51 protein-coding genes and 1 pseudogene (1 of these 52 running past the window's edge) are annotated in these 57,671 nt (G+C 42.1%); 35 read left to right on the top strand and 17 right to left on the bottom strand.

Annotated features, from left to right (window positions below; genetic code table 11):
* A protein-coding gene (locus BLS24_RS08355; RefSeq protein WP_091758028.1) for an MATE family efflux transporter crosses the window boundary here: on the top strand, positions 1-1,569 show its 3' portion. The gene continues 204 nt to the left of window position 1, outside the view; only the last 1,569 of its 1,773 coding nucleotides appear in the window; its start codon lies beyond the left edge, outside the window; its stop codon occupies positions 1,567-1,569.
* Between the two features lies 1 nt (position 1,570).
* Complete coding sequence (locus tag BLS24_RS08350; protein WP_091758026.1) at positions 1,571-3,124, top strand: PP2C family protein-serine/threonine phosphatase; 1,554 nt, start codon at positions 1,571-1,573, stop codon at positions 3,122-3,124.
* On the opposite strand, the gene BLS24_RS08345 is transcribed toward BLS24_RS08350, so the two are convergent.
* Positions 3,110-4,783: a hypothetical protein gene (locus tag BLS24_RS08345; RefSeq protein WP_091758024.1), complete on the bottom strand. Its 1,674-nt coding sequence runs from the start codon at positions 4,781-4,783 to the stop codon at positions 3,110-3,112. The two genes, BLS24_RS08350 and BLS24_RS08345, sit on opposite strands and share 15 nt — an antisense overlap.
* A 352-nt stretch (positions 4,784-5,135) precedes the next feature.
* Between BLS24_RS08345 and BLS24_RS08340 the strand changes: the two genes are divergently transcribed.
* The 4 genes from BLS24_RS08340 (at position 5,136) to BLS24_RS08325 (ending at position 8,860) form a co-directional block, all read left to right on the top strand.
* Complete coding sequence (locus BLS24_RS08340) at positions 5,136-5,540, top strand: (deoxy)nucleoside triphosphate pyrophosphohydrolase (protein WP_091758022.1); 405 nt, start codon at positions 5,136-5,138, stop codon at positions 5,538-5,540.
* 284 nt (positions 5,541-5,824) lie between these two features.
* A complete protein-coding gene (locus BLS24_RS08335; RefSeq protein ID WP_242872259.1) occupies positions 5,825-6,520 on the top strand; it encodes a polyphosphate polymerase domain-containing protein in 696 nt (231 codons plus the stop codon).
* A gap of 32 nt (positions 6,521-6,552) precedes the next feature.
* Entirely contained in the window at positions 6,553-7,224 is a 672-nt protein-coding gene (locus BLS24_RS08330) for a DUF4956 domain-containing protein (RefSeq protein ID WP_091758017.1), read from the top strand.
* A 10-nt stretch (positions 7,225-7,234) separates the two neighbouring features.
* Positions 7,235-8,860 carry a CotH kinase family protein gene (locus BLS24_RS08325; RefSeq protein ID WP_242872258.1) on the top strand — a complete coding sequence of 542 codons (1,626 nt, stop codon included), beginning with the start codon at positions 7,235-7,237 and terminating at the stop codon, positions 8,858-8,860.
* Between the two features lie 69 nt (positions 8,861-8,929).
* Here BLS24_RS08325 and BLS24_RS08320 read toward each other — a convergent pair whose 3' ends face one another.
* Complete coding sequence (locus BLS24_RS08320) at positions 8,930-9,145, bottom strand: hypothetical protein (RefSeq protein ID WP_091758015.1); 216 nt, start codon at positions 9,143-9,145, stop codon at positions 8,930-8,932.
* A 191-nt stretch (positions 9,146-9,336) separates the two neighbouring features.
* Here BLS24_RS08320 and BLS24_RS08315 point away from each other — a divergent pair, with 191 nt between their 5' ends.
* The 6 genes from BLS24_RS08315 (at position 9,337) to BLS24_RS08290 (ending at position 19,276) form a co-directional block, all read left to right on the top strand.
* On the top strand, positions 9,337-11,481 hold the full coding sequence (locus BLS24_RS08315) for a M13 family metallopeptidase (RefSeq protein ID WP_091757955.1): 2,145 nt from the start codon (positions 9,337-9,339) through the stop codon (positions 11,479-11,481).
* A gap of 109 nt (positions 11,482-11,590) precedes the next feature.
* Positions 11,591-14,746: a toll/interleukin-1 receptor domain-containing protein gene (locus tag BLS24_RS08310; RefSeq protein ID WP_091757952.1), complete on the top strand. Its 3,156-nt coding sequence runs from the start codon at positions 11,591-11,593 to the stop codon at positions 14,744-14,746.
* 106 nt (positions 14,747-14,852) lie between these two features.
* A complete protein-coding gene (locus BLS24_RS08305) occupies positions 14,853-15,623 on the top strand; it encodes a histidinol-phosphatase (RefSeq protein ID WP_091757949.1) in 771 nt (256 codons plus the stop codon).
* Between the two features lie 380 nt (positions 15,624-16,003).
* Positions 16,004-16,699 carry a YczE/YyaS/YitT family protein gene (locus BLS24_RS08300; RefSeq protein ID WP_242872257.1) on the top strand — a complete coding sequence of 232 codons (696 nt, stop codon included), beginning with the start codon at positions 16,004-16,006 and terminating at the stop codon, positions 16,697-16,699.
* A 227-nt stretch (positions 16,700-16,926) separates the two neighbouring features.
* The gene (locus BLS24_RS08295) at positions 16,927-17,622 is read left to right on the top strand and encodes a hypothetical protein (protein WP_091757947.1); all 696 of its coding nucleotides are present in this window, start codon (positions 16,927-16,929) and stop codon (positions 17,620-17,622) included.
* A gap of 199 nt (positions 17,623-17,821) precedes the next feature.
* A complete protein-coding gene (locus tag BLS24_RS08290; protein ID WP_091757945.1) occupies positions 17,822-19,276 on the top strand; it encodes a hypothetical protein in 1,455 nt (484 codons plus the stop codon).
* 80 nt (positions 19,277-19,356) lie between these two features.
* On the opposite strand, the gene BLS24_RS08285 is transcribed toward BLS24_RS08290, so the two are convergent.
* From BLS24_RS08285 to BLS24_RS15420, 3 genes are all read right to left on the bottom strand, one after another.
* Positions 19,357-20,406, bottom strand: a complete 1,050-nt coding sequence (locus BLS24_RS08285; RefSeq protein ID WP_091757943.1) for an AAA family ATPase — start codon at positions 20,404-20,406, stop codon at positions 19,357-19,359.
* Between the two features lie 195 nt (positions 20,407-20,601).
* Entirely contained in the window at positions 20,602-20,730 is a 129-nt protein-coding gene (locus BLS24_RS15600) for a helix-turn-helix domain-containing protein (protein WP_242872262.1), read from the bottom strand.
* A gap of 37 nt (positions 20,731-20,767) precedes the next feature.
* A complete protein-coding gene (locus tag BLS24_RS15420) occupies positions 20,768-20,953 on the bottom strand; it encodes a hypothetical protein (RefSeq protein WP_242872256.1) in 186 nt (61 codons plus the stop codon).
* A gap of 99 nt (positions 20,954-21,052) precedes the next feature.
* Between BLS24_RS15420 and BLS24_RS08275 the strand changes: the two genes are divergently transcribed.
* The 10 genes from BLS24_RS08275 to BLS24_RS08230 all read left to right on the top strand — a co-directional run bounded on the left by BLS24_RS08275 (position 21,053) and on the right by BLS24_RS08230 (position 31,093).
* Positions 21,053-21,772: an ATP-binding protein gene (locus BLS24_RS08275; RefSeq protein WP_091757941.1), complete on the top strand. Its 720-nt coding sequence runs from the start codon at positions 21,053-21,055 to the stop codon at positions 21,770-21,772.
* A gap of 136 nt (positions 21,773-21,908) precedes the next feature.
* Entirely contained in the window at positions 21,909-22,856 is a 948-nt protein-coding gene (locus BLS24_RS08270) for an L-lactate dehydrogenase (RefSeq protein WP_091757939.1), read from the top strand.
* A gap of 215 nt (positions 22,857-23,071) precedes the next feature.
* Positions 23,072-25,411 (top strand): ferrous iron transport protein B, encoded by a 2,340-nt coding sequence (gene feoB, locus BLS24_RS08265; protein ID WP_091757936.1) that lies wholly within the window; start codon positions 23,072-23,074, stop codon positions 25,409-25,411.
* A gap of 222 nt (positions 25,412-25,633) precedes the next feature.
* Complete coding sequence (locus tag BLS24_RS08260; RefSeq protein ID WP_176764377.1) at positions 25,634-27,502, top strand: zinc ribbon domain-containing protein; 1,869 nt, start codon at positions 25,634-25,636, stop codon at positions 27,500-27,502.
* A gap of 184 nt (positions 27,503-27,686) precedes the next feature.
* Positions 27,687-27,983 (top strand): STAS domain-containing protein, encoded by a 297-nt coding sequence (locus BLS24_RS08255; RefSeq protein ID WP_091757932.1) that lies wholly within the window; start codon positions 27,687-27,689, stop codon positions 27,981-27,983.
* A 23-nt stretch (positions 27,984-28,006) separates the two neighbouring features.
* Entirely contained in the window at positions 28,007-28,549 is a 543-nt protein-coding gene (locus BLS24_RS08250; RefSeq protein WP_091757930.1) for a hypothetical protein, read from the top strand.
* A 157-nt stretch (positions 28,550-28,706) separates the two neighbouring features.
* A complete protein-coding gene (locus tag BLS24_RS08245; RefSeq protein WP_071175183.1) occupies positions 28,707-29,099 on the top strand; it encodes a pyridoxamine 5'-phosphate oxidase family protein in 393 nt (130 codons plus the stop codon).
* A 38-nt stretch (positions 29,100-29,137) separates the two neighbouring features.
* Positions 29,138-29,827 carry a DUF4230 domain-containing protein gene (locus tag BLS24_RS08240; RefSeq protein ID WP_091757928.1) on the top strand — a complete coding sequence of 230 codons (690 nt, stop codon included), beginning with the start codon at positions 29,138-29,140 and terminating at the stop codon, positions 29,825-29,827.
* Positions 29,828-29,839: 12 nt separating this feature from the next.
* Complete coding sequence (locus tag BLS24_RS08235) at positions 29,840-30,616, top strand: hypothetical protein (protein WP_091757926.1); 777 nt, start codon at positions 29,840-29,842, stop codon at positions 30,614-30,616.
* Positions 30,617-30,631: 15 nt separating this feature from the next.
* On the top strand, positions 30,632-31,093 hold the full coding sequence (locus BLS24_RS08230; RefSeq protein ID WP_091757923.1) for an RpiB/LacA/LacB family sugar-phosphate isomerase: 462 nt from the start codon (positions 30,632-30,634) through the stop codon (positions 31,091-31,093).
* Between the two features lie 20 nt (positions 31,094-31,113).
* Here BLS24_RS08230 and BLS24_RS08225 read toward each other — a convergent pair whose 3' ends face one another.
* On the bottom strand, positions 31,114-31,950 hold the full coding sequence (locus tag BLS24_RS08225) for an AraC family transcriptional regulator (protein ID WP_091757921.1): 837 nt from the start codon (positions 31,948-31,950) through the stop codon (positions 31,114-31,116).
* 157 nt (positions 31,951-32,107) lie between these two features.
* On the opposite strand from BLS24_RS08225, the gene BLS24_RS08220 reads away from it, so the two are divergent.
* Both BLS24_RS08220 and BLS24_RS15415 read left to right on the top strand, forming a co-directional pair.
* The gene (locus tag BLS24_RS08220; RefSeq protein WP_091757919.1) at positions 32,108-34,132 is read left to right on the top strand and encodes a glycoside hydrolase family 127 protein; all 2,025 of its coding nucleotides are present in this window, start codon (positions 32,108-32,110) and stop codon (positions 34,130-34,132) included.
* A 205-nt stretch (positions 34,133-34,337) separates the two neighbouring features.
* On the top strand, positions 34,338-35,648 hold the full coding sequence (locus BLS24_RS15415) for a hypothetical protein (protein ID WP_091757917.1): 1,311 nt from the start codon (positions 34,338-34,340) through the stop codon (positions 35,646-35,648).
* A gap of 76 nt (positions 35,649-35,724) precedes the next feature.
* On the opposite strand, the gene BLS24_RS08210 is transcribed toward BLS24_RS15415, so the two are convergent.
* Both BLS24_RS08210 and BLS24_RS08205 read right to left on the bottom strand, forming a co-directional pair.
* Positions 35,725-35,898, bottom strand: a complete 174-nt coding sequence (locus BLS24_RS08210; RefSeq protein ID WP_091757915.1) for a chorismate--pyruvate lyase — start codon at positions 35,896-35,898, stop codon at positions 35,725-35,727.
* Positions 35,899-35,908: 10 nt separating this feature from the next.
* The gene (locus BLS24_RS08205; RefSeq protein ID WP_091757913.1) at positions 35,909-36,709 is read right to left on the bottom strand and encodes an eL43 family ribosomal protein; all 801 of its coding nucleotides are present in this window, start codon (positions 36,707-36,709) and stop codon (positions 35,909-35,911) included.
* A gap of 153 nt (positions 36,710-36,862) precedes the next feature.
* On the opposite strand from BLS24_RS08205, the gene BLS24_RS08200 reads away from it, so the two are divergent.
* The 7 genes from BLS24_RS08200 (at position 36,863) to BLS24_RS08170 (ending at position 45,077) form a co-directional block, all read left to right on the top strand.
* Complete coding sequence (locus BLS24_RS08200; protein ID WP_091757911.1) at positions 36,863-37,528, top strand: hypothetical protein; 666 nt, start codon at positions 36,863-36,865, stop codon at positions 37,526-37,528.
* The gene (locus BLS24_RS08195; RefSeq protein WP_091757909.1) at positions 37,512-38,498 is read left to right on the top strand and encodes a DUF4003 family protein; all 987 of its coding nucleotides are present in this window, start codon (positions 37,512-37,514) and stop codon (positions 38,496-38,498) included. Before BLS24_RS08200 ends, BLS24_RS08195 begins: the two co-directional genes overlap by 17 nt.
* Before the next feature lie 350 nt (positions 38,499-38,848).
* A complete protein-coding gene (locus BLS24_RS08190; RefSeq protein ID WP_091757907.1) occupies positions 38,849-40,036 on the top strand; it encodes an EAL domain-containing protein in 1,188 nt (395 codons plus the stop codon).
* A gap of 32 nt (positions 40,037-40,068) precedes the next feature.
* Positions 40,069-41,055 (top strand): diaminopimelate dehydrogenase, encoded by a 987-nt coding sequence (locus BLS24_RS08185; protein WP_091757905.1) that lies wholly within the window; start codon positions 40,069-40,071, stop codon positions 41,053-41,055.
* 170 nt (positions 41,056-41,225) lie between these two features.
* Positions 41,226-42,584, top strand: coding sequence for a hypothetical protein (locus BLS24_RS15475; protein ID WP_091757903.1), 1,359 nt, complete (start codon positions 41,226-41,228; stop codon positions 42,582-42,584).
* A 33-nt stretch (positions 42,585-42,617) separates the two neighbouring features.
* A complete protein-coding gene (locus BLS24_RS08175; RefSeq protein ID WP_091757901.1) occupies positions 42,618-43,895 on the top strand; it encodes an O-acetylhomoserine aminocarboxypropyltransferase/cysteine synthase family protein in 1,278 nt (425 codons plus the stop codon).
* A gap of 15 nt (positions 43,896-43,910) precedes the next feature.
* Positions 43,911-45,077: a serine hydrolase domain-containing protein gene (locus BLS24_RS08170; protein WP_207647969.1), complete on the top strand. Its 1,167-nt coding sequence runs from the start codon at positions 43,911-43,913 to the stop codon at positions 45,075-45,077.
* A 71-nt stretch (positions 45,078-45,148) separates the two neighbouring features.
* Here the strand turns inward: BLS24_RS08170 and BLS24_RS08165 are convergent, their stop codons facing one another.
* The 6 genes from BLS24_RS08165 to BLS24_RS08140 form a co-directional block, all read right to left on the bottom strand.
* The gene (locus BLS24_RS08165) at positions 45,149-45,697 is read right to left on the bottom strand and encodes an ANTAR domain-containing response regulator (protein ID WP_091757897.1); all 549 of its coding nucleotides are present in this window, start codon (positions 45,695-45,697) and stop codon (positions 45,149-45,151) included.
* Positions 45,698-45,732: 35 nt separating this feature from the next.
* On the bottom strand, positions 45,733-47,040 hold the full coding sequence (glnA, locus tag BLS24_RS08160) for a type I glutamate--ammonia ligase (RefSeq protein ID WP_091757895.1): 1,308 nt from the start codon (positions 47,038-47,040) through the stop codon (positions 45,733-45,735).
* A 16-nt stretch (positions 47,041-47,056) separates the two neighbouring features.
* Positions 47,057-47,263 carry a hypothetical protein gene (locus BLS24_RS08155; RefSeq protein WP_091757893.1) on the bottom strand — a complete coding sequence of 69 codons (207 nt, stop codon included), beginning with the start codon at positions 47,261-47,263 and terminating at the stop codon, positions 47,057-47,059.
* A gap of 101 nt (positions 47,264-47,364) precedes the next feature.
* Positions 47,365-47,829 carry an Hsp20/alpha crystallin family protein gene (locus tag BLS24_RS08150; RefSeq protein ID WP_091757891.1) on the bottom strand — a complete coding sequence of 155 codons (465 nt, stop codon included), beginning with the start codon at positions 47,827-47,829 and terminating at the stop codon, positions 47,365-47,367.
* A 267-nt stretch (positions 47,830-48,096) separates the two neighbouring features.
* Positions 48,097-48,702 (bottom strand): thymidine kinase, encoded by a 606-nt coding sequence (locus BLS24_RS08145; protein ID WP_072702643.1) that lies wholly within the window; start codon positions 48,700-48,702, stop codon positions 48,097-48,099.
* A gap of 91 nt (positions 48,703-48,793) precedes the next feature.
* Positions 48,794-49,846 carry a hypothetical protein gene (locus BLS24_RS08140; protein WP_091757889.1) on the bottom strand — a complete coding sequence of 351 codons (1,053 nt, stop codon included), beginning with the start codon at positions 49,844-49,846 and terminating at the stop codon, positions 48,794-48,796.
* Positions 49,847-50,098: 252 nt separating this feature from the next.
* Here BLS24_RS08140 and BLS24_RS08135 point away from each other — a divergent pair, with 252 nt between their 5' ends.
* From BLS24_RS08135 to BLS24_RS08125, 3 genes are all read left to right on the top strand, one after another.
* A complete protein-coding gene (locus tag BLS24_RS08135; RefSeq protein ID WP_072702636.1) occupies positions 50,099-50,410 on the top strand; it encodes a helix-turn-helix domain-containing protein in 312 nt (103 codons plus the stop codon).
* A gap of 5 nt (positions 50,411-50,415) precedes the next feature.
* Complete coding sequence (locus BLS24_RS08130; protein WP_091757887.1) at positions 50,416-51,663, top strand: type II toxin-antitoxin system HipA family toxin; 1,248 nt, start codon at positions 50,416-50,418, stop codon at positions 51,661-51,663.
* A 398-nt stretch (positions 51,664-52,061) separates the two neighbouring features.
* Positions 52,062-54,101, top strand: coding sequence for an endo-1,4-beta-xylanase (locus tag BLS24_RS08125; RefSeq protein ID WP_091757885.1), 2,040 nt, complete (start codon positions 52,062-52,064; stop codon positions 54,099-54,101).
* Here BLS24_RS08125 and BLS24_RS08120 read toward each other — a convergent pair.
* Positions 54,086-55,354 (bottom strand): hypothetical protein, encoded by a 1,269-nt coding sequence (locus tag BLS24_RS08120; RefSeq protein WP_091757883.1) that lies wholly within the window; start codon positions 55,352-55,354, stop codon positions 54,086-54,088. The two genes, BLS24_RS08125 and BLS24_RS08120, sit on opposite strands and share 16 nt — an antisense overlap.
* Before the next feature lie 32 nt (positions 55,355-55,386).
* Positions 55,387-56,169, bottom strand: coding sequence for a mechanosensitive ion channel family protein (locus BLS24_RS08115; protein WP_091757881.1), 783 nt, complete (start codon positions 56,167-56,169; stop codon positions 55,387-55,389).
* A 131-nt stretch (positions 56,170-56,300) separates the two neighbouring features.
* Here BLS24_RS08115 and BLS24_RS08110 point away from each other — a divergent pair, with 131 nt between their 5' ends.
* Positions 56,301-57,335 carry a 5'-3' exonuclease gene (locus BLS24_RS08110; RefSeq protein WP_091757879.1) on the top strand — a complete coding sequence of 345 codons (1,035 nt, stop codon included), beginning with the start codon at positions 56,301-56,303 and terminating at the stop codon, positions 57,333-57,335.
* Between the two features lie 102 nt (positions 57,336-57,437).
* Here BLS24_RS08110 and BLS24_RS15340 read toward each other — a convergent pair.
* Positions 57,438-57,671: pseudogene (locus BLS24_RS15340) on the bottom strand (IS1634 family transposase); the annotation flags it as partial.

Here is a 57,671-nt window from a genome sequence, read left to right as displayed (position 1 = left end):
CTTTTGGGTGGTTCTGCATTTCTATGTGGAAAATACATGGGACAGAATGAGCAGCACAAGGTAAACAACATCTTTACCTTAGACGTCGTTCTGTCTGTTTTTTTGTCTTTGTTGATCATCGCTGTGCTTTTGTTTATGGCGGCCTTTGACCTGACTTTCATCTTTACAAAAGACACTTCCATAAGGCCAATCTTCAACACATACATTCTAGGCCAGGCTATAGGCATCATTCCTTTTATACTAGGTAATCAGCTAACTGTCTTTCTATCTCTTGAAAACAGGCAAAGAACTTCTATCGTAGCCAGTATTTCTTTTATCATCGTGAATCTCATTTTGAATTACATATTTGTACGTGTGCTCCACATGGAAGCTTTCGGACTAGCCCTTGCTTCATCTCTTGGAATGTGGGTGTTCTGCGTGCTGGAAGCCAGTCATTTTGCATTCGGCGCCTCCTACATGAGATTTAGCCTTAGTGATTTTGATCTTGATGAGTTAAAAGACATTATTCTCATCGGAATACCAAGTGCAGAGGAAAGCGCATTTCACTCAGTAAGGGGCTTTATCATCAACGGCCTTCTTACAACCTATGTGGGAAGCATCGGAATCTCAGCATTTGCGGCGGTTAATAACCTGCTGACTGTGTTCATGGCAATACCTGCCGGAATGATCGCAGTATCAAGGCTTCTCATAAGCGTTGCCATAGGTGAAGACGACAGGCAGACGCTGACTGATATCATGAGGGGAATGTTTAGAAGATACATTCCTATCATGTGCGGAATCTCTGTATTTATCATTGTTTTGGCTGAGCCCCTTGCATCACTTTTTTACAAAGATCCTGCGGATCCAGTTTACATGATGACTGTCTGGGGATTTAGGATTGTTCCACTCAGCATGCCTTTTAGCCTTATCATCATGCATTTCATTTGCTATGTCCATGCTGTTGATAGGCACGTGATACTACATATCTTAAATGTTCTTGATGGTTTTTTGTGCGTATCGCTGTTCACAGTTCTTTTGATAAAGAGCCTTGGAATGAATAGCGTGTACATAGCCTACGTCCTAAGCGGCGTGGTTACGACCTTCGTGATCTGCGTGTATCCACTGGTGGTGAAGGGAACGATTCCGCGGCGTTTGGAGGAATTTCTGGCAATGCCTGATGAATTCGGGACTTCCAGTCAAGACAGGATGGACATTTCACTTAAGAAGATGGAGGATGTTCCTCTTGTTGCCGAGAAGATCCAGAATTTCTGCAGGGGGAGAGGAGTTGATAAAAAGAGATCCTATATTGCTGGACTTTCCATGGAAGAGATGGCAGGAAATGTTGTGCGGCACGGCTTTACTAATGATAAGAGGCAACATTCCGTGGATGTCCGTGTGGTTCACAAAAATGACGACATCATACTGAGAATAAAGGATGATTGCGTTGCTTTTGATCCGAGGGAGCGTCAGTTCCTTGCAGAAGATGAAGATATTACAAAAAACATCGGGATCAGAATGGTATTTAAGATAGCAGAAGAAGTGAAGTACCAGAATCTACTTGGAATAAATGTGTTAACAGTGAGGATATGATATGAATCTACTTTCAAAGAGACAAAAAAGAAGAGCAATAATAGCAACGTTTGTCTATTTCTTTATGATATTGATCAGTGCTCAGCTAATCTACATAAGAGGGCTGACAAATCTAAAGCCTATCTACATCCTGAACATTGGATGCGATATGTTTGGAATGTTAATGGGCTATGTACTCTTTATATGTTGCCTTATTGATGTACAAAAGACAGGAAGCAACTTAAAGTGGCTTTTGTGCCTGATAAATGTCGCTTATTTGGGAGTTTTTAGCGATTCAGTAGCCTGGCTTGTAGACGGCGTTGTGAAATACAGATGGCTTAATTATGTAGATAACTTTCTTTATTACTGCTGCGCACCCTTTGAGGCTTTCTTTTTCTGGATGTACACAAGAACATACTTAGAGCTTGATAAGAAAAGTGTCAAAGCACTGGACATTCTTGCGAGAGTTGGACTTTTTCTTGCCATTTTTTTCCGCATCATAAATCAGTTTAATGGAATGTACTACACTATCACGCCAGAATCCATCTACCAAAGAAGCGCATTATACCCTATGTCCATGATCTATTCCTTTGTTACCATGATAGGAACTCTTACTGTGGTGGTGATAGAACGAAAGAATCTTCAGAAGTATCAGATTGTCGCATTCTTTGTATATGGCCTTGGACCTCTGGTGATATCTGTCATAACATCCCCAGCCTACGGGCTTTCTATCATTGCCAGCGTCATCATGCTGGTGATACTTGTGATGTACGGCGTCCTGAACCTGATCCAGGGCAGAGAAAAAGCTGTGGCAGACAGGGACTTATCCCTTGCAAAGAGCATCCAGGAAAATGTGCTGCCTAGAGTCTTTCCACCATTTCCGGATAGGGAGGAGTTTTCCCTTTATGGCTCTATGACTCCTGCAAAAGAGGTTGGCGGCGACTTCTATGATTTTTATCTTATTGACGATGATCATCTGGCTATCACTATGGCTGATGTTTCCGGTAAAGGCGTGCCGGCAGCTCTTTTCATGATGATCGCCAAGACTATCATAAAGACTCAGACTCTGAATTCAACAGACTTAGATCCCAATACAATCCTTGGAAATGTGAACAATCAACTCTGCGAAGGCAATATTCTAGAGATGTTTGTAACGGTGTGGCATGGAATCCTTACAATATCTACAGGTGAGCTGGTCTATTCAAATGCTGGTCACGAGTATCCAGCTCTCAAGAGGCGCGCAGGCAAGTTTGAACTGGTAAAAGAGAAGCATTCACCGCCAGTTGCAACTCTTGAAGGTATTAAATTCAAGGGCGGCAAGATCAATCTGTATGAAGGTGACGTGATCTTCCTCTACACCGACGGCGTGACGGAGGCTACTAATATAGGAAAAGAGCTGTTCGGAGAAGAAAGACTCCTAACAGCCCTTAATGAAAATCTTGATAAATCTGTTGAAGATATTGATAAGAATCTTCGCGCAAGCATTGATCAGTTCGTCAAAGACGCGCCGCAGTTCGATGATATTACTATGCTTGCGCTTCAGTATCATGGAGTAGAAGGATCATCTGCTACCTAACGCACCGCAAAGCTCTTCGAAGCTTATGCTGCCGTGGACCTCTTTAAATTCGAGAGATTCAAGTCGTTCAATTTCACCTTTGATCTCTTCTGTTGTCATGTCCTTGTCGGTTAAATTAGTGTAGTATTCGCCATATGGCTCAGTGTAGTCATCAGTCATTTCTTCGTCTTCTGAAGGAGCACCGTCGCCATCAGTATCCTGAAACCAAATATACTTGGCGCATAAATCTTCTTCAAGCTCACCATCTTCTCGAATTGACATGAAAGTTTCGTACTGAATGGCACCTGCATAGTCACAGTTTGTATTGTGAAAAACATTTTTGCGTGGAGAATAGTAGTATCCAGCATTTCCCATGGCACCATAGGTCCAGTGGTGCATGTAGCAGTGAGCATGTCCGTCTTTGAAGGTGTAGAGTGAAACATAATAACCGTCTTTGCCTGCCACAAGTTCAGGAATGTCGTCATCATCCACATATATAAGATCAAAGGTTACATCGTCGCTACCAATGTGATAGAGGTTAGCAATCTGTTCGTAAGCATCTTCGTAATGACCAAAGGTGCAGTCTGTGTTGTCTCCCATGAGGAATGATTTGATCTGGGGAATAGATACGCTATCGCCGTACTGCTCTTCAATCTTTTCTGGGACATCATAGAAGTCTTCATAACTTCCACCAGGCACTGATTCTGCAAGGATTATGTTTGTTCCAAAGTCTGTCTCTCCGATCATCGCTATATCTTTTACCCCATCAGCATTGAAGTCGAAGAATCCAACAGCGTTTAACTTCTTGAAATATCCCCAGTTGTCGCCACGGGAAGTGAAAGTGCTTAAGCTTGTAATAAGCTTGCCGTTTTTGACTATCGCTATCCCTACACCATTTTGGGCATCTCCAGGATATGAGATAAAGCGAACAGGTCCTTCACCAGGAACAAGCTCTACATCGAAGGTTTGATCTGGATTACAGTTTTCTTCCCACTGTATGGAGTTTGATCTTACGATAATGCTGTCGCCACCCTTTGTTAGGTTTATGATCCTATCAGAGTTATAGCCGTAATGGTCAGGTTGGTCAGTAGTGAATCTGAGAGAGTATTCGTTTCCACTCTTTTCACCTGATACGCAAATGAAAAAGATAGGCTCTTCCATTTCAAACTTTTCTATATAGTATGAGTCGTATTGCTCAAGGTATCTCCAGGTAAAAGAGTCATTTCCTGCATCAAAGCTTTCACCAGTATGTGACTTGGCGTATGAATCAAGGTCTTTTTTGGAAATGCGCCATAAATTTGCATAAAGACGCTCCTGATTTTCTTCTTTGACGAATGCGTCCACCTCATTCTGAGGAATATCAGTGTTTATGATTCCTCCGCCAGATTCAAGAACTACGTCCCAATCAAGCTCAGATGGATCGTTAAAAGGCTTCTTGAGAAAGCCAATGTATTCTGGAGTTCCAAAGAGAGTGTTAAACTCATTTATCTCATCATCAGAGATAGGCTCAGCGTTTGCCATGGAATCTGGGGAGCTACTGTTTGAGTCCTCGGCGGATGTTTCTGTTGAGTTACCAGCTGTTGACTCAAATATATTGTTAGGGTCTGAATCTGCGTCTTTGCCGCAGGCAGTCAGAACTAGGATTGTTGCTAATAATGGGATTAAATACTTTCTTTTCATGTTTAGTGCTTCTTTCTTTATATATTGCTAAAATTTTCGAGTTGACTGTACCTTAGCACAATACTGGGGATGTGTAAATCTATTTGACGCCAATTATAGGTAATGTTAGTATATTTATGTGAGTGCTACCGGTAGACGGTTAGCCCATCATTGATTGGTAGTGAAATAACCGCTCAACTGTCCAGGCTTGGGCGGTTATTTTTGTGTTGCACAAGACCGGCAAGCGAATGGATGCTTGCATACAAATTCATTTGCCGGTCGTAAGAACATGGAGCACTAAGTGCGGAATGTTCGTGTGCGAAATCGAGTAGGAGTCAGCCTACTCGATTTTTGAATTGGGGAAAAACAAATTATGAAGACAGTGAATGTAGTCGCAGCAGTTATCTGCGATGATTATGAGAATAAGAAAAAGTTTTTTGCTACCCAGCGTGGATACGGTGAGTACAAGGATGGATGGGAATTCCCTGGAGGGAAGATTGAAGAAGGAGAGACACCTGAGGAAGCGCTGGTTCGCGAGATTAAGGAAGAACTTGGTGCGGAGATTAGTGTTCACGACTTGATTGATATTGTGGACTATGATTATGAAACATTTCATTTGCATATGCATTGTTTCTGGGCGACAGTTGCTTCTGGAGAACTGAAGTTACTTGAACATGAGGCAGCTAAGTGGTTAAAGTTTGATGAATTGAATACAGTGGATTGGCTTCCAGCTGATCTGGAGCTGATAGATAAGATTAAGGAAGAGACCTGTAACTGAGTTACGGGTCTTTTTTATGCTTATTTTTCGTCTGCCTGTGGACTCTGATTACCTGCAAGTTAGAGAAAACTAGCGGTGTAGGTAACGAAAACGGGGCACAATACCCTTCCGCTCCCAAAATGAGCCCCAACCTCCGTCCCTAGGGCTCACTTCCCCAAAAATGAGCTCTAACCTCCGTCCCTAGGGCTCACTTTTTATTCTTCTTTTATTTTACTTTTAGGTTGGCTTTAGGTTCCCCCCGTAGAATGGGCTACAACAAAAGGAAAGGAAGAAGGGAGACGAAAGTGAAATACAGGCACGAACTTAAGCATGAGATCACAACGGCAGACATGATCGCCATTCGCCAGAGGCTAAGAGCAGTGGCACAGGCAGATACTCATGCGATCGATGGAAAGTATCTGATAAGAAGCTTGTACTTTGATACGCCGGAAGATAAAGCACTTGTTGAAAAGCAAGCAGGCGTCAGCAGAAGACAGAAGTTCAGGATTAGGTATTACAACGACAACAAATCTGTAATACATCTTGAAAAGAAGTGTAAAGTTGGCGGCCTTGGAACTAAGATCTCAGCAAACCTGACGGAAGCTGAGGCTCAGTCAATTGTAGACGGCAACATAGAGTGGATGCAGCATAGTGACAATGAACTTGTAAAAGAGCTCTATTCCAAAATGACAGCAGACAGACTAAGGCCCAAGACAATTGTTGATTACACCAGAGAACCATTCATCTACGGCCCGGGAAATGTCAGGGTAACACTTGATTACAACATCAGAACTGGACTAGGGAACACAGACTTTTTGGACACTGAATGTATTACGATCCCTGCAGCTATGGGCGTTTGTATTATGGAAGTTAAGTGGGACGAATTTTTACCGGAGATCATCAGAGACGCAGTTCAATTGCCCCACGCAAGAGTCGGCTCTTTTTCTAAATACGAAGCCTGCAGGCAACCAAAAATAGAGCAGGGATACGGAGAATATTGAAAAGAAAATAAAAGAAAATAGGAGAATGAAAAATGACCTTTAATGACATCTTTAAATCAAGCTTTTTGGAAAATGTAACTAGTATAAGTGTGTTAGACATGGTAATTGCCATGGTTTTAGCCTTTACCATCGGCTTATTTATCTTTTTTGTCTACAAAAAGACCTATCAGGGAGTAATGTACTCATCTAGCTTTGGCGTAACTTTAGTAGCACTCACAATGATCACAACCCTTGTAATCCTTGCTGTTACCAGCAACGTAGTTCTTTCACTTGGTATGGTCGGTGCCCTTTCAATCGTTCGTTTCAGGGCTGCCATAAAAGAGCCTTTGGACATCGCATTCCTCTTCTGGTCAATCGCAGTAGGTATCGTACTTGCAGCTGGAATGATCCCTCTTGCAGTGTTTGGAAGCGTGATCATCGGAGCTATCTTACTTATTTTTGTTAATAAAAAGAGCTATCTCATGCCTTACATTATCGTTATCAATTGCACAGACCACGAGGCAGAAGTAGAAGCATGTAACTATATCAAAAAGAAAGTAAACCGCATGGTTGTTAAGAGTAAGAGCGCTCAGAAGGGCAATCTCGAGCTCAACCTTGAAGTAAGACTTAAAGAAGACAACACAGATTTTGTAAATGACCTTGCTGATATGAAGGGCGTAAACAACGCAGTTCTTGTTAGCTACAACGGAGAATACATGGGATAAGGAGAAATCTATGTCCACACACAAGCTTATAGATAAAGTTTGTATCTTTGTTACTATAATTGCAGTACTTGTGACAGTTCTTTTCATGAATGGCTCTGCAATCGGCATTACAGCTGACGATTCGGTGGAGATGGGATATGAGGACCTTCTGTTTGACGACAGCTACGTTCATACCATCAACATCGAGATCGACGATTGGGATAGTTTCCTAGAAACCGCAACCTCTGAGGAGTACTCGGTTGCCAACGTAACGATCGACGGCGAGACAGTCTACAACGTTGGTATCAGAGGCAAGGGCAACACGTCTCTTTCGACAGTAGAGCAGCTTGGTAGTGATAGATACAGCTTTAAGATAGAATTTGACTGCTACGAGTCCAGCACTAATTATCACGGACTTGATAAGCTGTGCCTCAACAACCTGATCCAGGACTACACCATGATGAAGGATTATCTGGCATACAAGCTTATGGGCGAGTTTGGCGTAGATGCGCCACTTGTAAGCTACGTGTATATCACGGTTAATGGCGAAGATTGGGGATTATATCTTGCAGTTGAGGCAGTTGAGGATTCTTTCCTCGAAAGAAATGATGGTACAAATCACGGAAATCTCTACAAGCCTGATACCATGAGTATGGGCGGCGGTCGTGGAAACGGCGGAGATTTTGATATGAAGGACGTTGACTTCGACCAGATGGGAATGGAGAATCCATTCGAGCGAGACGGAGGCGACGATGGAGAAAGACCTGAAAAGCCAGACTTCCCTGGCGGCGGCCCCGGAGAAATGGGTATGGGTAGCGACGATGCCAAGCTCAAATATATAGATGATGAAATTGATAGCTACTCAACTATCTTTGATAGCGCCAAGACTAATATCAAGAAGTCAGATAAAAAGAGACTTATAAACTCTCTTAAGACTCTCAGCGAAGGAATTGAGGAGCAGGATGCTGATAAGATCGCAGAAGCTGTTGATGTAGACGCTGTTATGAGATACATGGTAGTGCACAACTTCCTTGTAAACGGCGATAGCTACACAGGCTCCATGATCCACAACTACTACCTGTACGAGGAAGATGGCTTACTGTCTATGATTCCTTGGGATTACAACTTAGCCTACGGAACCTTCCAGGCTCAGGACGCTGATGCAGCAGTGAATGACCCTATAGACACACCTCTTTCAATTACTGAAGACAGTGATGATAGACCAATGTTCTCATGGATCACATCTTGCGATGAGTACACAGAGATGTATCACGAGTACTACGCAGATTTCCTTGAGCAGTTCTATACTAGCGGATATTTACAGGATCTTATCGAGTCTACCTACAACATGATCTCTGAATATGTAGAAAAAGACCCAACTAAGTTCTGCACAACAGAGGAATTCGAAACTGCAGTTGAGACAATGGAAACATTTGTTGAGCTTCGCTGCCAGAGTATTTCTGGACAGCTTGATGGAACCATAGGGTCCACAGATGCAGAGCAGGAGGATAATCCTGACGCACTGATAGATGCTTCATCAATCAACCTCTCCGACATGGGATCCATGGGCGGAGGCATGGGCGGCGGCCCAGGCCAAGGTGACGGTGAGCATAGTGGTCCACCAAGCGGTGGCCCTGATCAAAATAGCGACGGTTAACATATATATGAGTTCTAGGCAGGACGCCTAGGACTCATTTTTATTGAAAGACAGATAAAAGTACAGTATTTACTTCCTTGCAGAATTGGCTGCGGCTGATTCCATTACGACTTCTGTTTCACCTTCCTCTAAATTTATAGTGATGACAGGTTTTGGGATCTCATCTGCAGTGTTCTTTATGAACTGTGCTATATCAGGGCTTTTAGCATAAAGAACTATAAGTGCACATGCCAACACTATTAACGCTAATACGGCATACATTAACTTTGAAATGATTTTTTCCATAAGCTCCTTCTCCTAAAAAAAATGATTTCAATTTTGGGGTAAGGACATATTAGCACCTGACAATAAAAAAATTGTAAATAAGAAATTATAAATTTCTGATTTTCCTCTTACTTTTTTGGTGCATTACATTATAATGACATATAATCATTGATAAGTGTTGTGAAAACAAAGTTGTATGAGGAGAAGAAAATATGAAGAAACGAATACTTAGTATGGTGCTGGCAACTTGCATGATCACTACTATGATCGCAGGATGTGGCGCCAAGACTGAGCCACAGGCAGCAGGAGATGGCGCATCAGTAGAGGCAAGTGACAGTTCACAGGCCGAGGCTGAAGCTTCAAGCGAGAACGAAACAGATGACGAAAATGACGCAGCTAAGGGACAGGGAGGAACTCCTTGGGTAAACTCAGAGCTTAAGTCAAATGTAACTGCAGACACAGCAGTGGACCCAAAAGATGATTTCCATCTTTATGCCAATAAGGACTGGATCCTTGAAAACGATATTCCTGATGGTTACACACAGTGGAGCCACTATGCTGAGCGTGGTCTTGAGGTAAAGAACCAGTGCATGGATCTTTTAAAGGATGAGAGTATCGAAGGCCATGATGCTGAACTTGTTCGCACATATAACAGCCTGATCCTTGATTGGGACACAAGAAATGAGCTTGGTGTCACAGAACTTCAGGAAGGCTATGACAAGATCGTAGCTGCCAAGAGCCTTGATGATATCACAGCTCTTTTAACTGATGAAGAAACAGTTCATGACTACTACGATTTTGTGAACTTTGGCGCAGGTGTTGGTCTCAACGATCCTGAGACCAATATCGTTATCGTGGATACACCAGATCTTTTACTTAGTGATTCTGCCGAGTACTCTGAGAGAACAGATTATGGCGACATGTACTACGGCTTTAGAAAAGATATGTTTGTATTCATGGCTCAGAAGTTTGGAATGACAGAGGATGAAGCAAACAAGTGCTTTGATCAGGCTTATGACCTTGAGACAAAGCTTGCTTCCAAGATCTACAGCACAAACGATTGCTATGCTGATGATTACTATGACAAGATCAACAACGAGATGCCTTTTGATGATGCAGTTGCATATAATAAGACTTTCCCATTAAAAGAGATCTTTACTGCGTCAGGCTACGTATATGACGGACCATATCTGGTTACAACACCTGACTACCTCTCATATCTTGATGAGATCTATACTGAGGAAAATGTCGAGGCTATCAAGTCTCTTTTGATCGTTAAATACATTCTTCCTTTCGCAACAAGAGTTGATAAAGAGACTTATGACAAAAAGAATGAGCTTGTAGCTAAGTATTTTGGCATGAGCGGAACAGTTAGTGATGAAGAGATGGCTTATGACTGCGTTATCGATTCACTTCCTGATTCAATGCAGATTGTTTATATTGAGAAATACGGTTCAGAAGAAGATAGACAGAAGATGGCAGATCTTTGCCAGATGGTCATTGATACATATAGAGAGCTCCTTTCTGAAAATGAATGGGCTTCAGATGAAGTCAAGAACTACGCTATCGAGAAGCTTGATAACATCACTATTCACGCAGCTTATCCAGACAAGTTCAACGATACAACAGGCATCGACCTGACAGACTGCTCACTTATCGAAGCTGATACTAGAATTGCTCTTAATGATATTGAAGAGAACAAAAAGCTCATGGGACAGAAGGTTGACCACGAGAAATGGGCTGATGGAATGGCTGTTACAGACTGCAACGCTTTCTACAATCCAAGCGACAACAGTATCAACATGATCATCGGTATGATGGGCGAGCCTTTCTATTCAAGTGACATGAGCGTAGAGGAGCTCTATGCTTCAATCGGTGCTTTCTGGGTTGGACATGAGATCTCACACGCATTTGACAGTAACGGAGCACAGTTCGATGCAGAAGGTTACTATAGAGATTGGTGGACAGAGGCTGACAAGGAAGAGTTCCAGAAGCGCGTTGGCAAGATGGACGATTATCTTGATACTATCGTAGCCTTTGGTGATGAGCACTTCATCGGCACTAACATCGACACAGAGATGGTTGCTGACATGACAGGCCTTCAGTGTGCACTTAGAATGGCTTCCAAGGTAGAAGGTTTTGACTACCAGAAGTTCTTTATCAAATATGCACAGATGAACGCATCTATCGCTACCTACAGCGACGAGTTCAGCCAGCTCAAACAGGATGCACATCCACTTAACTACTCCAGAACCAACGTACCAGTTCAGCAGTTCGAGGAGTTCTACGAAGCCTTCGACGTCAAGGAAGGCGACAACATGTATCTCGCCCCAGAGGACAGACTCATCATCTGGTAACGAGGAAAAAATGAGCCCTAGGGACGGAGGTTAGGGCTCATTTTTGCGAAAGTGAGCCCTAACCTCCGTCCCTAGGGCTCATTTCGGAAAAAGGAAAGAAATTGGGAAAATGAGTACACATTACAACGCATTTATTTCATACAAGCATGCGGATCTTGATAACAAGGTCGCAGCAATGATAGAAAAAGACCTTGAGCACTATCATATTCCAGCAAGGATTCAGAAAAAGACTGGAATTAAGAAGATAGAGAGAATCTTTAGAGATACAGATGAGCTTCCTATTACAAGTGACCTTAGCGCTACGATTGAAGAAGCTCTTGCTAATTCAGACTTTTTGATCGTTCTATGCTCAAAAAATACTTGTCTCTCAACCTGGGTTGAGAGGGAGATTCAGCTCTTTTTGCAGAATCACTCAAGAGATAACATCCTCACAGTTGTTGCGGATGGTGAGCCAAACGAGGTCATTCCTCAGGTCCTTTTATCAAGGGATGTTCAGGTTACAGATGTAAACGGCGAGATCAGGACTGTAACAGAGAAGGTTGAGCCACTTGCCTGCGATTACAGACTTCAGAGAAAAGATGTTAAGGCAACGGAAGTTCCTAGGCTTGTTTCAGCTATGATCGGCTGCTCTTACAACGAACTTATGGATAGACAACGTCAGTACAAGATGAAGAGGCTTACTGCTATTTTTGCGGCTGCAATGGCTCTTTTCATTGGATTTGGTGCCTACATGATCTACAGCAACCACAGGATTCATGAGAACTACATTGAGGCCCTGACCAATCAGTCTAAGTTCCTGGCAAATGAGTCTGAGAAGTACATGAACGATGAGCAGAGGCTCAAGGCTTTGTGGCTGGCTCTGGCAGCTCTTCCTAATGAAGATAATCCTGACAGACCTGTTATTCCGGAGGCGGTGAAGGCCATAACCAAGGCAACAAGAGCGTACGTTGCAAATGACGGTTCAGCTAATATTACTGCAACCTGGAACTATACCATGCCAGATACGATCACTGATTTCCAGATGTCTTTTGACGGATCTGCATGTGCTGCCATTGATGCGTCATTCAACGTGAGGGTGTGGAATCACGGCAGCCACGAGCTAGTCTACGAGTACAATTCTGTTGATAACGGTGCTAGGCACATTGAATTCTTGGATAAAGACATACTGATGATCACTGGTTACCAGTTTGTAATGGCCATCAATACTTACGATGGTTCAGAGATGTGGAAGCACGAGAAACTCAGTGATGAGTGGGTTTCAAATGCGATCGGTGATGATTTCCAGGTTATGGAAGACGGAACGGTCATGGTTTCTACTGACTCCGACGGCCTCTATAAGCTTGACATCATGACTGGCGAGATTGTTGATATTTACACGATTCCTACGGAGAACGAGCTCTACAAGAGCGTTGCCTTTACTGGCTTTCAGTTCAGTAAGGATGGCTCCAAGCTGTCATTTTTCACAAGCATTGGAGAAAGAGCTCCAAACTGCCTTGTGGTCTGCGACATGGAAAGCGGAGATCTGACTTATGTGGACTGTGCTGCGGAAGGCTATCTTCCTGATGGATACTACTTCCTTAAGACTAAGTGGATCGGCAACGACACTATCATGTTTGCCACAACAAAAGACTGGACTGAGACAAATTATACCTACGAAAATAAAAATATAATTTCTACTAATAAACTTGGTATTTTCTGCATTAATGCGGATGACCTGACTCTTAGATGGCAGGACGTGTTCGCCGAGAACTCTTTTGCCTACGACTCAGAGTTTACAATTATTGATAAAGATAATGGCGTGCTGTTCTATGCCGGCAACATCATCAGCATTTGGGACCAGACTACTGGAGAGCTTTTAAAGAGCTACAACACAAACTCTATTATCACAAATATGCAGTGGCTCAGCGCTGAGGCGGACTATCCAATGTTTTTTACCAATGATGGTGGATACATTGACCTTAATAGTAGCGACGAGGCCTACAAACTTTTGCCTAATGATGATTCGCTTATCATCAGCTACTATTTCACTGATGATATAGACAAGGCTATCGCTAACCGCGGCGTTTATGTGCATAAAGAGGATAGTAATGAGCTTATCTTTTACTCTGTGCAGGCATATGATGATGATATTCATTTTATAAAAAACTCACCTGTATACCTGGCATATGATTCAAATATCATGTTTGCTAGCAGTGAAGAGTATCTCTCAGTTTTTTCATCAAATGACGGAAAAGCAAATGTGTCAACTTTTGACCTGAATTCTATGAGATATTTGAGTATGACAGAACTGGGAAATGAGGATGATATCTATGCTTATGAAGTTCTTGGATATGATAATGGTAGAACTTATCTGACGGATTATTCTAGAGATGAGTTTGATCTTGTGGAAATTGATAATGCAACTGGCGAGATTACAAGGACTAAGCTTAGTGATGCAACATACATCTGCAATGCTGTCATGAAAAATGGAAAAATCTTTTACTATACATGCGACGTCTTGAGTGACCCTTCGCTATTTTGCTATGACCTTAAGAGAAAGGTGGCTAATGGCTACGGCGTAGATAACGAAGGGTATTCCAGAAATGTCATTGAGTATGATGATGAAAATGACGTTGTTTTTTGCGGCGGTGACGTTGATCAGCTTTTAAATCTTAAGGGTAAGGAAAAGAAAGCAAAAGTATTTAAGCATGATGGTGATTGGGACGAGACAGTAAGAGCTATCATTGATCCAGAGGGCAAGAAGGTCATCACTACTGATAATCACATGATCGAGATCTTTGATTTTGATGGCAATTCACTTTTGAGGATCAGCTGTATCGAAGTTGAAGTTCAGGGAATGGACATCTTTTCCAAGGATGATAAGTCACCAAAAGAGCTGCTGGTGATGTACGACAACGGCGACTTATACCGATACAATTATGAAACCGGCGAGTTTATTGCTAAGACAAGTCTTGAGAATGTATCAAGATATGCGCAAGAGGCTGTTTTCTATCATGATGAGGAAAAGAATCTTCTCTTCGTGCAGGGCTGCATGGTAACTCACATGATCGAGCTTGATAGCTGGACAGAACTTGCTACAATAGACGGTGGAATGGGCTTTAATTCGGCAAATGACGCATTCCTTGTAATGTCAGAAGATGGAGATTTCGAAAAGAAAGTTGGATTCTATAGAAGATATTCTACAGAACAGCTAATAGAAAAAGGTAAGAAGCTCCTTGAGGGCACAGAAATCAGCGAGGAGTTCAAGCAGCAGTACGGGCTATAAAGAGTTTTTGAGCCCTAGGGAGGTCGGATAGAGCTCATTTTCCCAAAAATGAGCTCTATCCGACCTCCCTAGGGCTCACCACGACAGAAAGGACAGACAAAAAGAGATGCTGGCGAATTATCACACACACACCGTTAGGTGCAATCATGCAGTAGGAACAGAGAGGGAATATGTAGAAAGAGCCATCGAGAGAGGCTTTAAGATACTTGGATTTTCAGATCATACGCCTCAGCCTTATGAGACATTTTATGAATCAAGTACCAGAATGAAGATGGCAGAGCTTCCTAACTATACACAGACACTTGTTGACCTTCGTGAGGAATACATGGATCAGATCAAGATCCTTATAGGCTATGAGGTTGAATATTTCAGGGATTACTTTGATCCTCTTATGGAAGAACTTAGAAAGTATCCGCTTGATTACATCATTCAGGGACAGCACAATGTTCCGGATGAACCTAATGGAAATTATGTTGGCTTCCAGACTGACGATGAGATGGTGCTTGCAAGCTATGTTGATCACTGCATCGAGGGTATGGAGACTGGTCTTTTCATGTATCTTGCTCACCCTGACCTTATCAATTTTATCGGTAGCGAGAAGCTCTACATGAACCAGATGGAGAGACTTGTGGACGCTGCAGTTAGCCTTGATCAGCCTCTTGAAGTTAATATCTACGGCTTTGTTGATCACAGGAATTATCCTAATGACCGTTTCTTCCAGATGGCTTCTGAGAAGGGCGCTAGATTTGTTGTGGGGTGCGACGCCCATGCTCCTAAGGTTATTCAGCAAATTGAGGACATCCCTGGCTTTGCGGAGTTTTTGGATAGGAATAAGATCGTGATTGGCGATAATGTGCTGGAGTTGAAGGAGATTTGATAGCCCGCGGCACAGGGCGTGGTGGCTTGCGGAAGGCCGCTGGTGATGCAGCATCCCTGGGGGGCTGCTTTTAGCGCTTGTACTGGAAATTTTGTCAACATTTACAAATTTTCCGGAATTCTTTACCCATTTATGCTAGTTTCAAGTTTTTGGCGTGCGAAATTTGTCAACATTTACAAGTTTCCCACAAATCTTTACCCCTGAGACAGATTCAAGGCCAGAAATAAGTAAATAGCAAATTTTTAAGGTGACATAAAAAAGTGATTGATGTTTGGCGCAAAAGTGATAGAATATCTAAGGCTGGTGATGGTAGGCCCTTCGCCAGCCTTTTTATGCGCAAGTTACACAAATTTATGTTACCTTCGGGAGCCTGAAATAACATGTTAAAAAACGCAAGTTTACATCAGAACAATAGCTGGAGACAGATTGTCATGAACATGATCTTGGCAGCTGTCAGCTTATTCATAAATGGATTTGGAATCTACCTTACAATTCAAGCGAACATCGGCGCAAGCCCTTGGGATGTTCTTCATATAGGAATGTCAAAGAGTCTTGGAATCCTCTATGGCACAGCATCTATCATAGTTTCATTATCAATTCTTGCAATTGATATTTCACTAAGAGAACCTATTGGACTCGCAATGTTTATAGATTCCGTTGTAGTAGGCAAATCCGTAGACTTTTTTAACAAGATAAATCCAGTGCCTAAGTGCACTTCACCGGTTCTCGGAGTAGCAGTAATGCTCCTTGGCCTTACGATTGCAGCATACACACAGTACACATACATGACAGCATCTCTTGGATGCGGCCCAAGAGATACACTTCTTGTGGCACTTTCAAAGAGAATCAAGAAGATCCCGATTGGTGGACTGAGCATAGCTCTTTTAACAACTGTGACATTTGTAGGATGGCTCCTTGGTGGACCAGTCGGCATTGGAACTCTGATCAGCGCTTTTGCAACAGGTCCTATCATGCAGGCGGCATTTAAGTCAGTTAAATTCAACGCCGCAGAAGTGCACCATCAGCGAATCGACGAGTCATTCAAAACAGTATTTACACATTCACACGCAGCTTGAGGCTACTTACGTAGCCTCTTTTTTATTGCACTTTACATTATTTCCAAAGCATGTTATATTTCTTTCCGGTCATTTCATTTGACCGTTCTATCAAATCTAGAATCTGGGAATATTCTTCCGAATGATTCATACAAGGAAAAGAAAAATATGACACTTACTAAAATTATGAAGCAGCAGGAGGCTATTCTGAAAAAGAAATTCCTGCGATTGAGCGTAAACTCAAAAACATGCCGGAGGGTGTTTTTGTATGCTATAGGCATGGAAAAAACACCAAGTGGTATCAGGAACTCAAGGATTCTTCTGGGAAGATCACCCGCAATTATATTTCCAAAAAAGAACGAAAATTAGCCACAAAGCTGGCTCAAAAGACCTATTATTCAAAGCTTTTGTCTTCAAAAAAATCGCAATATGAGAATGTGAAGCGCTTTTTGAAATATGACAAAGCACCAACAGCGTATCAATTGTTGGAAGAGGCAGCTGATGTAGACCATTTGCTTGATGAGGTAATTTATAAGAAAGCATGGGAAAAAGAAGCGTATCAGAAAAGTAAGAAGTATCCGGAAGCTTTGAAAATCAAGACAAAGAAAGGCGAATTGGTTCGTTCAAAGTCAGAAGCCTTCATTGCTGATTGCTTGTTTGAACTAAATATTTCTTATAGGTATGAGTGTGAAATCGATGTTAGTGGAGCAAGTATCTATCCGGATTTCACAATTCTTCATCCAACTAGTAAAAAGATATTTATCTGGGAACACCTGGGGTTAATGGATGATCCGTCCTATGTAAAAATTTCACTTGGAAAGATTCCACTGTACATGTCAGCGTCCTATATGCCAGGCGTTAACTTGCTTTTGACGTATGAGTCGGAGGAACATCCGTTAGATTACGCGCTTGTAAGGGAGATGATACAGTTTTATTTTTTGTGAGGTCTTTTTTCAAATTTTACTTTTCTGGAGGGGGCGAATTGCTTCATGGGTAAAGATTTGTGGGAAGTGTTTCAATGTTGACATTTTTTCTAGTACAGGAGTTAGGAACTAGCGCAAAACAACAAGCCCCTCTTGCAACATGCCCTCCTTAGCACGTGTTATATTAGTAGAAACGCTTATAATTTGTGGAGGAAAGGTTATGAAGAAAAGACTTATAGCAGCTCTTTTAGCGGTGACGGCGCTTACTGCTACGGCGTGCAATATAGATGCGGGAAAAGATGAGAAAAAAGGCTTTCAGACTGTGGATGAAGACAAAGAAAAGCCTGAAGGCCAGGTTGGGAAGCCAAGTACGGCAAGTACCTCAGTGACTGACGCTGTAGCAAAAGACAATAGAAAAGAGCTTAAGAACGCTGGATTAGCAACGCTTTCCGCGGAGGCAGAGCAGATCTACATGAAATATGTGGAAAGCGAAGGCATCGAAGACTACGACTTCTTTGATTGGGACAATGATGGGGAAAAGGAGCTGATAGTATTTGATACGTGCTACTACAGCATGGCGGCTTTTGATATCAAGGATGGCGAGCCGTATATTTCGATGCAGGGCGAGGGAACCACTGGTAGGCTGGAGTTTCACAAGGTGGATGGCGAGATTTGGGTTTGCCACGGGGACTACGAGCACATGGGACGCGAGATCTATGCTTTTTCAAAGTACGAAGGCGAAGGCAACAAGACCGCAGAAATCCGCTTTGATGCTGAATTTGAGCATGGCTTGTATGATGATGACGCCATGTACTATATAGATGATGTGGAGGCTGACAGAGCAACTTTTTTTCAGAAGCAGAGCCATTATCTAGACACTGAATACTATGCGAACAAGGACAGGACAATCTGGCTTGATGAGGAGAACAGCTCTTTTGAATGGAATGGCAAGCTCTACAACTTCACAACAGAGTATGTTGATGAAGACTGCAGCATCGATGCTACTCTAACATGCGGGGAAGATTCATTGACCACAAATCTAGATGAGAATCTTGCGGGAAATTACGTCAAGAATTATGTGATGATCTATAAGGGCAAGGCTTATCTTTATACTTTTGGACTTAATGAGACCTTCGGAAGTCAGCTCTATGTCTATGATCTAAATCAGGATTCGTTAAAAGAGCCGGTGAAATATGAGGGTGAGTTTAATCTTGAAAGTGGAAATTCTATAGTCCAGGCACCGTGGTCATTTCAGATGTCCAAGATTTCAGACATGGCTGGAATCGGCGTAGTTCACGTATCTTTTAGCGTTGGTGATGATGGCATGCCTCATATAAACGACGCCGCTGGTAATGGATATTTTTGGTACAATGATACTTTTGCAGATGTAGATATCAAGGTTACAGCGCCAATCGATTGCATGAAGATTGTTTGGAACAAGGATACTAAAGATCATGATCTGGTAAAAGATGATTTGGAACCAGGCACGGTGCTACATTTATACAGAACAGATGATGAGAGCTATGTGGATTTTCAAACTGATGATGAAAAGATTTACAGAGTCTACATCACGCAAAAGCAGGAAAATCAGGGCTCTTACATGCAGAAAGTCAGTTATATAGATGGGACAACGCTTATTACTGAGTGCATGGAGAATCTTCCAGTTGGAGCGTGAAACTATATAATATTGGAGGGAAAGAAGAGAAAGATAGAAAAAATAGGGCTGCGGACCGTTAAGGTCGCAGTCCTTTATAGTTACATTAAATCTATATTTTCGACATATTCTTTGAATCTAGGAAGCTTGAGAGATATCATACCTCGTACTGAACCATTTATTATTCCTTTGTCTATAAGACGTTTTCTTGGTTCGCTCCATTCGTTGTGTTTTTTCTTGGTTATTTCTAAAAGCTCCGATGCTGACATGGTTTCCTTTTTGACAATAAAACTCAAGAACCATTTATCTTTTGGCATCAGTTCGCTCCAAATCTTATTGTAGACTTTTTGGGCTAATGCTTCGTCTACAAGCGCCATTACCTTCGGAGTAATTTCTTTTGCATTTTCTTCCCACATATATTTTCCAAAAGCTTGGTAAGCAAAAGCATATCCTTTAGTCATAACGGCCAGATCATAAGCTACTTCATCGGTCAGCCCTAAAGTTTCTTTGTAGTCTTCTTTGATGACACCTATGTTAAGAGGAGTCATTTCACATTTAGTAGCCCTTAGGAAAAAAGTAAGGCCATCGGTATTTTCCAAACTTTCAATATCTTCATATAATCCGGCAACTATCAGATAGATTGGATAGTCTTTTCTTATAAGAATCTGAAACTCTTGGATAAAATCAATCAGTGAATCTGTTTTTCTGGCTTCGTCAATCACTATAAGAACTCGCTTTTTCTTGCGTGCTACTTCGGACATTAGTTTATCAAGCGCAACGTCCAAGCTAGCAGCAGGACTCTTTTTTGATAAATTTACACCTATTCCGAAGGCGGAAAGATTAAGGTTGGCATCTACAAAATTAGTAATAAAGGGAATGTTAGTGTATAAGTTGGCAACCAGATCATTGACAATATCAGAGTCTGGCTTAAGATTTACAACTATCCAGTTATTATCTTCGCGAAGCTGCTTCTCAATTGTGGTTAGGGTAACAGTTTTGCCGGTTCCTCTTATGCCGGTTATCTTAAAAGCCTGTTCCTCAACAATGTCGCTATTTAGTGTATCTATAATGTCGTCTATGAGCAAACTTCTGCTGATGTATTGATTTGGAATTCGACCAAAACTGATCGCGTAAGGATTTCTTGTTGACATTTTTTCTCCTAAATATAATCTAATATAAAACTATATAATTTAATATAATATTATATAAAATCACCTCTAAAAATATAATACCATACAATTTTATATAATTGAATATAATGTGGAAAAAATTATCACCATTGGGTAGATGTGATTTAATATGATCTAAATAATGAGAAGAATACGAAATACAAAATGCTCTTTAATTTATAACAACGTGAAGTGGCTCTTCCTAAATTCAATGAGCCCTTCATCTCGCATGTGAGACAGCTCTTTTGACATGTTGGTGCGCTCTAGGTTCAGGTAGTCAGCCAGCTGCTGGCGGTTAAATGGAATGTCGAATTCCCTAGAGCCAGTCTGGAGGGCGATGGCGTTAAGGTAGGACAGGAGGCGGCTTCGGCAACTCTTTGGAGAAGTGTAAAAGCTTCTTCCGGAGAGGGCGAGATTTTTTTGAGATGAAATGATGAGGATGTTTTGCAGTAGCTTTTCCTTCCAGGAGGAGCTCTTTTGATGAAAGACCTGAAAATAATCTGCTATTTAATAAATTTAAATATTCCATAATTTTCCCCAAAATGTGGTTTAAACAACGTAATTTACAATTTGAGTATATTATACTGACGCCATCAGAACAAGTTTTAAAAAGAAATGGAGAATTGAGATGGTCAGACAGATAATTCATATTGACGAAGAAAAGTGCAATGGTTGCGGAATCTGCGCCACAGCTTGCCACGAGGGCGCAATAGAGATGATAAACGGAAAGGCAAAGCTTGTGAGAGAGAACTTCTGCGACGGCTTTGGAGATTGCCTTCCAGGATGCCCAACAGGAGCCATAACCTTCGAGAGCCGAGAAGCGCCTGCATACGATGAGGAGGCAGTTAAGGCCAGCAAAGAACTTAAGGCAAAAGGACATGGCTGCCCTGGATCAAGATTCATGCAGCTTGGGGAAAAAGAGGATGCATCCGCAGAAGGTAGCAATGATGCGCAGGGACAAGCATCTTTCTATAGTAAGTCCATCTCCCGCCTGATGCAGTGGCCATGCCAGATCAAGCTTCTTCCTACACAGGCAGAGTTCTATAATGGCGCTAAGCTCCTCATTGCGGCAGATTGCACAGCATATGCCTACGCCAACATGCACGAGGATTTCATGAAGGGCAAGGTTACAATGATCGGATGTCCAAAGCTTGATGAGGGCGATTACACAGAAAAGCTCACAGAGATCATCAAGTACAACGATATCAAGAGCGTGACAGTAGTAAGGATGGAGGTTCCATGTTGCGGTGGTCTTCAGAGAGCAGCAGAAAACGCCCTTAGAAATAGCGGAAAATTTATCCCTTGGCAGGTAGTTACTATTTCAAGGGACGGAAACATACTTGAATAAAATTGTCACTAAATAACGTTCAAGAGAAACTAAAATAAAGATATACTATATTTACAAGCAATATAAAATGATATGTCTCAATAGGAGTATATCTTGAGATCATGATACATTGTACATCACATAAAGGAGGTACATCATGGCGTCACTTAATGAAAGAAAAGTTGCAGTAGTAGGTTGTGGGTTTGTTGGCTCAGCATCAGCTTTTGCTCTTATGGAGAGTGGCCTTTTTTCTGAGATGGTGCTGATCGATGTAAATAAAGACAAGGCAGAGGGCGAAGCGCTTGATATCAGCCACGGCCTTCCTTTTGCAAAGCCAATGTCTATCTATGCTGGCGATTACAAAGACGCAGCGGATGCGGCAGTTGTAGTTGTAACAGCTGGAGCAGGCCAGAAGCCTGGCGAGACAAGGCTTGATCTTGTTAAAAAGAACATTGGAATCTTCAAATCCATAATCCCAGAAATAGCAAAGTACAATAAAGAAGGAATTCTTCTGATAGTTGCAAACCCAGTAGATATCTTAACTTACGCGGCAGCCAAACTCAGCGGATTCCCAGAAAACAGAGTCTTTGGCTCCGGAACAGTGCTTGATACAGCAAGGTTCAAATACCTTTTGGGCGAGCACCTTGATATCGACAGCCGTTCTGTTCACGCTTATATTATTGGAGAGCACGGCGACAGCGAGATTGCTGCTTGGAGTAGCGCCAATGTTTCTGGAATTCCGATCAATGATTTCTGCGAGATGAGAGGACACTTCGAACACGAGAAGTCCATGAATGAGATTGCAGAGAACGTCAAGAACAGCGCCTACGGCATTATTGAAAAGAAAGGTGCCACATATTACGGCATCGCCATGAGCGTAAGGCGTATCTGCGAAGCAATCATCAGGGATGAAAAGAGTATTCTTCCAATTTCCAGCATTCAGCATGGCGATTTTGGAATTGATGACATCGCACTTAGCATGCCAGCAATTGTAGGTCGAAACGGCGTTGAAGGCGCAGTTCCGATCAAGCTTAGTGATCAGGAAAAAGAGGCGCTCAAGGCCTCAGCAACAACTCTCAAAGAAGTGCTCAAGGAAGCTTTCTAAAGTCTTGTTTGACGAAAAATGGCAGAAGTGGACCTAGGGGGCGGGGTTAGTGGACCATTTGGGACAAATGGTCCACTAACCCCGTCCCCTAGGTCCATTCTTTTAGAATGCGTCAATTTGCTAATAGATGCTATAATGTTAATGAGAATTGTTATCATTAACTAACAATCGCGAGAGCATACTTAGTATAGATAAAAAGGTTTAGGAGAAAAGTTGTGACACTAAAGCAGTTACAGATCGGACAAAGAGCAAAAATAACTAAGGTTGGCGGCGAGGGTGCTCTTCGCCAGCACTTTTTGGATATGGGCGTGATCCCTGGTGCAAAGGTCAGCGTTGTGAAGCTGGCTCCAATGGGAGATCCCATGGAGATTGAGATTCACAGCTATAGATTGACACTTAGGCTGTCAGAAGCTGAGCAGATCGACATTGAGAAGATATCAGGCGAGGAAGATACTGATAAGGGAGAAGAGATTTCTTTTAAAACAGCTCATCCTGGCCTTGGCGAGTCAGGAATCTTCCACCAAAAAAAGCATGAGAACCCGGTTCCAGAGGGGACAGTCCTGACATTTGCGCTGGTGGGCAATCAGAACAGCGGAAAGACAACTCTTTTCAACCAGCTGACAGGCTCCAAGCAGCACGTAGGTAATTTCCCCGGAGTTACTGTTGACCGCAAGGATGGTGAGATCCGCGGCTACAAGAATACCATGGTTACTGATCTTCCTGGCATCTATTCAATGTCACCATACACCAGCGAAGAGATCGTATCTCGTAACCACGTTCTAAACGAGAAGCCATGCGCCATCATTAATATCGTAGACGTTACCAACATCGAGCGTAACCTGTATCTGACCATGCAGCTTCTGGAGATGGGCATTCCTACTGTTGTTGCTCTTAACATGATGGATGAGCTTACAGGTAACGGCGGCGCTGTAGATATCAATGCTATGGAAAAAGAGCTGGGAACACCGGTAGTTCCTATTGCTGCAGCCAAGAATGAAGGCGTAGATGAGCTTATTTCCCACGCTATTCATATTGCGAAATATCAGGAAAAGCCTGTAGAGCAGGATTTTTGCTCAAAGGAAGATAAAGGCGGAGCGGTGCACCAGTGCCTTCACGCAGTTATGCACATGATAGATGACCACGCACAGGCAGCAGGCATTCCTATCAGATTTGCAGCCAGCAAGGTTGTAGAAGGCGACAAGCTCATAATCGACAAGCTTGGCCTTGATGACAATGAGAAGGATGCCCTTGAACACATCGTTTCTCAGATGGAAAAAGAAAGTGGCCTTGATAGAAGCGCAGCCATTGCGGATATGAGATTCTCTTTTATCAGAAGAGTCTGTAAGACCTGTGTCAAGAAGCCAAAGGAAAGCAAAGAAAAAGCAAGAAGTAATCAGATAGATAAGATCCTCACAGGAAAATACACTGCAATCCCAGTATTCGTGCTGATCATGGCCTTGGTATTCTTCCTTACATTTAATGTCATCGGCGCATTCTTCCAGGGTCTACTTGAAGACGCCATTGGCTTTATCACAGGTAAAGTAGACCTTTTGCTTCAGGCAACAAACGTCAACGCAGTACTTAGAGGCCTCATTGTAGAAGGAATTTTCGAAGGTGTTGGAAGCGTGCTCAGTTTCCTTCCTATAATAGTAACTCTTTTCTTCTTCCTGTCACTTATGGAAGACAGCGGCTACATCGCAAGAGTAGCCTTTGTAATGGACAAGCTCCTTAGAAAGATAGGTCTTTCCGGCCGAAGCATCGTGCCCCTTCTTATCGGTTTTGGATGCACGGTTCCTGCGGTTATGTCCACAAGAACTCTGCCTTCTGATAGAGACAGGAAGATGACCATAGTCCTGACACCATTTATGAGCTGCACTGCTAAGCTCCCTATTTATGCGTTCTTTGTAAATGCATTCTTCCCGGGAAAAGGAGGCTTTATCATGACAGGACTGTACCTGCTTGGTATTCTTACAGGTATTTTGTTTGCTCTTTTATCAAAAAAGACAGTGTTCAAGGGCGAAGCGGTTCCTTTTGTTATGGAGCTGCCAAACTACAGACTTCCAAGCCCTAGAAGCGTATGCCAGCTTCTGTGGGAGAAATCCAAGGATTTCATTCAGAAGGCCTTTTCCATCATCTTCTTTGCAACAATTATTGTTTGGATATTAAGTAACTTCGATCCATACTTTAATCTTGTAAGTAATTCACAGCAGAGCATCATGGCCAGAATATCTAGCTTTATCGTGCCTCTTTTCATACCTCTTGGACTTGGAGATTGGAGGATCTGCACTTCACTTGTGAGCGGATTTATAGCAAAAGAGAGCGTGGTCTCCACAATGGGAATCCTCTTTGAGGGAGATGTGGCAGGCGCTCTTACACCGGTTACAGCCGCTACACTGCTGGTATTCAGCCTTCTTTATACTCCATGCGTTGCGGCAGTAGCTTCTATAAAAAGAGAGCTGGGCAAAAAGTGGGCTCTTGGAGTAGTGCTGTGGCAGTGCGCAGTGGCGTGGATCGTGGCCCTGGTGGTGAGAGTGGTGCTGCTGTTGTTCATGTGACGAAAAATGGCAGAAGTGGACCTAGGGGACGGGGTTAGTGGACCATTTGGGACAAATGGTCCACTAACCCCGTCCCCTAGGTCCATTCTTTTTTTGTTACGGAAACTGTAATAGATACAAAACTGAACGGAATATAGTAAAATTGCGGTTTTCTCTTGAACTTCCTTTTTAAATAGCATATATTTTTACATGTTGATTAAAGGAAAAGTTAGGAGGAACACTATGTTTTGTTCAAAATGTGGCACTGAGAATGCAGATGGTGCTAAGTTTTGCAAGGGATGTGGGGCAGAACTTGCAGGAGCACCAAAGCAGGAAACTGATGTTAAAAATGATGAAACAAATGTAAAAGAAACGGAAACAACTAAAACAGTTGAAAAGGCAGCTGAGAAGGCAACTCAAAAGCCAGCGGCTAGTTCTAGTAAGAAGGGAATCTCCCCTAAGCTTATTGGTATCGCTGCAGCGATAGTTGCTGCACTTGTAGTATTTTTGATGATCACATCAAAGCCTACAATCGACCTTAGTAAGTACACCAAGATCGAGACAAGCGGTTATGATGGATATGGCCAGGCAAGAGCTGTAGTTGATTGGGAAGCTATCAGATCTAAGTATGGCAAGAAGCTTAAGTTCGAAGGTGATGCAAAGGCTGAATACGATGGAGTTATGACTCCAATGGATCTGCTTGAGGGCTCAGTTAAGATCTCTTTTGACGAGAATAATGGAAAGCTCACAAACGGAGACAAGGTAGCATACACTTGGACTGTTGATGAGAAGCTTTCAGAGATGCTTAACTGCAAGGTTAAGTACAAGGATGGAAGCGTAAAGGCTAAGAACCTTACAGAGGTTGCTAAATTTGATCCATTCAAGAATCTTACAGTAACTTTTGAAGGTGTGTCACCTGGTGGAAGAGTTAAGGTTGAGTACACCGGTGATGTGTTAGAGACTAAAGACTTCACATACGATGAGGATGCTGTTGTTGCAAATGGTGGCACAGTAAAGATTTCTTTGAAGAAGCAGGAAATGAGCTATTATGCTGAGAAATACGGCAAGATTCCTGCAATGTCTGAGAAGGAATATGAAGTAACCGGACTTGATGAGATGCTTGCAAGCATTGATGATATTGATGATGCTTTTGCTGCCAAGCTTCATAAAGAGACTGAGGATAGTATCAGATCATATATTTCAGCTGTTGATTACGACTGGAAAGAGGCTAATGTTGAGAGCGTAGAGCCTGCAGGATACTTTCTGGTGGTACCCAATTATGAGAATGAAAACGTATCAGATAAGGCTGCTTATAGCACAGTCTATGATGTAGAAAAAGTTACGATCTCTTTTGAAGCACTTGATGAATACGACATGATGGATACAGAGTTTGCATCAACATTGAATGATGGAAAAGTTACTGTATATTATGCACAGGCATTTAAGAATGCGATCAAAGGCCAGAATGGATGCAGTTATGAACTTTCAGCTTATGACCTTATATATGCACCTGTAACATCACCTGATGCACCTGTTCCATGTGAGCTTTATGTACAGATAACAGAGGAAGAGACCTATCCAACAGAGTGGAAAGTCCTTGCAAACAATGGATTTGAGGCATATGAGGGATATACACCTGTTAATAAGCTTGATGAGATCTCTGATGCCTCAAGGAAGAACCTTGTTGATTATGCTATTAGAGTTGTTGAGGACTATGTCCCAAGAACCTTTGATGTTGATATCAAGGAATATAGCTACGTTGGAGATGCTATTCTCGTAGAAAAGAGCATGGCTGAAAAAGGCTATGAAATGAGAAATGCTGAAGGCTACAATGAGTATTGGATAATCCTTGAGTGCAAGATTGCAAATGATAATCTTGAAGGAAGTACAAGTATTTATTGCGGTGTCAAATACAATGGACTTATCAAACTTCCAGATGGAAGCAGCACAGCAATGAAATGTGTTGGAGTTTCTGGCGGACCACTTGCAGGACCATTTACTGGTAAGCATGGATTTGTTGAACCTGCAGACCTGTATGATTGGGTAATAACTGACTGGAGAAGCAGCAAGGAATATGATGTAAGTGAAGGATTTGCTGCATTTGAAAGATAAATAAAAACACAAAATTTTTTGGTGGGCCCTGGGGATAGGGTCAGTGGACTATTTTGCAAAAAATGGCCCACTAACCCCGTCCCTGGGGCTCATTTTTTTGTGTCTACGTTGACTATATTGTGATAAAATTATAGATACAATACAGTACAAACTTGGATAGTATATCTAGGCAAGGAGGATTAGCATGAATATCTCAAAAAAACTAAATGGCGATCGACTTGATGTTGTACTTGAAGGAAGACTTGATACTCTTACAGCTCCAGACCTTGAAGCTGAGCTTAAACCAGATCTTGATAGTATCAAGGAACTTGTTATTGATGTAAAGAGTCTTGAATACATCTCATCTGCTGGCCTTAGAACGCTTCTCATGGCCAAGAGAGCTTTGCACAACAAGGGAACAGTTAAGATTGTTGGTGCAAATGATATTGTAAAAGAGGTTTTCTCTGTTACTGGTTTTGACAGCTTACTTGACGTCGAATGACGTAATGATAGGAGGTGTCCTAAATGAAGTCAGATGTAGTGATCATAGATAATAAAGGAAATGGTTTTAAAGAGGCTATAGAGGCAACCAAGAAGATTGCTGAGTTTAAGTGCCTTGATACAAAGGATTCCACACAGCTTCAGCTCTGCACTGAGGAACTCCTTAGCATGGCTCGCAGTATCACTGGCGAGATCAAAGCTTCTTTTTGGGTTGAGTGCGAGGGTAGTAAGTTTGACCTCAACATGACAACTGAGACTGTTATGGACAAGGAAAAGAGATATCTTCTTATCAACTCTTCCAGTGAGAGGAAGAATGAGGCTGCCAAAACTTTCCTTGGAATGCTGAGAGATGCCTTTGAAGAGGCTATGCTTGCTGAAGCAGATAATAGTAGTTATTATGAGCTTCCAGATGATGTAGCTTCTGATGTTACTGGAAGATATATCGAGGATCCTGAGTGGGATCGCTATGAGCATTCAATTCTTAAAAAGCTTGCGGATGATATTAAGATCTCTATTAAGGGCGGCGTTGTTAACATGACAGTTACTAAGTCTTTTCCTAATTATTAAAAAGGTGAACTATGGATCAAAAAGCAGCCCTGCAAGAATCTCCATCCAAATCCTAACGATGAGTTTAAAAGTGAGCCCTAGGGACGGAGGTTAGGGCTCATTTTTGCTATAATGGTAGGTAAGAAATCACATACCCTGAGAAAGAGAGGACGTAAATATGGAGAGAGTTGTTAAGTTTTTGAAAGATGCTGGTACTTACTACCTTGCAACAGTTGATGGAGATCAGCCAAGAGTAAGGCCTTTTGGCACTGCTCATGTATTTGAGGGCAAGCTTTATATTCAGACTGGTAAGGTAAAAGACGTTTCTAAGCAGATTCACGCTAATCCAAAGGTTGAGATCTGCGCATTCATGAACGGTGAGTGGCTCAGAGTTGCAGGTGAGCTTGTAGAGGATGATAGAAACGAAGCTCGTCAGTCTATGCTTGATGCATACCCATCACTTCAGGGAATGTACAAGGCAGATGACGGCAATACAGAGGTATTCTACTTAAAGAACGCAACTGCAACCTTTAGCTCTTTTACCAAGGCTCCAGAAGTAGTGAAGTTCTAAAAGTGGTGGAAAACCGCTGATAGCAAGTGGGGATAAGTATGAAAAAGAAGACTAGCTTTGTGGATAAGCTTAAGGAAAATAAAAATATCATCTATCTGGTGATCATTGCAGTTGCGGTGATCATCAGCATTGTCCTGATCGCAGGTTATATGAAGGACCGTGGTAATCAGCAGATCGTGAGCCCTGCGTCAGAGACTGCCAAGGAAAAAGATACTAAGAGTGAAGCCAAGGTTCTTGTGTCCATCAGCACTGAGACGATTCGAGATGGGCTAGCAAACATGGGCTTTTTGGTTACTCAGGAATACTATTTTACAAATGTTGAAACCTACACCAAAGAGAAAAAGGTGTTTTTTAACATGATAGATTCCTCATCACAGATGGTGTTTAAGTATGACGGCCAGGTTTTTGCTGGAGTGGACTTCGAGAAGATCACCATCACCAAGGATGACGCCACAAGGACAGTGACTATTGATATCCCAGATGCTGAGATTCAGTCTGTGGCTATAGACAAGGATTCTTTTGAGAGCTATTCAGAAAAAGACTCCCTTTGGAATCCGCTAAAGCTCGATGATTATAACGCTGCTATGGCGGAGTATGAGAAAACTGCCAAGCAGAAGGCACTTGATAGTGGAATTCTAGAAAGAGCTGATGAACAGGCGAAGGCAATAGTGCAGAACTTTGTAAACAGCTTCCCTGCAACTGCAGAGTACACCATTGTTTATCAGTAAGGAGGAGCAGCTTTGGATATCAAAAAGATTACTTTTATAGTGGTGATGCTACTTGTGGCCGTTATTTCTTTTACCAAGATCGCGCCATGGGCAGCAGATCCAAATAATCACGTGCATACATTGGAGCAGACAGAGGATAAGATCACCAAAGTCATGACTTTATCTGGTGGAGCGGCAGCAACATCTGCTACAATATCGCTCCTTCCTGGAGATCTGTGCACACCTATCGCGGATCAGCTTGCTGAACTTGCCAAGTACTTCTTACTTATACTGTGCGCGCTTTACCTTGAGAAGTTTTTGGTGAGCCTTTCTGGATACATCGCATTTTCAGTGCTGATACCAGTCGCATGCGTGCTGGTGTGCCTATCTATTGCATTTGGTAAAAAACATTTGAGAACCATCGCAGGGAAACTTGCAGTAGTTGGGCTTATCATATTCCTGATCGTGCCTTCGAGCGTATGGCTCTCTGATAAGGTTTATGAGACACATGCTGCAAGAGTAGATAACGCAGTTGAGGAATATGAGAGCTTAGAGATAGAGGGCGAGGGCGGAACAAGCTTTTTTAACGAGTTCACGACTATCACGACTGAGACCGTTGAGAAGGCGTCTGACTTCCTTGGAAGTCTCTTGGAGTCGCTTGCGGTCATGATCGTTACAGCATGCGTGATCCCAGTGCTTGTGTTCGTATTCCTGATCTGGCTTGTGAAGACCATTTTTGCAACAAATGTGCTGACGCTGGATGTGGACGGGCTGAAGGCTCTAACTGAGCATGTGAAAAAGAAAGAATAAATAAGGAGGTGCACTATGACGATTGCTATGGCAAATGACCATGCGGGAACGCAGATGAAGGAAGAAATCAAGGCGTATCTTGTCGAGCAAGGATACGACGTTAAGGACTTTGGTACTTATGACAGTGAGTCCTGTGATCTTTCAGATTTTGTTTATCCTGCTGCGCTGGCGGTTGCAAAGGGTGACTGCGAAAGAGGAATCTTTTGCGATGGAGTTGGCTATGGAAGTGCGCTTATCGCCAACAAGATAAATGGTTGTTATGCGGCAGTTTGTCAGGATCCTGTGTGTGCCACACTTGCAAGACAGCACACAGATTCAAATATATTGTGCCTTGGAGCTAAGATAATTGGCGGACTTATGGCTATGGAGATCGTAAAGACCTGGCTAAATACTGATCCGCTTATGGAAGAGAAATATCGCAGAAGAGTTCAGAAGGTATGCGATATCAATGATAAACACTGCGTACCTGTGAAGTGAGAAGTGGCGCGGACTTTGTGCTAGATTTTTCTCTTTGGCGAATAACCATATTTCTTTTTAAAAGCTTTACCTAAATGAAATTCATCGTAAAAACCATAGTTTCTGGCGGCACTTGCCAGAGTTTCATAAGGATGGTCAGACAGATATTGTCTGACCATTTCTAGTTTCATGTTCATCTGATAGCTGTAGAATGTGGCATCGTAAGCATCTTTGAACATGTTGGAAATAGTCTTGGAGCAAACGTAGAATTTATCTGCGATTTCCTCTGTGGTGTACATGTGATGGGGATTTGTCTGGAGGAGGTCTATGATCTTGGATATGAGCTCAGAGTGCTTGGGTTTTGTTTCTGAAGCGCTTTGCAATGAATTTATTTCCCACAGCATTAGTCCCATCAAAAGAGATATCTTTTCCTCTTTCAGTTCTTGATTGATCGAAGGATTATCGCTTAGGTGAGTTGCGATTATCTCCTTGAAGTACTGCTTGATGCGCGGGTTGGAAGCGCAGTGAAATAAGGGTGAATTGGAAGTGAGGGCTGTGGATGGAATATCGGTGGAGCCTGCTCTTTTTGATGTGCTGCGTTTATGGTTCTCCTGATATAAGTGAATATACATGTGCTTGTTTCCTGCAGAGCTGGGCTTTTTGCCGTAGTGGTGATTACCAGCTGACAGGATCAAAAGATCGTCTTTTCCCATCTCATAGGCAGTATCGTTCTCATATATCTCCCAGGTTCCATCCAAAATATACAAAAAGTCATGAACTTCAAGTACGCGGTCTGGATGAAGCATTGGAACAACGTTAGTAACGTAGTTAGCGCTTTCTATTTTATGATTGTCAGCTATTTCAAATGAGACTTTCATGTGTCTACCTCGATAAAATATTCCAAAATATACATGTTTAATTCTATTATATCAATGTTATTAAAAAAGCAAAAATGCTATTCTGAAACTATCAAAAGGCCAGTTGATTACTGGCAAGCATGTGAAAAATACTGACAGTGTAAAAGGGGAAGTTACAATGGTCAAGAATATTGCAAAGCCAATAAATTTACGAAAAGTCCATATCGACGATCCATTCTGGAAGAGCGAGATGGAGCTTGTGAGAAACGAGGTCATTCCTTATCAGTGGAAGGCCATAAACGATGAGGTTGAGGGCGCAGAGCCAAGCTATGCTATGCGTAATTTCAAGGTTGCAGGTAAGATCACAGCAAGGAGAAAAGAGCTGGGAAGCGCCTACAAGGAAGTTATCTGGCCTACAGACGTCTTTAGACCTGTTCCAGAAGAGGGAAAAGAGTTAGAGGATAAGTTTTATGGATTTCTTTTCCAGGATACAGATTTCTCAAAGTGGATTGAGGCAGTAGGATACTCACTTACCCAGCATCCTGATCCTGAACTTGAAAGGACTGCTGATGAAGCAATAGACATTGTCTGCGCAGCCCAGCAGGAGAACGGATATTTGGACACCTATTACATCATAAATGATATGTCTAAGGTGTTTACTAATCTTAAGGACCATCACGAGCTGTACTGCCTTGGTCACCTGACAGAGGGCGCGGTTGCTTATTATGAGGCAACTGGCAAGGATAAGCTCCTTAACGCTGCTAGGAAATTTGCGGATTACGTCTATTCGAGATTTGGCAAGGAAGAAGGTAAGATAAATGGTTTTCCAGGTCATGAGATCTCAGAGATGGCGCTAGTTAGACTCTATGAGGTTACTGGAGATTCCAAGTACCTTGAGCTTAGCAAGTATTTTATCGATGAGAGAGGTCAGAAGCCTTATTACTTTGATAAAGAGCATCCGGACGAAGCTAAGAAGCACGGAGATAAGGAGTGGTATCACTACTATCAGGCTCACAAGCCAGTAAGAGAGCAGGATGAGGCAGTTGGTCACGCTGTAAGAGCCGTATATCTTTATTCTGGAATGGCTGACGTTGCGCGTCTTACAGGAGATGAGGAGCTCTACGCAGCTTGCGAAAGACTCTGGGACAGCGCTGTTAACAAGAAGATGTATATCACAGGTGGCATCGGATCCACTAATATCGGAGAAGCCTTTACCTACAACTATGATCTTCCAAATGATCTTGCTTACACTGAGTCCTGCGCATCTGTGGGCCTTGTGTTCTTTGCACGCCGCATGCTTCAGATGAATGTGGATAGTAAGTATAGTAATGTCATGGAAAGAGCTCTCTACAACACGGTTCTTGCCGGCATGGCTCTTGATGGAAAGAGCTTCTTTTACGTAAATCCTCTGGAAGTTAGGCCAGAAGCCTGCTACAGGGATGCGAGAAAAAATCATGTGAAGCCTGTTCGTCAGAAGTGGTTCCCTTGCGCTTGCTGCCCACCTAACATAGCTAGACTTCTTAGTTCTGTTGCGGCTTATGCTTATACAGAGAGCGATGATACGCTATTTATGCACCTTTACGTTGGCGGCACTGTGGAAAAAGAGTATGAGAATGCGACTGTTTTGTGGAAAATTGAATCAGATGTGCTTGATAGCGGAAGACTCCGAATAGTTTGCAAAGATGTTAAGGAGAAGGCTGGAGCAGGGAAGGAAACTGTTGCAGTTAGGATTCCTGATTGGTGCGAGGCGTATGAGCTTAATGCCGGTGGATTTGCGCATGAGCTAAAGAAGGGCTATGAGTACATTACAGGTGAATTTAAGAAAGGCGACGTTATCGAGATCTCTTTTGCCAAGAAAGTAAGGATAATGGAGGCGAGCTCAAAAGTCTTCGAAGATCACGGCAAAGTTGCGGTTACCTACGGCCCATTCGTGTACTGCATTGAGGAAAAAGACAACGGCAAAGACCTTCACATGGTTTCAATCACAACTGACGCTTCAAAAGCAAGGTTTGAAAAAGCGTTAATAGAGGGAAACGAGATTACAAAAATTCTTTTACCAGGAAAGAGGGAAAAAGAGAAGGCGGAATCACTCTATAGCGTTTACAAAGAGCCTGAATATGAAGATGTCACACTAGAGCTGATTCCTTACTACACCTGGGCTAACAGGGGTGAAGGCGAAATGAGAGTTTGGATAAATAGGTGATTTTGAGACACCCATCGCATAAGGCGGTGGGTGTTTCTTTGTGTTCGAAATACAGGAAATTGCTGGATTTTATCGAATATGTCGGTTTATCTTTCCTTTTTATCTGTGTTAAAATAAGTCGGTTAAAAATATAATTTTGATATAGTTGGAATGCGCATATTTACTGAATTGCGCATGTTTATATACAGGCAGGGGATAAAGAGGTATGAAAAAATTTAGACTTTTGCCATTGGGAATGGCAGTTATTATGGCAATTTCAGGCTGCGGAGCTTCTGCAGGGCAGGAGAATGCAAAGCCTTCGATAGATAATGGAAGTGAATCAGATGGTAGCGGAACAGGCGCTTCATATGTAGTGAGTACCACAAAGGAAGCTCTTGAAGGGGAAGGGATCGATGCATACAGAGCTCTTTTAACAGAAAAGCTTGATACAACGGGCGGCGGATTTACAGCAGCTCTTTTGCATTTGGATGAAGATGATGTTTACGAGCTGGCAGTTGTGGATGATCCATCAATTGAGAACTGCGGAGCAGAGCTTTTCACCTACGCTGATGGCGAAGTTAAGTCCCTTGCTACCGAGGGCTTCCCGTTTTATGGACAATATGGAAATTTCAGTTATTATGATAAAAAAAGCTTTTTCTTTTATGATCGGGAGCAGGCGGGGACTGATTCTGTGTGGCTTTACGAGTACATTTTTAAGGCTGATGAGGATGAAGTATACTTGGATCTTGAGCTGGCGCTTTGCACTGAGTTTGAGACAAGTGAGACCACGTATTTTATAAATGGTGACGAGGCGACGAAGGAAGATGTGGAGAAGCTTGGAGATGAGTACAATGTAAATGATGGAGACGGCTACATCACTTTCAATCCTGGAATTGCTACGACGATTAATACGGGCGTTGATATAGAGGCCGCTCTTTCTGCAGATTATAGCGTTATTTATTATAGGAACCAAGCCCAGGAGGTGCCTTGCCTTAAGCCTGCAATTTATCTTTATCCTGAAGAAGATGGCACTGAGGTTTCGGTGGAACTTAGTATTGATGGCTATTTTACAGATACAGATCCTGCTTTTAACGAAGATAATGGCTGGACAGTGACTGCGGATTCAGATGGAACCATACATCTTGACGATGAGTCTTTTGACTATCTGTTCTGGGAAGCAATGCTTCAGTCAACCTACACATTCCACGACGGATTCTGCATCGCAGGAGCAGATACTGAAAGCTTCCTTAGAACCACCCTTCCACAGCTGGGACTTAATGAAAAAGAAACTGAGGAGTTCGTTGCCTACTGGCTTCCAAAGATGGAGGGCAACAAGTACAACATCATTCGTTTCCAGACTGATGAGTACACAGACCATTCAGAACTTAAGATCAGTCCTGAGCCAGACACAGTGATCCGCGTGTTCATGACATATTATGGCTGCGACAACTACATCAATATTTCTAAGCAGGAGATCGAAACACCACATAGAGCCGGCTTCACAGTAGTAGAGTGGGGAGGCAGCGAAGTAGGATGAAAAAATGAGCCCTAGGGACGGAGGTTAGGGCTCATTTTTGTGAAAGTGAGCCACAAACCCCGTCCCTGTGGCTCATTTATTCTACGATTGAATACTGCATGAGCTCGTATTTTAAGTTTGTTCCTTCTGCGATTCCTTCTGGTAAAAGAGCTCTCGCAACTAGCTTAAGTTCTGAACTTTCAATGTCTGTTCTTCTTAAATTGGCGTAATCGCCGTCAATGCTTTCAACTACGTAATACCAAGTTTCCATAAGTGCCTCCTCAATCAGCAAGCGTAATCTCAGTAACTGTGCTCTCTGGATGAGCGGTAATCGTCTCTCTGTAAGCGGAATCGAAATCGAAGTAGCCGCTAACCAAGCTGTTGCCTAAAAATTCACTGTGGTAATATTCTTCTGGGCGGTAATTGGACTTGATCTTGCCATCTTCAGTCATGCGGATGTCGTCAAAGTGGACAGCAACATAGCGCTTTTCTGGGTCGCTTCCTTCTTTTTCCCAGGTATACTCGTAAAAGAACCAGAGCATGTTGGCGTCGTCGCTATTTAAGAGATATTCCGCAACAAACTTTGGCTCGCCTGCCTGAGTCCAAGAGCCGGTGTAGGCTTCTTTTTTGTTCTGTGCGAAAGTATCAGCGGCTTTTTTGAATTCTGAAAGGTCGATGCCTGCTGAGATGTCGCTAGAGTCGAGGAGACGATATTGTGACTTTTTCTTTGAGGTTTGTTCTGTTTGTGATTCTGTTGAAGAGCTATTGTTTGGCTCATAAATACTTGCAAAAAGAGACAGCGCTAAAATTGCTACAATCATTACAAACATAAATAGTGCAAAGAATCGTGGCGCATTTTTTCCTGATGTGCTTGTTTGAGCTTCTTTTAGAAGCTTTTCTTCATGTTCGAAGCGCTCCCTCTGCATTGTCAGCTCTTTTTCCTTGCTGATGATCTGCGCGTCCTCTTCGTCATAATCGATCATGAAGGTTGCGCCGCAATATGAGCACTTGTACTGTTCATCGCTTATCTTCTCTATCTCTGAACTGCCGCAACTTGGGCATGTTACCTTCTTAAGTTCCATATGTGATTGTCCCCCTGAGTTATTTGAGTTTTAGATATTACAATCTTATATGAGTTTACCTCAAATTCAATAATATGTGAATTGCAGGTTTTCCCGCAACATTTTCCCTGATAAGCTTGTATACTAGTTATATAGACAACGGGAGGTCGTAAAATGGATGGCATGGTAACTTACACCGCAAACAATATGGACGAAAAACGAAAGCACGCCAAGATAGCATTTATAGTGATGACAATCGTGTTTGCTATCTCAGTGTGCATCAAGCATATAGTAGTGGGTTCAATTTACTGGGATATGAAAGATGAGTTTCCAGACTTGTTCAGGGAACTTATGACAGGCACATTGATAAGGTTTGTGTTGGACGCTCTCCTGATCATAACCCTCATAGAAAAGGCAGAGAAAAAGACTATCAGTAAGGTCATAGCTCTTTTGATAATGTTCTATTACATTTATGAGTTGTTACAGATGAAGGATACGCTAATGAGCCCGCCTTCAACCTATTGGCTCATTGATGCAATCGGAGATGCAGGATTTGAGATACTTATAAGACTTGCGTTTCTTGTGTTCTTTGTGGTAGCCTCATTTAGAGGAAAGGTAGCAGGCTCAAAGTACTATCTGCTTGCTTTGGTGCCATTTGTACTGGCGCTGATCTCGATAGCATTCAGATATGTTCTTAACGCTGATCTGTATATTGACCCTGAATCAGGATCCATGTTAATTGCAGACTCTTTAAAGGCGCATGTGATCAAGTATTCTCCATTACTATTTTGGGGAATCGCGACAATAACAAAGGAGAAAATGTATGAAAGACTTAATTAAAAAAAGATGTGATTTATTTGCTGAAAATAGATATGCCATGGGAAAGGCTTTTATCTTAGAGTATGGACTTATCAAAGTTGCTGCTAGTAGCGCTTTTACACAGAATGGCAGAGAAGTAGATGCAGAATATGTTAAGGAATGTCAAAAGATCCTTCAGAAGGAGGAAAACTATTTCTCATATTTCCGCGGATTTAACGAGGTTATCGTTTCATCCAAGATGGCTGTAAGTGGTCAGCCAGAGAAGTATCTTGAGGATGCTGTTGCAGTTTATGACAAGTTAAAAGAAGGCAAGCTCATGGGCTCTATCTACAGAGCAGTTGCAGCAATGGTCATCTGTGATTCTAAGAGAGTGGGAAATGCAGATGTTATCGTTGATAGAACAAGCCAGATCATGAAAGGAATGAAAGAGAAACACCCATTCCTTACAACAGATGAAGATACATGTTTTGCTGTTCTTCTTGCTATGAGTGACAAGAACGTAGACGATATCCTTACAGAGCTTGAGGATTCATATCAGATCCTTAAAAAGAAATTCATCTTCCATGACAATGATGTTTATTCACTTGCGCAGGTTATCACAGCACTTGGTGGATCTTCAGAGGAAAAATGCGAGAAGGCGTTGAATCTATATGATGCATTTAAGGCAGCAGGCGCTCCTTACGGAAAGAACTATGAGCTTTCAATGCTGGGTTGCCTTGTTGATCTTGATGTAGATCAGGAACAGCTTATCCAGGATGTTGTAGAAGCTGAAGTTTACCTTAGAAGTCAGAAAGGCTTGGGCGTTCTTGATATGAGCAAAGAGACAAGGCTCATGTATGCTAGTATGATCACCGCTGCAATTTATAATGAAGAGAAAAATCCTGCAAGTTCAGCCATTGGAAATACGATAGCTGTTACCATTGCTCAGGAAGTTACCTTTATGCTTATTGTAGTTATGTGCAGTAGCATAGCAAGCATATCTTCAAACTAAACGATAAAAAGTAAATTTTAGATTAATATAAAATACTCATTCTACTTTTCCAGGGGAATGAGTATTTTTTTATGCATATCATACATTTTTTATGCATTTTTTGAAGAGGGTTTCGTAATGATTAACTAAGGGATTTTTTTTTATTACACATCCCTTTAAAGTGTTGAAGTAAAGCTACATTTTTGGAATCTCACATTGAAAAAAAGCTTCAAAAAAATCACAAAATTGTCACACTTAACATGAATAAAATATTCAATAAGTTGGTATAATGAGAATCAAGAGATGTTGTTCTGACATCAGTGGGGAAATTCCAAAACTAATCACAAAAAAATTTAAGAAAGAGGCACATATTGGAGCCAACTTTAGTTGATGACTTGTTTGAGGCCATGGAGTCTCATGAATTAATTGCATATTATCAACCACAGTATAATGCCAACACTGGGATATTGGTTAGTGCAGAAGCACTGGTTCGTTGGAAGGATGCTGATGGCAATATCAAGATGCCTTCAGAATTTATACCTGAACTTGAGAAAACAAATGCTATCACTTTCCTTGATTGGTTTGTGGCGGAGGAAGCCTGTAAGACCATTAAGGAACTTGGAGACCGTGCTGTTCCTATATCTGTCAATTTTTCACAGCGCCATGTCAACGAGAAAGACTTCGCCAGCAGGCTTGAGAGACTTCTCAAGAGATATGAAGTAGACAAGAGCTTGTTTGAGGTTGAGATTACAGAGACAGCTTTTTTAGGTGAGTACGAGAATATAGTAAGCTGGGGCAAGGACATCCATGAAAAGGGTATCAAGATTGCCATTGATGACTTTGGAAGTGGTTCTACTTCCATCAAGCTCCTGGCTGAGATGCCAGTATCTGTCCTTAAGATAGACAAAGGCCTCATGCAGGAGACCAGTAAGACACCAGAAGGTAAGGTTGCTATCGAGTCAATCTTTTACCTTGCACACAGGCTTAATCTTGAGACTGTAGCTGAGGGTGTTGAGAACTCAAGCCAGCTCAAGCTTATGCAGTCCTTTGACTGCCAGAAGATTCAGGGCTTTTTATTTGCTAAGCCTATGCCAAAAGAGGAGTTCATGCTCCTTTGCGGATCTTCCAAAAATGTAGCCGTAAACTACGATGTCCTTACAGACGGCGGACAGTTCGGTACTATAGATCTTTTACTAGAAGCTATTTACAAGAAATATCCGCTGATCGTATATGGTAACCTGTCCAAGAACAGCTACCTTATAATGAAGAATAATGTTGATAAATTCATTCCTTCCACAGGTTCTTTTGACGAACTGACACAGGCAGGGATAGAGATGCGTGAAGGCGAAGAGAAGGTTATATTCAACAATACATTTTCAAGACTTGCTCTCCTTAAGGCTTACAAGGAGGGAAAAGAGATGGTGCAGGAAGTTACAGTTGTCACCAAAAAAGATGGCAAGAAGCTTAAGATCCTGACCAATGACTATTTTGTAAAAATGCCAACATCTAAAGATGTTATTATCATTGGATTTAATGATATTATAGAAGAGATTTCGTAAAAGAGTCATAGAGTGATCGTTAGGAGGAATAGATGAGTACAAAGATCGGTATTTTAGGATATGGTAACCTTGGTAAGGGTGTTGAGCTCGCTGTAGAGCAGGCGCCTGATATGGAGCTTGTAGCTGTTTTTACCAGAAGAGATCCAGCTACGCTTCAGATCAGAACTAAGGGAGTACCTGTTGTTTCAGTTAACGATGTAGCAGATTACAAGGACAAGATCGATGTTATGATCCTCTGCGGCGGAAGTGCTACAGACCTTCCAGTTCAGACTCCAGAGTACGCTGCTATGTTCAACGTAGTTGATAGTTTTGATACACATGCCAGAATCCCTGAGCATTTTGCAAATGTTGATGCGGCAGCTAAGGCAGCAGGCAAGGTTGCAGTTATCTCATGTGGCTGGGATCCAGGAATGTTCTCACTTGCAAGAGTTTATTCAAACGCTATCCTTCCAGATGGCAATGATTATACATTCTGGGGCAAGGGTGTTTCACAGGGACACTCAGATGCAATCCGCAGGATCAAAGGTGTCAAGAATGCCAAGCAGTACACTATCCCAGTTGAGAGTGCACTTGAGGCAGTTAGAAGTGGTCAGAATCCTGAGCTTACAACAAGACAGAAGCACACAAGAGAGTGCTTTGTAGTTCTTGAGGACGGAGCTGATGCAGCTACTGTAGAAAAAGAGATCAAGGAAATGCCAAACTACTTTGCTGATTATGACACAACAGTTCATTTCATCAGCGAAGAAGAGCTATTACAGAACCACAGCGGAATGGCTCATGGTGGTTTCGTATTTAGAAGTGGTAAGACTGGTGCCGACAAAGAGCACAACCACATTATCGAATATAGCTTGAAGCTTGATTCAAACCCAGAGTTCACAACAAGCGTACTTGTAGCTGTAGCAAGAGCTGCACACCGTATGCAGAGCGAGGGTATGAAGGGATGCAAGACAATTCTTGATATTCCACCAGCATATCTTTCTGATAAGTCTGGAGAAGAGCTCAGAGCACATCTTCTTTAATCTGTAAAAAAGTATAGATTCGCATGGTTCATGAGCTTTTGGACCATGCGTTTTATTTTGCAAAAATAGGTCTATATACATAATTAATTTGCTGAAAAATGTTATTTTTTTTATCGGCTGTATATGGTAAATTATATAAAGTGTTTGAGGGGAAAACGGAGGAAAAATATATGAATAAGATTAACAGCCCTATTATCAACAAGAAGTATCAGCATAACATGATCATGATGATCGTTGCTGCAGTACTTGTTGTTCTTTCTTTTATCTGCTTTGCAGCAGGTGATCTTGGAAGCGCCTTGAGAAACGATGAGGCAGCAGTTCATTTTTCAGAAGCTTACAACGATAACAAGCTTGATGAAGGCAAGAGAGTAATGATCTATGCTACAGAAGATCCTGTACAGATCGGTTACTACGACTCATCTGAAGCTTACTATTTCGTTTATGACTATTACGAAGATCTCTATATCATTAGATGCTCAGAAGATCAGGCAGATGCCATCTCTCAGGGAATCCAAAAAGATGGATATGCTGAAGTTGAAGGTTCTATCTACACTCTCACAAATGATGTGATCGATGAAGCTATTACATTCTATGTAGACGATGAGAACGACGAGGATGAGCTCAAGGAAGCTCGTGATTACTTTGATGAGTATTTCATGGGCAAGGCTCTTTGGGTAAAAGATGCTGATTCAGAGCCAGTAGCTATCGTATTTGGAGTTATTTTCCTTGTAGCAGCAATCGTGATCGTGATCGTAAATATCAAAGGATTCCTTAGCTACTACAAGACAATCAGAGATCTCACTCTTCAGAATGCTCAGGAGATCAATATGGAACTTGCTGATCCTACATCAGTAGTTGTTCCTCAGCTCAATACATATTTCACACCAAACTATGTTATCAGTGCTGGTCAGACACTTGATATCGTTAAGTATTCAGATGTTCGTTGGATGTACTCACAGACAGGTAAGTCTATCACATTATTTGATCAGAAGTACGATGTTCATGAGATCTGCAAAGCTCCTAAGAACATGGCAAATCTTACTGAGACAATTTCAAACATCATGGCTACAATTCAGGCCAAGAACCCAGCAGTAGAGCTTGGTTATGATGTAAACAAATTCTATAAGTACGTAACAATGGGTAAAGAGAACAAGAAGAAAAAAGTTGTTGCTCAGCCAGCTATCCCTGGACAGGCAATGCCAATGGGGGCAGCACCAATGCAGCAGCCAGTACAGGCTACACCAGTAGCACCTATGCAGCAGGTTTCTGTATCACCAGTTCAGCAGGCTCCAGTTGCTCCTGCTTTGCAGGCAGCTCCAGTACAGGCAACTCCTGTACAGCCTACACCAGTAGCTCCAGTACAGCCTACTCCAGTTGCTCCAGCTCAGGAAACACCTGTAACACCAGTTGCTCCTGTACAGACAGAACCAGTTCAGGAGACACCAGTAGCTCCAGTTGCAGCAGAAGCACCTGTAGCAGCTGAGGCTCCAGTAGCACCAGAAGCTCCAGTAGATAACACAAACTTATAATTCTAAAATTTAATATTAAGAGGAGATGAAGAAATGAGTCAGCAGGGAATCGGAACCAGATGTGTACAGGCAGGATATACTCCAGGTAATGGCGAACCACGTCAGATACCTATCATCCAGTCTACAACTTTTAAGTATGACACCAGTGAGGATATGGGTAAGCTTTTTGATCTTGAAGCTTCAGGATATTTCTATACCAGACTTCAGAACCCAACCAATGATTATGTAGCTGCCAAGATTGCAGCACTTGAGGGCGGCACAGCTGCTATGCTCACATCATCTGGACAGGCTGCTAATTTCTTCGCTCTGTTTAATATTTGTGAATGCGGAAGCCACATCGTAGCTTCATCTTCAATCTATGGTGGAACATTTAATCTCATTGCTGTAACTATGGCAAAGATGGGAGTAACAGTTACATTTGTTTCACCTGATTGCACAGAGGATGAGCTTAATGCAGCTTTTAAGGACAACACAAGAGCAGTATTTGGCGAGACAATTGCTAACCCAGCTCTTACAGTTCTTGATATAGAGAAATTTGCCAAGGCTGCACACAGCCACGGTGTTCCACTTATTGTGGACAATACATTCCCAACACCAGTTAACTGCAGACCTATCGAATGGGGCGCAGATATCGTAACTCATTCAACAACCAAGTATATGGATGGCCACGGAGCTGCAGTTGGTGGTGTCATCGTTGATTCAGGTAAGCTCGATTGGATGGCACATGCTGACAAGTTCCCAGGACTTACACAGCCAGATAATTCATATCACGGAATCGTATATGCTGAGAAGTTCGGCAAAGAAGGTGCATTCATTACAAAGTGCACATCACAGCTTATGAGAGACTTTGGATGCATTCAGTCTCCACAGAATGCATTTATCTTAAATCTTGGACTTGAATCACTTCATGTTCGTATGCCAAAGCATGTAGAGAACGGACTTGCAGTTGCTAAGTTCCTTCAGGAGCAGCCACAGGTCAAGAAGGTTAACTATCCTGGACTTGAGTCTGATCCATATTATGAGATTGCTCAGAAGTACATGCCAAACGGTGGTTGCGGCGTTGTTTCATTTGAGCTTGAGGGCGGAAGAGCAGCAGCGGAGAGCTTTATGAAGAAACTCAAGATTGCAGCTATCGAAACTCACGTAGCTGATGCCAGAACATGTTGCCTCAACCCTGCAACATCAACTCACCGTCAGATGACAGACGAACAGCTTGAAGCAGCTGGTATCCCAGCAGGACTTATCAGAATTTCTTGTGGACTTGAAGACAAGGAAGACCTTATCGCAGATATTGCAAATGCTTTGAAATAAAGACCGGAGATTATTATGAGAGACAAATTAGCACTAATACAGAAATGTATGGACCGCGCGGTGGCAGAGAGAGAGCTTGCAGGTGTAAGCGCGCTTCTAATACAGGATGGAACAGAGAAGTTCTTTTTAAAGAGCGGTTATGCTGACGAAGAGGATAAGGTACCTATCGAAAGAGACACTATCTTCCATCTGTATTCACAGTCCAAGCCTATTACAGCCGCAGCAATGATGCTCCTTGTGCAGGACGGAATCGTTGATCTGTGCGAGCCAGTAGGCAAATACATAGATAGCTTTAATGATCAGGAATACCTTGATGAGAACGGCCAAAAGCACAAGGTTCCTGAAGATAAGAAGATGAGGATCTTCGAGCTTATGAACATGACATCAGGACTTGTTTATCCAGGTGTTAATTCAGAAGCCGAAAAAGAGACAGGCGTTTTATTTGATGAACTTATTGATCGCCTCTCATCTGATAACCAGATGTCAACTTTGGAGTTTGCTGAAAAGCTTGGTAAGCTTCCACTCAATTTCCTCCCTGGAAGCCATTGGCAGTATGGAACATCAGCAGATATCCTCGGTGCTGTTATCGAGAAAGCTTCAGGTATGAAGTACAGCGAGTTCCTCAAAGAGAGACTTTTTGATCCTCTTGAGATGGTTGATACAGCATTCTTTGTTCCAGATGAAAAGAAACCTCGTCTTGCCCATGCTTATCAGGCAAAGGGTAATGACCTCGAAGAATACAAGGGCAATAATCTTGGTATTAGAAATAACGGCGGAGTTAACGCTTTTGAATCAGGCGGAGCAGGTCTTTTCTCAACATTAGATGACTATTCACACTTTGCCAGAATGCTCATAGATGATGGCGTTTACAGAGGAAAGGTAATTCTTACAGAATCAGCTGTGAAGTTCCTTACAACAGGTAAGCTCCTAGAGTATCAGCAGAAAGACCTTTGGAACTGGCGCGGACTTGAGGGTCACACATATGGTAACCTCATGCGTGTCATGGATGATCCAAAACAGGCGCTTATTCTTGGAAACAAGGGTGAATACGGTTGGGATGGATGGCTTGGAACATACTTTATGAATGATCCATCCACCAAGACTACATTCCTGATGATGACTCAGAAAGCTGACTACGGCACAGGAAATGTAACTAGAAGAATCAGAAATATATTTATGTGATAAACAAAAAAGAGCCAAGGGGACGGGGGTGGTGAGCTAGCTCACCACCCCCGTCCCCTTGGCCCTTTTTCTTAGATCTCCGAAAGTGATATTACCATCTCCGCGGTTTCAAGGAGGCCAGTTCCTGAATCCATGGCACATTTTTGGAGATATTTATGAGCTTCAGGCTCAGTCATATGATGCCTTTCCATCAGCAAGTGTTTGGCATCATCTATTGTCTTTTGATCCGCAGCACTTCGCTGCATGCGGCGCTCTTTTGCTTTCTTTTTACGTCTGCTTACGCCCTCTAGCATCATGCTAAGGGATGAAAAGAGCTCTGACTTTTTTAATGGTGATTGAAGGAAGATGAGCTTGCCATCTGAGTTATCAAATGGCGCCTTGTCTGGAGAAGCCACCATAAGCATCTGGAAGTACTCGGGCATATTATCGAGGAGTTCATTGTAGAGCATGTCACTTAAGCGGTGACCGCATATAACGACACCGCTTCCTAAATCTTCCATGGCAGATAAAGCCTGCATTCCAGAGGAGCAGACGACTACGTTATCGTATCCACCACGGCCCAATATGCTCTTAAACTTAAGACCATCGTCGGTCTTAGCAAAGGCTACAATGATATTCAACCCAAAATCCTCGAAGCTTTCATTAAGTAGTAAATTTAGAAGAGATTAAGGTATTTGCCGACTTCCCACTGAGTTACGCAGGTACGGAAGTCTTTCCATTCTTTGTTCTTGGCTTCTAAGATCTTGTTGTAGATTGAATCTCCAAGGACCTCTTTTACAAAAGGATCAGCCTGATAAGCGCGGAGAGCCTCACCGAGTGTAAGTGGAAGAGTCTCAAGACCGCTTTCGTTGTTGTCACTAACTTCTGCTGGAGGAGTCATCTTATTGGCGATACCGTCCATTCCGGCAGCAAGGATAAGCGCAATTGCAAGATATGGATTGCAGGTTGCATCAGGGTTTCTAAGCTCGATTCTAGTGCCGTTACCCTTATTGGAAGGGATTCTGATAAGGGCACTTCTGTTAGCGGAAAGAGAAGACCAGGAAACGTTAACTGGTGCATCATAGCCTGGAACAAGTCTCTTGTAGGAATTAACTACAGGGTTAGTTACAAGAGTCATGCCCTTAACGTGTGCAAGTACGCCGGCAATGAAGTGCTTGGCTGTATCTGAAAGCCTCTCGCCTTCTCCACAGAAGATGTTATTGCCCTTTTCATCTTCAGCGATGATGTTGATGTGCATACCTGAACCAGGGATTCCCTCAACTGGCTTTGGCATGAATGTAGCGTAGAGACCGTGCTTTTTGGCAATTGTCTTAACTGCCATTCTGAAAGTCATGATCATGTCTGCTGTGCGCTCAGCGTCTTCTTCTTTGAAGTCGATCTCGTGCTGAGCAGGAGCAATCTCGTGGTGAGAAGAGGAGATATCAAATCCCATTTCCTCAAGGTTCAAGATGATGTCACGACGTACGTTCTCGCCCTGATCAGCTGGTGCTACGTCAAAGTAGCCGCCTCTTTCGTGAGTCTTGGTTGTAGGCTGTCCGTCATCATCATAGTCGAATAAAAAGAACTCAGGCTCCGGATTGATCTTGAAGTTAAGGCCCATGTCCTTAGCTCTTTTGACAACTTCATGAAGAACGTTTCTGGAGTCACCTGCAAAAGGCTTGCCATCTGCTGTGTAGACATTACAGAACATTCTGGCAACCTTGCCTGACTGTGGTCTCCATGGATAGATCTCGAAGCTGTCGAGATCGGGATAAAGATACATGTCGCTTTCGTCGCTTCTCATGAAGCCCTCTACGGACACGCCATCAAACATGCACTCATTGTTAAGAGCGCTTTCGAGCTTGCTTGCTGCGATAGCAATATTCTTTGGAATACCAAAGATATCGCAAAACTGCAGTCTGATAAATGCTACATCTTCTTCTTCGACAATCCTAAAAATGTCTTCCTTGGTGTATCTGGCCATTTCCAAACCCTCCTAATTAATCTTCTTCCTCATCATCCATATCATTAAAAGCAATAATCGAATCGATTATGTCTTCAAAGTCCTCGCGGAGTTCCGCCAAAGTGTCACCTTCGTAGGTGTAGATCTCGCCGTCAATCTCGACTTCGCCTGTGTAGTAGTCGCAGTTCTTGTCGTAGTTAACGGTTCCTGTGTAGCCTTCGTATTCTAATTTATCAGTAGACATAAAAATACCTCTGCTTTCTAGGCATATATAATGCCGTAAAAAGCAGAGGTCATATCTTAGATTATAAGCTACGATCAAGATGTCAGATTTATTCAAAGGTCTTAATCTTTAACTTCGATTCTGGCTGCCTCTTCCTTCTCAGGAATTGCCTCTTTCTTTGGAAGACTAACTGTAAGTACGCCGTTTCTGTACTGTGCAATTATGTCCTCAGGTTTAAGGCCATCTACACGGAAGGATCTCTGGAAGGATGAACTTCTTCTCTCACGACGGATATATTTGCCGTTATTATCTTTATCATCCTTATTTTCGCTGTGTGAAGCACTAATTGTCAAGACATCATTTTTAAGATCAATCTTGATATCTTCTTTATTAAATCCAGGGAGTTCAGCTTCCAGCTGATAGCTGTCATCTTTCTCGATAACATCAGTCTTCATGAGGCCTGTCATTGACTGGAACTGCTTGTCAGAAGCGGTATTGTCGCACAGACCATCAAAAAGTCCTCTGTTAAAGAAATTGTCCATTTCATCAAAGATATCATTGTTACTCCAAATCATAGGCATCAACATAAGTCATCACTCCTTTTCTATTTTATACTTGTTGTAGGTTGTAGTAGTTTGTAGCAGTTGACATTAGAGCGCACTGAGATGTGTTGTTTAAAATTTAATTAGCACTCTCTAATGTTGGCTGCCAATTTCTTGTTACAAGTATGTTATAGAACAACTAGAACAAGAAGTCAACACCCTAAAAATTAAAAAAGTATAAAATCGTAAAAAATGCGTACCAGCCTGGATAAGCCGGTACGCACATTATTGTCTGGGTCTTGTCTACCTCTATTAAATTTCTCTTTCTCTAGCTCCGTCAACTTCGCCGCTGAGGAAATGTCTCCTACAGAGTGATACGTAAGATTCGTTGCCACCCATCATGATCTGTTCGCCACTTCTCACAATTTTTCCGTTGCTCACGCGAGCGTTGAAGTGGGCTCTTCGTCCACACCAGCAGACAGTTGGCACTTCTTCTATATAGTTGGCGATTTCCATAAGCCTCTTGGAGCCTGAAAAAAGATGGCTTGTGAAATCAGTCCTAAGTCCGTAGCAAATTACAGGAAGATCATACTTGTCCACGATCTCAGCAAGGAGATCTACCTGCTCCTCGGTGAGGAACTGCGCTTCATCGACTATTACGCAGTCAAGCTTGTCCCATGCATTGGACTTACCTGTATACCACTCATTTTTGACTTCATCAAGAAAATCTTCAACGAAGGTGCACTCTGCGCTTAGTCCTATTCTTGACCTTATAGTTGTATCTCCGTCGCGGTTGTCAGCCTTTGGTTTTAAAAGAATCGCATTCTGACCCTTTTCGATATAGTTATAGCGCACCATCAGTGCATTAGCCGTTTTAGAACTCCCCATAGCTCCATATCTGAAATATAATTTACCCATTGTAAACTCCCCGAATCGTTATTTTTTTCAGCTATTTAACTATACACTTTTCAAGGCTTTTTATCTACTAATTTTCGGAGCCGGAGCTCTTTTACATGGCTGCCATATCTACCTGCTGCAGCGTGCCAACTCCGCCGCTCTCCTTGAGGAACATGCCGCTGGCGCGGAGCATTCCTGCCACGGCAAAAGAGCTGTTGTACTGCGTAAACTCAGTTTCAGCGCTTCCAAGATAGATAGCGCCTACGTCTGCTTCTGAAAGGGACAAGAGACGGTCGGTTCCGTCTTCATCACGAAGCCAGACTCTGAGATGTTCGTAGACTTCGTCGTTTTCGTCGATCCAGCCATTTCCATCTTTGTCATACATAGCAAGATCTTTGAAGCCATTTCCACTCTTTGTGCCAAAGAGCTCCAAGCCGTTGTTTATCTTGCCATCACCATTCTTATCAAGTGCAAGGAAGCCACTGCCTGCGCCAAGGTTAGAGATCTTTTCCTCCTGGCCATCACTGTCTAGGTCAAAATAGAAGGACTGATCGCTGATGCTCGTTACATCGCTTCCAACATTGATAACAAGGGGATCAAGGAAGTGACCTGCTGTGGCAACGCTTATTCCAGCATATTCACATAAGCGTCTGGACAGTGAGAACTCGACATTAAAGTCAATTGTTCTGCCATCTTCAGTAAGGGCCAGCCCCTGTCCTGAAAATGTAGTCTGTTCTTCCTCAATATGAACATTTTCAATTGTGGTAACACTTAGATATGAATTGTTTTCCAGCAGCCCTGAGACGTCACCGAGAGCTTTTTGATAATACTTGCTCTGGTTTTCACCACCAAGAAGTTCAAGGAGCTGTAAGATTCTCGAAAGAAGAGTGCTCCTTATCTCAGCAAGCTGATCCTCCAGCGTAGATCCAATCCTGCTGATCTGCTCAGTCTTTGATGGTTTTAGCGATGAATAGGACTGGCTGCTTACTGCCTCATTTTCATCGCTTGTTTTGGATAATTCCAGGCTATCCATTTTCTTTTCCTGATCATTTAGATTCTCAAGAAAAGAGCCTTTGGTCACCATACCAGTCTGTACCGTAACCGAGTTTTCCTCGTAGTACCTGTTGGTTGAGACCATGTTCACATTTGCCTGCGCAATTTTCATGGTACCTCCTTATGTCTTTGAAGGCCCAAAAAAAGGACCTTCATTACGAAGTAGAAACTCGTCCATGAAGACCCCACGCTTTCCATAGCTAGTAGATGTTGGCACGTCATCTAATTATATTATCGGAGAGAAGGCTTTGAAGATTAACATGTGAGGGTAAGAAATTTAACTGAAAAGCGGAAAACATAACGTCAATAAAAATTGACATAAGAAGAATTATTGTATAATATTATTTACATAAGGAGAAAAGATATGGCAAAAAAATCAATAGTTCTTTTACCGGAAACAATAGATATTATGTCTCAGATGGGAATGCAAATAAAGTACGCGAGGCTTAGGCGTAAATTGACTTCTGAACTTGTTGCTGAACGAGCTGGGATAAGCAGAGCTACTCTTTCTGCAATAGAAAAAGGTGCACCATCAGTTGCATTGGGCTGTTATGCGGCAGTGCTGCATGCACTAAATTATATGGATAAAGATTTATTGCTTGTGGCAAAAGATGATGAATTTGGCCGTAAGTTGCAAGATTTGGACCTCACTGTAAAAAAACGTATTAGAAGGTAATAGAAATGAGTAGTGAAAAACAAGTTTTTGTATACGCTGATTTTGGACCTTATAATTGTACTCCTGTTGGAAGAATGTATATTTCTGAAATAAGGGGCAAAGAGATGTATGCCTTTGAATATGAGAAGGAATGGTTATTGAAGGCAAATTATTATCTGGATCCTGATCTTCAGTTATTTGGAGGAAGGCAGTATACTCGAAACGATAAAACAATATTTGGTGTATTTGCAGATTCCTGCCCAGATAGGTGGGGGCGTTTACTCATGAAACGTAGGGAAGAGATTAAAGCAAAGGCATCTAAAGAAAAGCCTAAAAAGCTACTGGAAAGTGACTATTTATTAGGTGTTTATGATGAATCAAGAATGGGCGGGCTACGTTTTAAAACTGATATTGATGGTGACTTTGTTTCCAACGATAAAGAATATGCAACCCCTCCTATGACATCACTTAGAAAGCTTGAGCATGCTTCACTTGCTTTTGAAAAAGAAGATGAGGCACTTAATGAAAAATGGCTTAAACAACTTATTGCACCTGGTTCATCGCTTGGTGGAGCTAGACCAAAGGCTTCAGTTGTAGCACCAGATGGCTCTCTATGGATAGCTAAGTTTCCATCTAGAAATGATGATACAGATGTTGGTGCATGGGAAATGGTTGTGCATGACCTAGCACTGATGTGTCACTTGAATGTCCCTGAAGCTCAAATTCAGAAATTCTCAAAGCTGGGATCAACATATCTTGTGAAGAGGTTTGACAGACAAGGAAAACGAAGAGTGCATTTTTCATCAGCAATGACTATGCTTGGGAAAAACGATGGTGATGATCATACTGAAGGCGGTAGTTATTTGGAAATAGTTTCATTTCTTAAAGCTAACGGTGCTTCTCCTCAAAATGACCTGTATGAACTTTGGAAAAGAATTGTTTTCAGTATGGCAGTTTCAAATACTGATGATCACTTTAGAAATCATGGATTTATATTGACTGAGAATGGTTGGAGACTGTCGCCTTTGTATGATGTCAATCCAGATATTTATGGAGATTGTCTGAAACTAAATGTTGATGACAATGATTCTATGTTAGATTTTGAGCTAGCTTATAATTCGGCAGCTTATTATGGATTAAAACCTAAGCAAGCACAAGAAACTATAAATGAAATAAAAACAATTGTTGCTGACAACTGGATGAACATAGCAAAAAAATATGGAATAAGCAGAAGTGAGGTAGAAAGGATGAGTCCTGCTTTTTCTGTTAAATAATTTTTTACTTGCAAAATTTTGAAAAGATGTTAAGATATATTACATAAGATGTTACATTCGCTGTGACACTTATAATAAAAGCAATTTGTAAGTTATACAAATCGCTAATCCCAATCCTTTTTGAATCTCATAAAAGCGAAATACGCCGGTGACTGCAACAGCCGGCGTATTTCATGTCTGTAAGTAGGTGCGCTAGCTGAAGGGGAGCTAGCGCACTTTTTTACTCCCCATGGAGTATCTTTGGAAAAACGTAAAATATATTACAAAATATATTACACGTACCGCAACAATTAGTAATAAAGTCGCAATTAATGAATAGTGCTTCAGGTGCAGAATTGCTAGAATTAGGGTGCTCGAGCAGGTAACTACAAATACAACAGAATAAATGGGGAAAAACTATGAAGAGGAATAGTTTAAACTTAAGAAACGTTATCACCAAGCTCCTTATCATGGTAATGCTTGTTTGCACGATCTTTACTGCAACAGGTGTAACTGCAAAGGCAGCAGATAACACACTTCTCAATACGTATGGCGCAAAGTATGGTTATTCAGGCACTTGTATCAATCTCTATCAGCTAAGAGATGCTAATCAGCTTAATATCCTTAAACAGCACTACAACAGCATCACACTTGAGAATGAGATGAAGCCTGATCAGCTCCTTGGCAATTCTGCTCGTCTTATTACTGTAAGCGAAGCCAAGAACAGAGGTTATTACATTCCAGACAATTACAAAGAGTCTTATGTTCCACAGATCAACTTCAGCACAGTAGATGAAGTTATGAAGATCTGCTACCAGAATGGACTCAAGATGAGAGCACACACTCTTGTATGGCACTCACAGACACCTACATGGTTCTTTAGAAACGGCTATACAGGAAACGGCGGTTTTGTAAATCAGGCTACTATGGATGCTCGTCTTGAGATGTATGTTAAGACAGTTATGAACCATGTGTACACAAATCAGTATGGTAGCGTAGTATACGCATGGGACGTAGCAAACGAAGTGCTCCACGCTCAGAATTCTGGCTGGGAGGCAGTATACGGCAACAACAAGAAGAATGCTCCTTATGTTAAAAAAGCTTTCAACTACGCATATGACTGTCTTGAGTATTTCAAGCTTACAGATTCAGTAAAGCTCTTTTACAACGATTTCAATACATATCAGGAAGTTCAGAACATTATCGACCTTATCACATACATTAACCAGGGAAGAAAAGTCTGCGCTGGTGTAGGAATGCAGTCTCACCTTGGAACTGGCTATCCTGAAGTTAACTATTATATCAATGCCCTTAACTCTTTTGTTAAGGCTGGATATGAAGTTCAGATCACTGAGCTTGATATCACAAATAAGGGCGAAGGCGACATGGCAAATTACTGCTATGATCTCTTTACCAAGATCAACAACATCAAGAAGAATGGCGGAAACATCGCATGTATCACATGGTGGGGACTTTCAGATCAGACCACATGGATCAAAAATTCCGCTCCACTTCTTTTCTCAAGACCTGGTCAGCCAAAGCAGGCTTATAACAAGGTACTTCAGGCATACACAGAAGTATTTGGACAGGGCGGTGGAAGCACCCCTCAGCCAACACCTAACCCTGACACAAATAAGAATGCAACAGCTCAGATCGAGGATGGCTGGTACTACATCAAGAATCCTATGTCTCAGAAATACCTTACAGTTTCTGGTAACAAGGCAGATGGATGGAACAGTGTAGTAATCAGCACTGGCACAGGCGTTGATGGACAGAAATGGTACGTAACAAACAAGGGCGACGGATACATCACACTTACAAGTAAGCTTGGGGACATCATGCTGGACGTAGCAAATGGTGAGAATGAAGACGGAACAAACGTTGGAACTTATCAGGGCTACGGCGGAACAGCTCAGCAGTTCATCGTAAAGAAAACAGATAAGGATGGACTTTATACTATAGCAACAAAGTGTTCAAGCGCCACAAAGTATCTTGATGTTTATGAGCACAAGACAGCTGATGGCACAAACGTATGCCAGTGGTTTTATTACGGTAATCCAAACCAGCAGTGGCAGTTTGAAAAGATTGACTCACAGGCTCAGCCAACACCAGAGCCACAGCCAGAACCAACACCAGATCCAGAGTCTACTCCAGATCCAACACCTGCTCCAGAAGGATTGACCCTTGATTATTCGATCAACAGCTGGGGATCAGGATATCAGGTAAGCTATAAGATTACTAATAACACTGGAAGTGCTGTAAATACTTGGACTCTTAAAATTAAAAAGAGCCAGGTCAACATTTCAAATTCATGGAATGTTAACCTGACTGAAGATGGCGATTATTATGTGATCACTCCTGTTGAATGGAATTCAAACATCGCAAATGGCGCAAGCATTGAGTTTGGCAGCCTTGGAGATGGTCAGATTGGAGACGCCATCGATTATTCAATATCATGATCTTGATTTAGATCAAGGTAGCCGGTTGAGAAACCAAGGGCTGGATCTTCTTTGCAAAAGAAACTAAGACTGACGTGTGTATTATTTTTTGAAAGGTCAGTGTAGTCTGCGACAAGAGGATCCAGCTCATTTGATTTAAACCAGTATCCGGATGGAATCAGCTCTTTTCGTAGCTTATCAGAATCAACCTCTGCTCCGCCTACCAGGAAATTATCAGAAGAAACATAGAGGTTTTTGTCTGATTTATTGATTATCGTGAATATGTATCCACAGTCATTTTCCCTACACTTGTAGGTCTTGTAAACGTCCACCATATCATTTGAAAAAACTAGAACTGAATTTTCTTCAAGCTCAAGTGGATAAGTAAAGTCGCAGGAAGTCTTGATCCTAACAGGATCTTTTAATTCATAAATGTTTTCGAAGCCTTTCTTTGATGAGACTCTAAGTTCATTAAAGACAAGTTCGCTGACCTTCTCAGATTCTCCAAGGTACATCTGCTCGTAGATGGTAACGGTCTTATTTTTTTTAAAATCGTCATAAAAGAGAATGTAGCCTTCGCAGGCCATTCCGCTATTTCCAGCGCAGTAAAGTGAAGCAGAAACGTCTTTTCCTGTATTATTCTCAACCTGGAACTCCATGACAATGCTTCCGTAGTAGCCGTCGTCACCAATTCGCTTAGGATTGGTGTAGATACCAGTAAGGGTAATCTTGAAGCCATTGGCGTCGCAGATAACACCGTCGCCCTGGATAGCGTTGTCAGATTTAACATAGCCACTAAACTGCTTATCAATAGTTTCATTCCCTCTTCCTGAGAAAAGAGGATCCATAAGCAGGAAAATCAGACCAATTCCCAATATAAAGAGATTTATTCCAACAAGTGCAATTATTGTATTTCTAATACGCTTTAAGGTTTTTTTGGCTTCTTCCTGAGCCTTTTCTTCTCTTTGAGTGATGATCTCTCTAGTCTGCTCATCGATGAACTCGCTCTTAACGTTGAATCTTGAAGTCCACTCGATATCTTTGTCAAAAGCGCCTCCGCACTGAGGACAAACCTTGTGTATTCTAGTGTCTACCTTGGCTCCGCAGTAGTCACAGGAGATGATAGGATCAACAATCTTTAAATTCTTGGCCTGCTGCTCAGCAGCGGTTTTAACTTCTTTTCTGCTAATGACGTTGGCCTTGACCTTGCAGTAATGAATGATCTCAGCGATGAGATATATCAGCATTGCAAACATAATTAATGCGTAAATCATGATCTAAAACTCTTTCCTTTTTATCTAAAAAATTACTTGTCGCCCTTAAGCACAACGAGCCTGTTGTAAGGAATCTCGATGCCTTCTGCTGCAAACCTATCCATAAGTGTTACTAGTACGTCTGAACAGGACTTTGGATTGTCCTTGAAATCTCTGGTTTCTACAAGAGCTCTTAATGTGATGCTACTATCACCGCAGTTTTTGCACAGAACTGTAGGCCTTGGACCGTGGTGCAGCGGATGCTCGTAGATGACGTCAGCCATGATATTCATGGCCTTTTCCATGTCGGTTCCGTAGGCTACAGATATTTCTACAGGAAAAGAAAAGCTCTTTTCCTGAGTGTAATTGACGATGGTTGCAGAACCTACGATGGAGTTAGGAATGTAGATGATCTCGTTCTGGTAGGTCTTGATCACAGTGTGTCTAAGTGTGATGTCCTCGACGTAACCTGGATCGTGGTCGTCAATCTTGACTCTGTCGCCGATGTCAAAGGCTCTTGAATGTGTTGCGGAAAGTGAGATTCCGGCAAAGACATTGGCAAGTGTTGACTGAGCTGCAAGACCGAGTACAACAGCGGCGATTCCGGATGAAGCAACGGCTGTCTCCCAAGTCTTAGAAAAAGCTGGGATTCCGGAGAGGGCTGTAAGTGCAGCGGCAAGCCAGATAACGGCAATTATGATGCCTTTAAGGAAAATCAAGAATAACTTTCCTCTAAGGAATTTTTTGCTCAAAAATTTATTAATAAGAAGATTTAAAACATACGCAACCAGAAAAGGAAGAACGTATTTCAAAAATATTGATAAGGCGTCATTCATAGGTGTTTACTCCTTATTTTGCGTTTTCATAGTTCTTTACAATATAACATATTATCATAAGAAGACAATCATTATATATGTATCTTACGAGAATGTATAGTGTATAATGATAAGAAAAAAGTGAGGATAATATGTCAAACGAGAAGTTTATTTTAATAGATGGAAGTTCAATGCTGGTTACAAATTATTACGGCAACCTTCCAAAAGCTCTTTTATTTGAAAAAGACCCTGAGAAAAAGAAAGCTCTTTATTCTCAGATCATGCATAACGATAAAGGTCAGTACACAAACGCTATGTACGGCATGATGCGCACTATCATGAAGATCCTTAATGAGCAGAAGCCTACACACATGATGTTTGCTTTTGATATGACTAGGGATACCTTTAGACGCGAGAAGTACCCTGACTACAAGGGTAACCGCGGCGATACTCCAGAGCCTCTCAAGGAACAGTTTGAGAACATGGAGAAGATGCTAGAAGACATGGGCTTCCAGGTTATGTACGACATGAAGTTCGAGGCGGACGACATCGTAGGAAGCGTTGTTTCTAGGTTTGAAAAAGAGATTCCATCCTACATCATCACCAAGGACCACGATTATCTCCAGCTTGTAAGCGACTACACAAGAGTGTGGCTGATCCAGACCAAGGCTGAGACAGCTGAGGAACTTCAGAATAAGTACGGCGCTGAGTTTGGATGGAACAGCAAGATGGCACCACTTCCTGACAAGGCTTTTGAAGTAACACCACCACTTTGCCTTGCTGAGTACGGCGTTAGACCTGAGCAGATTCCTGATCTTAAGGGAATCCAGGGAGATTCAAGTGATAATATCCCTGGAGTTAAGGGTGTTAGCAGTGCTGCAATGCCTCTTCTTGCTAGATATGGCACTGTTGAGGGAATCTACGAAGCTATTGATGAGTGCGCAGACGACAAGGCTTTGAAGGCCCTTGGCACTTATTGGAAAGAGGAACTTGGCATTTCAAGGAGCCCAATGAAGGCCCTTAACGAATATAGAGACATAGCTCTTTTGTCAAAAGAACTTGCACAGATCCGCAGGGATTATCCATTTGAGAAGAGTCTTGACGACTTCAAATTTGAACTTGATAAAGATAAGGCAGCAGCGCAGTTTGAGAAGTATGGGTTCAAGTCACTTCTTGAAAAACTGTGAAAAAATCCTGTCTTTGACAGTACAACAATAATAATCAACGCCGAAAGCCTTGAATTGTCTGACTTTCGGCGTTATCTTTGTGCTTCTTGAAATATAGTAATATTACCTTTGTTTACTCTGTTTTTCTATTGTTCTCATATCAGATTTGGTAATGAACTCATAGTCAGTTCTGAATCCGCATATTTTGTGGAGGGCATCAGTTAGTTCGTCTCGAACATAAGTGGGCATGTATCCCTGCCCTTTTATGTCTGCAAAATTAATTGATTTCAACTTATCCAGGATTTCTTCGCAGGTATACTTGCTCTCAAGCTGCTTTTCCAATAAACGATATACAAG

Origin of the sequence: Butyrivibrio sp. INlla18 (assembly GCF_900103635.1) — a bacterium.
Lineage (GTDB): Bacteria > Bacillota > Clostridia > Lachnospirales > Lachnospiraceae > Butyrivibrio.
Note: the sequence above shows the minus strand (reverse complement) of the source record. Positions and strands in the feature narration are given on the sequence as shown.

What these genes read in the sequence shown, in the direction of transcription:
- BLS24_RS08350 (WP_091758026.1), top strand. Translation starts at nt 1,571, where the DNA reads ATGAATCTACTTTCAAAGAGACAAAAAAGAAGAGCAATAATAGCAACG.
- BLS24_RS08345 (WP_091758024.1), bottom strand. Translation starts at nt 4,783, where the DNA reads ATGAAAAGAAAGTATTTAATCCCATTATTAGCAACAATCCTAGTTCTG.
- BLS24_RS08340 (WP_091758022.1), top strand. Translation starts at nt 5,136, where the DNA reads ATGAAGACAGTGAATGTAGTCGCAGCAGTTATCTGCGATGATTATGAG.
- BLS24_RS08330 (WP_091758017.1), top strand. Translation starts at nt 6,553, where the DNA reads ATGACCTTTAATGACATCTTTAAATCAAGCTTTTTGGAAAATGTAACT.
- BLS24_RS08325 (WP_242872258.1), top strand. Translation starts at nt 7,235, where the DNA reads ATGTCCACACACAAGCTTATAGATAAAGTTTGTATCTTTGTTACTATA.
- BLS24_RS08320 (WP_091758015.1), bottom strand. Translation starts at nt 9,145, where the DNA reads ATGGAAAAAATCATTTCAAAGTTAATGTATGCCGTATTAGCGTTAATA.
- BLS24_RS08315 (WP_091757955.1), top strand. Translation starts at nt 9,337, where the DNA reads ATGAAGAAACGAATACTTAGTATGGTGCTGGCAACTTGCATGATCACT.
- BLS24_RS08310 (WP_091757952.1), top strand. Translation starts at nt 11,591, where the DNA reads ATGAGTACACATTACAACGCATTTATTTCATACAAGCATGCGGATCTT.
- BLS24_RS08305 (WP_091757949.1), top strand. Translation starts at nt 14,853, where the DNA reads ATGCTGGCGAATTATCACACACACACCGTTAGGTGCAATCATGCAGTA.
- BLS24_RS08300 (WP_242872257.1), top strand. Translation starts at nt 16,004, where the DNA reads ATGTTAAAAAACGCAAGTTTACATCAGAACAATAGCTGGAGACAGATT.
- BLS24_RS08295 (WP_091757947.1), top strand. Translation starts at nt 16,927, where the DNA reads ATGCCGGAGGGTGTTTTTGTATGCTATAGGCATGGAAAAAACACCAAG.
- BLS24_RS08290 (WP_091757945.1), top strand. Translation starts at nt 17,822, where the DNA reads ATGAAGAAAAGACTTATAGCAGCTCTTTTAGCGGTGACGGCGCTTACT.
- BLS24_RS08285 (WP_091757943.1), bottom strand. Translation starts at nt 20,406, where the DNA reads ATGTCAACAAGAAATCCTTACGCGATCAGTTTTGGTCGAATTCCAAAT.
- BLS24_RS15420 (WP_242872256.1), bottom strand. Translation starts at nt 20,953, where the DNA reads ATGGAATATTTAAATTTATTAAATAGCAGATTATTTTCAGGTCTTTCA.
- BLS24_RS08275 (WP_091757941.1), top strand. Translation starts at nt 21,053, where the DNA reads ATGGTCAGACAGATAATTCATATTGACGAAGAAAAGTGCAATGGTTGC.
- BLS24_RS08270 (WP_091757939.1), top strand. Translation starts at nt 21,909, where the DNA reads ATGGCGTCACTTAATGAAAGAAAAGTTGCAGTAGTAGGTTGTGGGTTT.
- BLS24_RS08260 (WP_176764377.1), top strand. Translation starts at nt 25,634, where the DNA reads ATGTTTTGTTCAAAATGTGGCACTGAGAATGCAGATGGTGCTAAGTTT.
- BLS24_RS08255 (WP_091757932.1), top strand. Translation starts at nt 27,687, where the DNA reads ATGAATATCTCAAAAAAACTAAATGGCGATCGACTTGATGTTGTACTT.
- BLS24_RS08250 (WP_091757930.1), top strand. Translation starts at nt 28,007, where the DNA reads ATGAAGTCAGATGTAGTGATCATAGATAATAAAGGAAATGGTTTTAAA.
- BLS24_RS08245 (WP_071175183.1), top strand. Translation starts at nt 28,707, where the DNA reads ATGGAGAGAGTTGTTAAGTTTTTGAAAGATGCTGGTACTTACTACCTT.
- BLS24_RS08240 (WP_091757928.1), top strand. Translation starts at nt 29,138, where the DNA reads ATGAAAAAGAAGACTAGCTTTGTGGATAAGCTTAAGGAAAATAAAAAT.
- BLS24_RS08230 (WP_091757923.1), top strand. Translation starts at nt 30,632, where the DNA reads ATGACGATTGCTATGGCAAATGACCATGCGGGAACGCAGATGAAGGAA.
- BLS24_RS08225 (WP_091757921.1), bottom strand. Translation starts at nt 31,950, where the DNA reads ATGAAAGTCTCATTTGAAATAGCTGACAATCATAAAATAGAAAGCGCT.
- BLS24_RS08220 (WP_091757919.1), top strand. Translation starts at nt 32,108, where the DNA reads ATGGTCAAGAATATTGCAAAGCCAATAAATTTACGAAAAGTCCATATC.
- BLS24_RS15415 (WP_091757917.1), top strand. Translation starts at nt 34,338, where the DNA reads ATGAAAAAATTTAGACTTTTGCCATTGGGAATGGCAGTTATTATGGCA.
- BLS24_RS08210 (WP_091757915.1), bottom strand. Translation starts at nt 35,898, where the DNA reads ATGGAAACTTGGTATTACGTAGTTGAAAGCATTGACGGCGATTACGCC.
- BLS24_RS08205 (WP_091757913.1), bottom strand. Translation starts at nt 36,709, where the DNA reads ATGGAACTTAAGAAGGTAACATGCCCAAGTTGCGGCAGTTCAGAGATA.
- BLS24_RS08200 (WP_091757911.1), top strand. Translation starts at nt 36,863, where the DNA reads ATGGATGGCATGGTAACTTACACCGCAAACAATATGGACGAAAAACGA.
- BLS24_RS08195 (WP_091757909.1), top strand. Translation starts at nt 37,512, where the DNA reads ATGAAAGACTTAATTAAAAAAAGATGTGATTTATTTGCTGAAAATAGA.
- BLS24_RS08185 (WP_091757905.1), top strand. Translation starts at nt 40,069, where the DNA reads ATGAGTACAAAGATCGGTATTTTAGGATATGGTAACCTTGGTAAGGGT.
- BLS24_RS15475 (WP_091757903.1), top strand. Translation starts at nt 41,226, where the DNA reads ATGAATAAGATTAACAGCCCTATTATCAACAAGAAGTATCAGCATAAC.
- BLS24_RS08175 (WP_091757901.1), top strand. Translation starts at nt 42,618, where the DNA reads ATGAGTCAGCAGGGAATCGGAACCAGATGTGTACAGGCAGGATATACT.
- BLS24_RS08170 (WP_207647969.1), top strand. Translation starts at nt 43,911, where the DNA reads ATGAGAGACAAATTAGCACTAATACAGAAATGTATGGACCGCGCGGTG.
- glnA (WP_091757895.1), bottom strand. Translation starts at nt 47,040, where the DNA reads ATGGCCAGATACACCAAGGAAGACATTTTTAGGATTGTCGAAGAAGAA.
- BLS24_RS08155 (WP_091757893.1), bottom strand. Translation starts at nt 47,263, where the DNA reads ATGTCTACTGATAAATTAGAATACGAAGGCTACACAGGAACCGTTAAC.
- BLS24_RS08150 (WP_091757891.1), bottom strand. Translation starts at nt 47,829, where the DNA reads ATGTTGATGCCTATGATTTGGAGTAACAATGATATCTTTGATGAAATG.
- BLS24_RS08145 (WP_072702643.1), bottom strand. Translation starts at nt 48,702, where the DNA reads ATGGGTAAATTATATTTCAGATATGGAGCTATGGGGAGTTCTAAAACG.
- BLS24_RS08140 (WP_091757889.1), bottom strand. Translation starts at nt 49,846, where the DNA reads ATGAAAATTGCGCAGGCAAATGTGAACATGGTCTCAACCAACAGGTAC.
- BLS24_RS08135 (WP_072702636.1), top strand. Translation starts at nt 50,099, where the DNA reads ATGGCAAAAAAATCAATAGTTCTTTTACCGGAAACAATAGATATTATG.
- BLS24_RS08130 (WP_091757887.1), top strand. Translation starts at nt 50,416, where the DNA reads ATGAGTAGTGAAAAACAAGTTTTTGTATACGCTGATTTTGGACCTTAT.
- BLS24_RS08125 (WP_091757885.1), top strand. Translation starts at nt 52,062, where the DNA reads ATGAAGAGGAATAGTTTAAACTTAAGAAACGTTATCACCAAGCTCCTT.
- BLS24_RS08120 (WP_091757883.1), bottom strand. Translation starts at nt 55,354, where the DNA reads ATGATTTACGCATTAATTATGTTTGCAATGCTGATATATCTCATCGCT.
- BLS24_RS08115 (WP_091757881.1), bottom strand. Translation starts at nt 56,169, where the DNA reads ATGAATGACGCCTTATCAATATTTTTGAAATACGTTCTTCCTTTTCTG.
- BLS24_RS08110 (WP_091757879.1), top strand. Translation starts at nt 56,301, where the DNA reads ATGTCAAACGAGAAGTTTATTTTAATAGATGGAAGTTCAATGCTGGTT.